This window comes from Algibacter lectus (genome assembly GCF_004368925.1).
In the GTDB taxonomy this organism is placed as follows: Bacteria; Bacteroidota; Bacteroidia; order Flavobacteriales; family Flavobacteriaceae; genus Algibacter; species Algibacter lectus.
The window spans coordinates 403,699-461,369 of record NZ_SORL01000008.1 but is presented as its reverse complement, the minus strand read 5'-3'; the positions used below and the strand labels follow the sequence as shown (position 1 = coordinate 461,369).

Annotated in this window: 50 protein-coding genes and 3 tRNA genes (1 of these 53 running past the window's edge); 38 read left to right on the top strand and 15 right to left on the bottom strand. The window is 33.2% G+C overall.

Translation table 11 applies throughout. The features are described from left to right. Positions 1-504, top strand: partial view of a hypothetical protein gene (locus DFQ06_RS10405; protein WP_133967585.1) — the 3' portion only. The gene continues 150 nt to the left of window position 1, outside the view; only the last 504 of its 654 coding nucleotides appear in the window; the start codon falls outside the window, past its left edge; its stop codon occupies positions 502-504. Between the two features lie 91 nt (positions 505-595). Beyond that, the gene (gene dusB, locus DFQ06_RS10400) at positions 596-1,591 is read left to right on the top strand and encodes a tRNA dihydrouridine synthase DusB (RefSeq protein WP_133967583.1); all 996 of its coding nucleotides are present in this window, start codon (positions 596-598) and stop codon (positions 1,589-1,591) included. Positions 1,592-1,858: 267 nt separating this feature from the next. Here the strand turns inward: dusB and DFQ06_RS10395 are convergent, their stop codons facing one another. From DFQ06_RS10395 to rbfA, 5 genes are all read right to left on the bottom strand, one after another. After that, complete coding sequence (locus tag DFQ06_RS10395) at positions 1,859-2,593, bottom strand: SDR family oxidoreductase (RefSeq protein ID WP_133967581.1); 735 nt, start codon at positions 2,591-2,593, stop codon at positions 1,859-1,861. 8 nt (positions 2,594-2,601) lie between these two features. Beyond that, complete coding sequence (locus tag DFQ06_RS10390) at positions 2,602-3,399, bottom strand: haloacid dehalogenase type II (RefSeq protein WP_162857643.1); 798 nt, start codon at positions 3,397-3,399, stop codon at positions 2,602-2,604. Positions 3,400-3,455: 56 nt separating this feature from the next. After that, positions 3,456-4,058, bottom strand: a complete 603-nt coding sequence (locus DFQ06_RS10385) for a TetR/AcrR family transcriptional regulator (RefSeq protein ID WP_074936672.1) — start codon at positions 4,056-4,058, stop codon at positions 3,456-3,458. A 289-nt stretch (positions 4,059-4,347) separates the two neighbouring features. Beyond that, entirely contained in the window at positions 4,348-5,553 is a 1,206-nt protein-coding gene (locus DFQ06_RS10380; protein WP_133967577.1) for an ABC transporter permease, read from the bottom strand. Between the two features lies 1 nt (position 5,554). Further along, positions 5,555-5,992 (bottom strand): 30S ribosome-binding factor RbfA, encoded by a 438-nt coding sequence (rbfA, locus tag DFQ06_RS10375; RefSeq protein ID WP_042502346.1) that lies wholly within the window; start codon positions 5,990-5,992, stop codon positions 5,555-5,557. A 259-nt stretch (positions 5,993-6,251) separates the two neighbouring features. Between rbfA and mce the strand changes: the two genes are divergently transcribed. Further along, the gene (mce, locus tag DFQ06_RS10370; RefSeq protein WP_133967575.1) at positions 6,252-6,653 is read left to right on the top strand and encodes a methylmalonyl-CoA epimerase; all 402 of its coding nucleotides are present in this window, start codon (positions 6,252-6,254) and stop codon (positions 6,651-6,653) included. Between the two features lie 51 nt (positions 6,654-6,704). Then, positions 6,705-6,778 (top strand) — tRNA-Ile (locus tag DFQ06_RS10365). A 531-nt stretch (positions 6,779-7,309) separates the two neighbouring features. Here DFQ06_RS10365 and DFQ06_RS10360 read toward each other — a convergent pair. Together DFQ06_RS10360 and rseP are read right to left on the bottom strand one after the other, a co-directional pair. After that, a tRNA-Asn gene (locus DFQ06_RS10360) sits at positions 7,310-7,383 on the bottom strand. 81 nt (positions 7,384-7,464) lie between these two features. Beyond that, entirely contained in the window at positions 7,465-8,811 is a 1,347-nt protein-coding gene (rseP, locus tag DFQ06_RS10355; RefSeq protein ID WP_133968014.1) for an RIP metalloprotease RseP, read from the bottom strand. 161 nt (positions 8,812-8,972) lie between these two features. On the opposite strand from rseP, the gene DFQ06_RS10350 reads away from it, so the two are divergent. The 5 genes from DFQ06_RS10350 (at position 8,973) to DFQ06_RS10330 (ending at position 13,218) form a co-directional block, all read left to right on the top strand. Next, on the top strand, positions 8,973-9,641 hold the full coding sequence (locus DFQ06_RS10350) for an SCO family protein (RefSeq protein WP_133967573.1): 669 nt from the start codon (positions 8,973-8,975) through the stop codon (positions 9,639-9,641). Positions 9,642-9,785: 144 nt separating this feature from the next. After that, a complete protein-coding gene (locus tag DFQ06_RS10345) occupies positions 9,786-10,022 on the top strand; it encodes a FeoA family protein (protein WP_042496137.1) in 237 nt (78 codons plus the stop codon). Next, complete coding sequence (feoB, locus tag DFQ06_RS10340) at positions 10,015-12,114, top strand: ferrous iron transport protein B (RefSeq protein ID WP_074936680.1); 2,100 nt, start codon at positions 10,015-10,017, stop codon at positions 12,112-12,114. The genes DFQ06_RS10345 and feoB overlap by 8 nt, the downstream gene beginning before the upstream one ends. Positions 12,115-12,127: 13 nt before the next feature. After that, positions 12,128-12,265, top strand: a complete 138-nt coding sequence (locus DFQ06_RS10335) for a FeoB-associated Cys-rich membrane protein (protein ID WP_074936683.1) — start codon at positions 12,128-12,130, stop codon at positions 12,263-12,265. 74 nt (positions 12,266-12,339) lie between these two features. Continuing rightward, a complete protein-coding gene (locus DFQ06_RS10330) occupies positions 12,340-13,218 on the top strand; it encodes a 3-keto-disaccharide hydrolase (protein ID WP_052415204.1) in 879 nt (292 codons plus the stop codon). Here DFQ06_RS10330 and DFQ06_RS10325 read toward each other — a convergent pair whose 3' ends face one another. Then, a complete protein-coding gene (locus DFQ06_RS10325; RefSeq protein ID WP_042502352.1) occupies positions 13,219-13,758 on the bottom strand; it encodes a hypothetical protein in 540 nt (179 codons plus the stop codon). Positions 13,759-13,839: 81 nt separating this feature from the next. After that, entirely contained in the window at positions 13,840-14,496 is a 657-nt protein-coding gene (locus tag DFQ06_RS10320) for a metal-dependent transcriptional regulator (RefSeq protein ID WP_133967571.1), read from the bottom strand. Between the two features lie 102 nt (positions 14,497-14,598). Between DFQ06_RS10320 and DFQ06_RS10315 the strand changes: the two genes are divergently transcribed. The 7 genes from DFQ06_RS10315 (at position 14,599) to DFQ06_RS10285 (ending at position 22,446) form a co-directional block, all read left to right on the top strand. Beyond that, positions 14,599-16,848 (top strand): TonB-dependent receptor, encoded by a 2,250-nt coding sequence (locus DFQ06_RS10315; protein ID WP_133967569.1) that lies wholly within the window; start codon positions 14,599-14,601, stop codon positions 16,846-16,848. Between the two features lie 38 nt (positions 16,849-16,886). Continuing rightward, positions 16,887-17,792 (top strand): metal ABC transporter solute-binding protein, Zn/Mn family, encoded by a 906-nt coding sequence (locus DFQ06_RS10310; RefSeq protein ID WP_074936687.1) that lies wholly within the window; start codon positions 16,887-16,889, stop codon positions 17,790-17,792. Between the two features lie 236 nt (positions 17,793-18,028). Beyond that, on the top strand, positions 18,029-19,003 hold the full coding sequence (locus tag DFQ06_RS10305) for a phosphotransferase (protein ID WP_042496129.1): 975 nt from the start codon (positions 18,029-18,031) through the stop codon (positions 19,001-19,003). After that, positions 19,000-19,737, top strand: a complete 738-nt coding sequence (locus DFQ06_RS10300; RefSeq protein ID WP_042496127.1) for a metal ABC transporter ATP-binding protein — start codon at positions 19,000-19,002, stop codon at positions 19,735-19,737. The genes DFQ06_RS10305 and DFQ06_RS10300 overlap by 4 nt, the downstream gene beginning before the upstream one ends. A 53-nt stretch (positions 19,738-19,790) precedes the next feature. Further along, positions 19,791-20,918 (top strand): metal ABC transporter permease, encoded by a 1,128-nt coding sequence (locus tag DFQ06_RS10295; RefSeq protein WP_133967567.1) that lies wholly within the window; start codon positions 19,791-19,793, stop codon positions 20,916-20,918. Beyond that, positions 20,911-22,071 (top strand): metal ABC transporter permease, encoded by a 1,161-nt coding sequence (locus tag DFQ06_RS10290; RefSeq protein ID WP_042502364.1) that lies wholly within the window; start codon positions 20,911-20,913, stop codon positions 22,069-22,071. Before DFQ06_RS10295 ends, DFQ06_RS10290 begins: the two co-directional genes overlap by 8 nt. Before the next feature lie 15 nt (positions 22,072-22,086). Beyond that, positions 22,087-22,446, top strand: coding sequence for a YraN family protein (locus DFQ06_RS10285; RefSeq protein ID WP_042496124.1), 360 nt, complete (start codon positions 22,087-22,089; stop codon positions 22,444-22,446). A gap of 8 nt (positions 22,447-22,454) precedes the next feature. Here the strand turns inward: DFQ06_RS10285 and DFQ06_RS10280 are convergent, their stop codons facing one another. Together DFQ06_RS10280 and mfd are read right to left on the bottom strand one after the other, a co-directional pair. Next, positions 22,455-23,798 (bottom strand): TlpA family protein disulfide reductase, encoded by a 1,344-nt coding sequence (locus DFQ06_RS10280; RefSeq protein ID WP_133967565.1) that lies wholly within the window; start codon positions 23,796-23,798, stop codon positions 22,455-22,457. Positions 23,799-23,867: 69 nt separating this feature from the next. Further along, positions 23,868-27,218 carry a transcription-repair coupling factor gene (gene mfd / locus DFQ06_RS10275; protein ID WP_133967563.1) on the bottom strand — a complete coding sequence of 1,117 codons (3,351 nt, stop codon included), beginning with the start codon at positions 27,216-27,218 and terminating at the stop codon, positions 23,868-23,870. Positions 27,219-27,389: 171 nt separating this feature from the next. Here mfd and DFQ06_RS10270 point away from each other — a divergent pair, with 171 nt between their 5' ends. The 4 genes from DFQ06_RS10270 (at position 27,390) to DFQ06_RS10255 (ending at position 32,947) form a co-directional block, all read left to right on the top strand. Then, on the top strand, positions 27,390-27,791 hold the full coding sequence (locus DFQ06_RS10270) for a response regulator (RefSeq protein ID WP_042496120.1): 402 nt from the start codon (positions 27,390-27,392) through the stop codon (positions 27,789-27,791). 5 nt (positions 27,792-27,796) lie between these two features. Continuing rightward, positions 27,797-30,493, top strand: coding sequence for a TonB-dependent receptor (locus tag DFQ06_RS10265; RefSeq protein ID WP_133967561.1), 2,697 nt, complete (start codon positions 27,797-27,799; stop codon positions 30,491-30,493). 37 nt (positions 30,494-30,530) lie between these two features. Further along, a complete protein-coding gene (locus tag DFQ06_RS10260; RefSeq protein ID WP_159140058.1) occupies positions 30,531-32,294 on the top strand; it encodes a YfiR/HmsC family protein in 1,764 nt (587 codons plus the stop codon). Between the two features lie 221 nt (positions 32,295-32,515). Beyond that, positions 32,516-32,947: a TerB family tellurite resistance protein gene (locus DFQ06_RS10255; RefSeq protein WP_042496118.1), complete on the top strand. Its 432-nt coding sequence runs from the start codon at positions 32,516-32,518 to the stop codon at positions 32,945-32,947. Positions 32,948-33,002: 55 nt separating this feature from the next. On the opposite strand, the gene DFQ06_RS10250 is transcribed toward DFQ06_RS10255, so the two are convergent. Continuing rightward, on the bottom strand, positions 33,003-34,724 hold the full coding sequence (locus DFQ06_RS10250; RefSeq protein ID WP_042496117.1) for a WYL domain-containing protein: 1,722 nt from the start codon (positions 34,722-34,724) through the stop codon (positions 33,003-33,005). Between the two features lie 94 nt (positions 34,725-34,818). Here DFQ06_RS10250 and DFQ06_RS10245 point away from each other — a divergent pair, with 94 nt between their 5' ends. The 8 genes from DFQ06_RS10245 (at position 34,819) to DFQ06_RS10210 (ending at position 42,937) form a co-directional block, all read left to right on the top strand. After that, a complete protein-coding gene (locus tag DFQ06_RS10245; protein WP_133967557.1) occupies positions 34,819-35,322 on the top strand; it encodes a hypothetical protein in 504 nt (167 codons plus the stop codon). Positions 35,323-35,747: 425 nt separating this feature from the next. Further along, the gene (locus DFQ06_RS10240) at positions 35,748-36,293 is read left to right on the top strand and encodes a hypothetical protein (RefSeq protein ID WP_042496367.1); all 546 of its coding nucleotides are present in this window, start codon (positions 35,748-35,750) and stop codon (positions 36,291-36,293) included. A gap of 157 nt (positions 36,294-36,450) precedes the next feature. Beyond that, positions 36,451-36,535, top strand: a tRNA-Tyr gene (locus DFQ06_RS10235). 679 nt (positions 36,536-37,214) lie between these two features. Then, positions 37,215-38,315: a slipin family protein gene (locus DFQ06_RS10230; RefSeq protein ID WP_133967555.1), complete on the top strand. Its 1,101-nt coding sequence runs from the start codon at positions 37,215-37,217 to the stop codon at positions 38,313-38,315. Between the two features lie 62 nt (positions 38,316-38,377). Continuing rightward, positions 38,378-39,202 carry a hypothetical protein gene (locus DFQ06_RS10225; protein ID WP_133967553.1) on the top strand — a complete coding sequence of 275 codons (825 nt, stop codon included), beginning with the start codon at positions 38,378-38,380 and terminating at the stop codon, positions 39,200-39,202. Positions 39,203-39,262: 60 nt separating this feature from the next. Beyond that, complete coding sequence (locus DFQ06_RS10220; RefSeq protein WP_133967551.1) at positions 39,263-40,657, top strand: RtcB family protein; 1,395 nt, start codon at positions 39,263-39,265, stop codon at positions 40,655-40,657. Positions 40,658-40,742: 85 nt separating this feature from the next. Next, positions 40,743-42,518, top strand: coding sequence for a tetratricopeptide repeat protein (locus tag DFQ06_RS10215; RefSeq protein WP_133967549.1), 1,776 nt, complete (start codon positions 40,743-40,745; stop codon positions 42,516-42,518). Positions 42,519-42,613: 95 nt separating this feature from the next. Further along, entirely contained in the window at positions 42,614-42,937 is a 324-nt protein-coding gene (locus DFQ06_RS10210) for a DUF4286 family protein (protein WP_074936715.1), read from the top strand. A 72-nt stretch (positions 42,938-43,009) separates the two neighbouring features. Here the strand turns inward: DFQ06_RS10210 and pheS are convergent, their stop codons facing one another. Next, on the bottom strand, positions 43,010-44,029 hold the full coding sequence (gene pheS, locus DFQ06_RS10205; RefSeq protein WP_042502383.1) for a phenylalanine--tRNA ligase subunit alpha: 1,020 nt from the start codon (positions 44,027-44,029) through the stop codon (positions 43,010-43,012). Positions 44,030-44,119: 90 nt separating this feature from the next. Next, positions 44,120-44,524, bottom strand: coding sequence for a lipocalin family protein (locus DFQ06_RS10200; RefSeq protein WP_074936717.1), 405 nt, complete (start codon positions 44,522-44,524; stop codon positions 44,120-44,122). A gap of 473 nt (positions 44,525-44,997) precedes the next feature. Here DFQ06_RS10200 and DFQ06_RS10195 point away from each other — a divergent pair, with 473 nt between their 5' ends. From DFQ06_RS10195 to DFQ06_RS10185, 3 genes are all read left to right on the top strand, one after another. After that, on the top strand, positions 44,998-45,567 hold the full coding sequence (locus DFQ06_RS10195; RefSeq protein WP_162857642.1) for a hypothetical protein: 570 nt from the start codon (positions 44,998-45,000) through the stop codon (positions 45,565-45,567). A 3-nt stretch (positions 45,568-45,570) separates the two neighbouring features. Continuing rightward, a complete protein-coding gene (locus DFQ06_RS10190; protein ID WP_133967545.1) occupies positions 45,571-46,992 on the top strand; it encodes a flotillin family protein in 1,422 nt (473 codons plus the stop codon). Between the two features lie 235 nt (positions 46,993-47,227). Continuing rightward, positions 47,228-47,701, top strand: coding sequence for a putative signal transducing protein (locus DFQ06_RS10185; protein WP_042496105.1), 474 nt, complete (start codon positions 47,228-47,230; stop codon positions 47,699-47,701). Here the strand turns inward: DFQ06_RS10185 and DFQ06_RS10180 are convergent. After that, positions 47,665-49,173 (bottom strand): aminotransferase-like domain-containing protein, encoded by a 1,509-nt coding sequence (locus DFQ06_RS10180; protein WP_133967543.1) that lies wholly within the window; start codon positions 49,171-49,173, stop codon positions 47,665-47,667. The genes DFQ06_RS10185 and DFQ06_RS10180 overlap by 37 nt on opposite strands. Before the next feature lie 70 nt (positions 49,174-49,243). Here DFQ06_RS10180 and DFQ06_RS10175 point away from each other — a divergent pair, with 70 nt between their 5' ends. From DFQ06_RS10175 to DFQ06_RS10145, 7 genes are all read left to right on the top strand, one after another. After that, positions 49,244-51,064 (top strand): TonB-dependent receptor plug domain-containing protein, encoded by a 1,821-nt coding sequence (locus tag DFQ06_RS10175; RefSeq protein ID WP_133967541.1) that lies wholly within the window; start codon positions 49,244-49,246, stop codon positions 51,062-51,064. Between the two features lie 38 nt (positions 51,065-51,102). Then, a complete protein-coding gene (bioB, locus tag DFQ06_RS10170) occupies positions 51,103-52,197 on the top strand; it encodes a biotin synthase BioB (protein ID WP_133967539.1) in 1,095 nt (364 codons plus the stop codon). A 271-nt stretch (positions 52,198-52,468) separates the two neighbouring features. After that, positions 52,469-52,918, top strand: a complete 450-nt coding sequence (locus DFQ06_RS10165; RefSeq protein WP_133967537.1) for a DUF3157 family protein — start codon at positions 52,469-52,471, stop codon at positions 52,916-52,918. Between the two features lie 271 nt (positions 52,919-53,189). Continuing rightward, entirely contained in the window at positions 53,190-54,428 is a 1,239-nt protein-coding gene (locus tag DFQ06_RS10160) for a site-specific integrase (protein WP_133967535.1), read from the top strand. Between the two features lie 6 nt (positions 54,429-54,434). Continuing rightward, positions 54,435-55,574, top strand: coding sequence for a hypothetical protein (locus DFQ06_RS10155; RefSeq protein WP_133967533.1), 1,140 nt, complete (start codon positions 54,435-54,437; stop codon positions 55,572-55,574). A 116-nt stretch (positions 55,575-55,690) separates the two neighbouring features. After that, positions 55,691-55,996, top strand: coding sequence for a helix-turn-helix domain-containing protein (locus DFQ06_RS10150; protein WP_162857641.1), 306 nt, complete (start codon positions 55,691-55,693; stop codon positions 55,994-55,996). 6 nt (positions 55,997-56,002) lie between these two features. Then, the gene (locus tag DFQ06_RS10145; protein ID WP_133967529.1) at positions 56,003-56,980 is read left to right on the top strand and encodes a replication initiation protein; all 978 of its coding nucleotides are present in this window, start codon (positions 56,003-56,005) and stop codon (positions 56,978-56,980) included. Positions 56,981-57,671: the final 691 nt, after the last annotated feature.

Sequence of the window (57,671 nt, the reverse complement as noted above, 5' to 3'; positions counted from 1 at the left end):
AACGTAAACAAAGGTTTAGAGTCTTTGGGCGCTTTAAAATTAGCTTTAGAAGATGCTAAAAATGAAGATAAAGAATTTGCTAAAGTTTATGGTGATTGGGAAAAGGTTGATAAACGCGTAAAAAACCTGAATAAAGAATACGAAGATTTAAAAATTAAAGCGGCTAATTTATTCACGGCAATGGAAACTCAAACCAATAGTTTAAGTGATCAAAAAAGTAAAAACACATTGTTATCGGCTATTAATAAAGCCAAAACAAAATATAATGGCACACTAGCGAATACCTCTAAAGCCATAGATAAATTAAAACTTCTACATAACGATGCTGTTGAGGTTGTTAAAGCTTTGGAAGTTGCTGCAGCATTAAATTCTTTCGATTCTATTAACGGACAAATGAAAAGTATTGAAGACCGTGTAGACGGCATTATGCAAGAACTAAACGTTGCCGTAGTAGAAAGCAAAAAACTGTACGAAAAGAAAATCACCGAACTAGGCGAGAATTAATTTAGGAAGAAAAACTTTAAAATCTATCCGGTTTTATAAAACCTTATACATTTAAGTAAAAAGCCTTAATTTTGCCCAAAAACAGAACCCATTGGTAAAAATAGATCACATAGAATTGCCCGATTTCCCATTGCTTTTAGCGCCAATGGAAGATGTTAGCGACCCACCATTTCGCGCACTTTGCAAAGAACAAGGGGCCGATGTGGTTTACACCGAGTTTGTATCCAGCGAAGGTTTAATTCGTAACGCTGCAAAAAGCGTTATGAAACTTGATATCTACGAAAAAGAACGCCCCGTAGGCATTCAAATTTTTGGTGCAAACTTAGATAGCATGTTACAAACTATAGATATTGTAGCCGAATCTAAACCCGATATTATCGATATTAATTTTGGTTGCCCAGTAAAAAAAGTGGTAAGTAAAGGCGCAGGAGCAGGCATTCTAAAAGATGTATGTTTAATGGAGCAACTTACCGCCGAAATGGTAAAACGCACCAATATTCCAATAACCGTAAAAACCCGTTTAGGTTGGGATCACGATTCTATTAGAATTGTGGAAGTGGCCGAGCGTTTGCAAGATGTCGGCTGTAAAGCTATTGCTATACACGGCCGTACGAGAGCTCAAATGTATAAGGGTGATGCCGATTGGAAACCCATTGCACAAGTAAAAAATAACCCACGTATGCATATTCCTGTGTTTGGAAACGGCGATGTTACCACACCAGAACGCGCTATGGAAATGCGAGACGATTACGGCTTAGATGGCTGCATGATTGGTCGTGCTACCATCGGGAACCCTTGGTTTTTTAAACAGGTAAAACACTTTTTTAACACCGGCGAACATTTGGCGCCAATAAGTTTAGAAGAGCGCGTAGAGGCGGCTCGTCGTCATTTACAGATGTCTATAGACTGGAAAGGTGAAACGCTTGGGGTTTTTGAAACCCGACGTCATTACACGAATTATTTTAAAAGTATTCCTCACTTTAAGGAGCACCGCATGAAAATGGTAACATCCGATCATTCCGAAGATGTTTTTGCAGCTTTCGATGAGGTTTTGCAAAAATTTGCAGGATATCAGTTCACAGAATAAATCTTAAAAACGTTTCAATTATAAAAATTTGGGCAAATGGCAAGCCACCGCGCTATCCATTACTAGTTTTGGCTCGATGCGCGCCTCGCCAAAAGCTAACCATTACTATCGCTTTTGCAATAACCCGCTAAGGTTTTTTGTAATACCTGTTGTTTTTGGTTTGTTATTATAATAACGACGTTAGGAGAAGTCGCAAAAGAGAATGAAAGCTATACCCGACTATAGCTGCGACATCTCCTGTTGCCGATAATTAAAAATTTTGTACTACTAAACTAAGGCACCATTAGCACCAATAACTTGCCCCGAAATCCATTTAGATTCATCGCTCGCTAAAAACACAACAACGTTAGCAATATCAATAGGTTTTGCTAGTCTGTTAAAGGCATTCATACCACTTAGTTTGTCAATAAATTCTTGAGATTTTCCTTTTAAAAACAACTCGGTTTCTGTAGCTCCAGGAGCGATAGCGTTAACCGAAATACCGCGGCCAATTTCCTTAGAAAAAACACGCGTCATTTGTTCAACAGCTGCTTTGGTAGAAGAGTATATGCCGTAAGTAGGAAACATTAATTTTGCTGTACTCGAAGATATATTAATAATATTTCCGTTATCAGCCAGTTTGCTGTCGGCCTCTTGTAGTGTATTAAAAACACCTTTTACGTTTACATCAAATTGATTATTAAAATCATCTTCGGTGCAATCTTTTAGTAATTTAGAAGTCATAATACCTGCATTGTTTACTAAAACATCAATTTTGCCATAAGCCTCAATAGCTTTATCAAAGAGATTTACAACATCCGTTTTTTGGCTAACATCCGCTTTTACTGAAATAGCTGCACCGCCATTTTTAACAATAGTGTCTACTGTTTCTTGAGCTTCTGCTTCACTATTAGAATGGTTAACAATTACTTTTGCGCCATTTTTAGCTAACTGTATAGCAATTTCTTTTCCTATGCCTTTAGACGATCCGGTTACTAGTATAACTTTGTTTTCTAGATTCATAATGTATATTATTTTAGTGCAATTAGTTTATCTGCTATGTTTTTTAAATTAGATTCCGATAGTTCTGGTAATGCTGCTAATGGATATAATTGAGCTCCCGGACGACTAATAAAAGCGCCTCTCCAATTAGCCCAAAGTGCTCCGGCAATATCCCAGCCATGTGCGGCTACTAGCATGCATTCGTTTGGTTGTACGCCCATTTTTCTTGCGGCCCAATCGTAAGCATCTGCATGTGGTTTAAATTTACCCATATCTTCAATACTTAAGCGTTGTTCAAAATACTCGGTTAATCCTGCGTTTTTAAATTGCGTTTCCACACCTTTATTAGATGAGTTTGTGAAAGATACTAATTTGTAGCCAGCATCTTTTAAACTTTGTAATGCTTGTTTTACTTCTGGGTGTGCAGGAATAGAACGTAACGGTCCTAAAATAGCTTCTTTGGCTTGCGTTTCCGTAATAGAAATGCCATGGTTTGCCGCTACCATTTGTAATGCTGCAGCTCCAATAATTCCGAAGTCGTTATATTGTCTTCCTACGGTTGTAACTAAAGAATACTGTAACATGGTTGTAAACCAAAGCGGTAATAAATCTGGGCGATTGCCTAATACTTTACCAACACTTTCCTTCATGGCTGTTAAATCGAGTAGTGTTTCGTTTACATCAAAAAATAAAACTTTTGGTCGCTTGCTAGATGTTGTGTTTGCAGTTTCTGTATTTGTTGAGACAAATGCTAAATGCGGTGCTGCTAAACCTACCATGGCCGATTTTTTTAGAAAGTCTCTTCTTTTGTTTGTTTCGTTTTTCATTGCAATTGTTGTTTTATAAAACATACTAATAGGTATGTTTTTAGTGTAAAAAAATATTAATGTTTAATTTGCTGTAGATAAATAGATAAGCCGCTCATGTACTCATCTAAAATAACATCGGTATCATAGAGTTTTCGAATACCACGCACGCCTTCAAAAGCACTTATTAAATATACAGCAACCGATGCGCTCGAGATGTTTTGTTTAATGCTACCTTCTGTTTTACCACGCTCTAATAACAGGATTAAGGCATCACGCCAATTATCTATTATTTGTTTTAATGCCATTTGGTATGCGGTTTCAAAATCGCCAATTTCGTTTATAAAATTGTTTGTTGGGCAACCGTGTTTTTTATCGTGTAGCGAGAAAGATTTTAACCTTTCAGAAAATGTATTTTCTAGTATATTTACAACATTTCCGGGTTGCTGTAAAGGTTCTATCATACCTTTAAAAACGCGCTCTTGTAGTTTTAAGCTTATTACGGCAAGACCCAATTCTTTTTTGTTTTTATAATGATGATAGAACGCCCCTTTTGTTAGTTTGGTGGTTTTCATTATAGTATCTACACTTGTGGTTTTAAATCCGTTTTTATAAAACAGTTTAAACGACTCGTTAAGAATGGTTTGTTTTGTGAATTCCGATTTTTGCTCCTGTAACATATTACAAATGTATATAAAAAATACTAGTAGGTATGTTTTTTAACTTTTTCTGTTAATTTGTATGCTGTGCGGATAAAAATTATTTGTGGGTTTCGCTATTTGTTGGAAGGTAAACCTGCGAGAAGGATTGATGCGGCATCCTTTTTTGAAAGCTTAAAATAGCTTATACTTTAGGCTATGCCGAGTTTGTGTTAAAATAACTGTTGTAGAACGTTAACCAAAAGTGCTTACAAAAAAGATATAGCGGAAAGCCTGTTTGCCATTTTTCTTGGCAACTCGCCAAAATTATTTACACGGTTTTTACCATGTTTTTTGTAATACGTACCGATGCAATTTTTGATGCAATAATGCCTAAAACCGAGATGGTAATAAAAACGATAAATATGTTTTCGATACGGATGGCAACAGGATATGGCAGCGATGGCGTGATCATGACGAGGCTGAATTGTTGTTGTAAAAAGGTAATAATAAGTGCGGTAACGAGCCCGATAAGGCCACCAATAATACTCATTAAGCTACCTTGATAGAAAAATATTTTACGAATATCTTTTACCGTGGCTCCTATATTAAATAGGGTGCTTAAACTTTTCTTTTTATCGAGCATCATCATAATTAAAGAGCCGATAACGTTGAAAAATGCAATGATGAGTACTAGGGTAAAAATGAGGTAAACGGCTAAGTTTTCGGTGTTTAACATTTTGTAAAGTGCATCGTTTAATTGTGCGCGATTTTTTACGGTAACGTTATCACCTAAAATGGCTTGTATGCTTTGTTTAGCTTGGGTTTCGTCTGCGTTCGGGTTAAGCTTAAACTCTATAGACGATATTTGGTTGTCTTGGTAATTAAGTAATCTTTTTGCTAAATCTATGGGTGCATAAATGTAGCCGTCGTTTAGGGTTTCGTTTATGTAAAATATACCAACATTTACTGCGCGAACGGTATTGAAGGCATCTTTTGTAGATGTTATTTGTCCTTTTCCAGGCTTGGGAACATAAATGTTTATAGATTTTGTAAAATCTAGAATGCCTAAAGATAAGTTTTTAGAAATGCCCCAACCCACAACAATTTCGTTTGTGTTTTGGTCTAACCAACTGCCCGTATCCATTGCAGAATCTATGTTTACAATGTTTTGAAAATTGACATCTACACCTTTTATTTTAGCAATAGTAGTTTTGTTATTGCTAGTTATAAAAATGCGTTCTTCAATAATTTTAGAGTACTCGGCAACGGCTTCTAAATTATCGAGTTTTTCTGCGATATCTTTAGTAAGCATAAAGGTTTTACCAACGGTGGTTTCGGCCTTTAAATCTGGGTCTATTTCTGTAGAAAACTGTAGTGTAAAATCTTTTAATCCGGCAAAACCAGAGAGCACAATAAATAAAGATGCAGCCCCGAGAATAACACCAATAATAGCAATGTTGGTAATAAAATTAATAGCGTTATTGCTGCTTTTGGAGCGCAAATAACGTTTTGCTATATATAGTGGGAAACTCAATCTACGATTTTTTTCTTTTGTCTAAAATATTAGGATCTTTGATAGGGTTTTCTTCGCCTTTTAAAGATTTTTCAATCTGGTCGATGTACTCTAAAGAATCGTCTATAAAAAACTCTAAATTAGGCATACGGCGCAACTGGTGTTTGGTACGTTGTGCTAATTCGTGGCGAATTAATGGTGTATTCGATTTTATGCCCTCCATAAGAGCAGGTGCTTTATCGTTAGGGAAAATGCTTAAATAGACCTTCGCAACCGATAAATCTACAGTAACCTTTACTTTAGATACCGATATTAAAACACCGCGCATTCCGCCCTGTGTGGCAGCTCCTTGTAGAACTTCTACTAAATCTTGCTGTAAAACCCCACCTATTTTTTTTTGTCTTTGACTTTCTGCTTCTTCCACTTTATAAAATGCTTTTAGATTGCAAAAATAAAGCATATTTAAAGATTATCTTGTTTTTCGAGGTGTATTTTAATATTTTCAGATTAATTTAGATAATAATTAACAAATTAACGCTTTCGCGGAAGGAATACAGGCTCGTTTATTCTTTTTGTCTGGGAGGGATTATTTAGTGATATTCTTGCCAAGAGGATGTAAAAGAACTGCGTCGAAACAGATTTGATATTTTCTTTTGCATGTATTGTTAGAATAAAATTAAGATTTTCGCATTCACAGAAACGATAAAAAAGGTTTTTAGATGAAAAAAATTGAACATATTGGCATTGCAGTAAAAAATTTAGAAGCTTCTAATAATTTATATTCAAAACTTTTTGGAGAGCTACCTTATAAAACCGAAGCAGTAGAAAGTGAACATGTAAATACATCTTTTTTTAAGGTTGGTGATAATAAAATTGAATTGTTAGAAGCAACCTCGAAAGATAGCGCAATAGCCCGTTTTATTGATAAAAATGGAGAAGGTATCCATCACATTGCCTTTGATGTTGAAGATATTGAAGCTGAAATTATCCGTTTAAAAAATGAAGGTTTTAGAATTATAAACGAGGTTCCAAAGCGTGGAGCGGACAATAAATTAGTGGCTTTTTTACATCCGAAATCTACAAATGGTGTACTAATTGAACTTTGCCAAGAGATAAAGTGATATTTTTTTTGGTTACATCTAAAATAAATAGTAATATTGCACTCCAATTTCGGTCCCATAGCTCAGTTGGTTAGAGCACCTGACTCATAATCAGGTGGTCCTTGGTTCGAGCCCAAGTGGGACCACATAGAGATTGTAAAGCTTCACAGTAATGTGAGGCTTTTTTTGTGCTTTAAAGTTAAATAAAAGAGATGTTTTGGCGCTTTATTGATTAGATATTGATAGAGTAAGCCTGTTGTCATTCTGATTTCTTTTAGAAATAAAAGAGGTTTTCTAGGAAGGGCTTAATTTGTTCTTTTTGAAAAAATAAATTAACTGTTTCGATTTGAAGTAGAGTATAGTTTTGGTTAAGTGTTTTTTAAAGTAGAGTATGGTTTTGGCTAAGCGTTTTTATAGGCTTTCTCTGGTTTTATTTGCTTTGTTTGCTTGAATGAGTTTCGGTGTTCTTTTAAATGGGCTTAAAAGCGCTCTATGTATTCTAATTATGCGTCAAGAATTTATATTCGTGATATTCGTGCTTCGTTTAAAAGTATAGAGTGTTGGTTCGCGTTTTCTATTTGTAGAGTTGTAATATCGTTAAGAAGTATTAAAACCTCAGAAAAACCAAAACCTATTAAAAACAAAAAAGTCTAACATTTCTGTTAGACTTAATTTTGCTCCTTCTCTTGGGCTCGAACCAAGGACCCTCTGATTAACAGTCAGATGCTCTAACCAACTGAGCTAAGAAGGACTGTGCTATTTTGCTTAGCGGTTGCAAAGATAGAACTTTATTTAAATGCCGCAAACATTTTTTAAATTTTTTTTAAAAAATTTAATCAAATATCGCTTTGTAGATATCATTACCATTTGCAAACAGCACTAATGCTATTAAAAGAAAGAATCCAACCATTTGTGCGTACTCCATAAATTTGTCTCCAGGCTTTCTTCCAGAGATCATTTCGTATAGTAAAAACATAACATGTCCACCATCTAGTGCAGGAATAGGTAATAAGTTTAAAACACCTAGCATAATAGACAAAAACGCTGTAATGCCCCAGAATACTTGCCAGCTCCAAAAACTAGGAAATATATCGTAAATAGCTTTAAAGCCACCTACGCCTTTGTATGCGCCTGTACTTGGTGTGAAAATAGCTTTAAACTGTGTGATGTAAGAGGATATTTTATCTCCAGTTTTTTCTAAACCAACAGGAATTGCTTCTAAAAAGCTATATTCTTTAGTTTGAAATTTATAATAGTCTAAAGCCTCTAGTGTTGCATAGGTAGATTGTGGCGCGTAAACTAAGCCGAGTTTGCCATCGCTACTAATATTTAATGGTAAGGTTGTTTCTTTATTATCTCTAAGTATAGTTGCCGAAACTTGTTGTCCTTTAAATTTATCTAAACCAGTAGTAACTTGGTCAACATATTTAGTTTTGTAATCATTTAAACCAACAATAATATCTCCTTTTTTAAGTCCGCTACCTTTATTAGCCGATGTGTCTGGCACTTCAACAACAACAAAAGGCATTCTTAAATTAATAAATCCTTTTTCTTTAGAGTCTATAAGTTGTGCTAAAAAATCTTCCGGAAAAGTTATCGTTTTTTCTTGTCCGTTACGCTCAATAGTAATTTCTTTTCCAAAAAGTACCTTTTCAGAAATTTGAGAATAATCGTCAATCTTGGTACCATCTACGGCAATAACATTATCTCCTGTTAAAAGTCCGGCATTGTTAGCAACACTACTTTGTACTAATAAACCATCTTGAATATTTTGAACTGGTAAAATTTTATCACCATAAAAATAACTCATACCAATGTAGATTACTACAGCTAAAACAAAGTTTACTGTAACACCACCTAGCATAATAATTAAACGTTGCCAAGCTGGTTTAGAGCGAAATTCCCATGGTTGTGGTTCTTTAGCCATTTGCTCGGTATCCATACTTTCGTCTATCATACCCGAAATTTTAACATAGCCACCAAGTGGTAACCAGCCAATTCCGTAAACAGTATCGCCAATTTTCTTCTTGAATAAAGAAAACTTTACATCAAAAAATAAGTAAAATTTTTCTACTCGCGTTTTAAAAAGTTTTGCAGGGATAAAATGCCCTAATTCGTGTAAAACGATTAACAGCGAAAGACTTAGCAAAAACTGCGATATTTTAATAACAAACTCCATATATTTTTCAGTCAAATTTTTATAATCGCACAAAAGTAAGCTTTTAAACCAACTTTAAAAAAGACAATCAAACAAAGGCATTGGTTTTAACAGGAATTTAGGGTTCAATCACAAGGGGCTTATCTAAATTATCTCGTATTTTTGTCTAAAATTTATAGATAATGGGTTCTATTTTTAAAGAATACAAGATTTTCTTCATCGTTTTTGGTGTTATTTCCGTGGTTATTGTATCGTTAATTTACAATACTTTAAATGTATATCAACCATTACCAATTTATCAGCCCGCATCGGTAAGTGCCGAATTGGTGGATAGCACACTTCAGTATCAAAAAAAATATCATAAAATAGGCGATTTTGCTTTGTTGAATCAAAATGGTAAAACTATCACGCAAAACGATTATAAAAATAAAATATATGTTGCCGATTTTTTCTTTACTACCTGCCAAACTATTTGCCCGATTATGACGGATCATATGGTGAAAATTCAAAAGGAAATAATAAATGATGATGAGGTGATGTTGCTATCTCACTCCGTAACGCCAGAAATTGATACCGTAGCACAATTAAAACGTTATGCTCAAAAAAAAGGTGTAAACGATAAAAAGTGGAATTTAGTAACAGGTGATAAAAAAGAAATCTACACGTTGGCCAGAAAAAGTTATCTAGCTGTAAAAGACGCTGAATATGGTGGGCCTTATGATATGGTACATACAGAGAACTTTATGCTTATTGATAAAAAGCGACAAATTAGAGGTTATTATGATGGTACCAATGAGGAAGAGATTGATAGGTTGTTAAAAGATATTTCAATTTTAAAAGAAGAAAAATAAGGGTTGCCGGCAAATTAAATAGTTGTTAAGCTGAAAGCTAGCGGTTGTAACTACGACTTAAAATCCTCAAACTATTTTCGATAAACTTTTTAACTTCTAAACATTTACATTACTTTTGCTTCTTTAAAATCAATCTAAATAAGCTTGCAATACACTATAGCACATCTAAAACGAGGCGAACGCGGTGTTATTACCGATGTTTCATCTAAAAATATTCCACTAAAATTATTAGAAATGGGATGTTTGCCAGGGAATTTTGTCGAGTTAATTCAGTTTGCTCCTTTTCAGGATCCTATGTATTTAAATATAAATGGGTCGCATGTTGCGATTAGAAAAGAAACGGCTTCGCATATTTTAATTGAAAAAATAACGCATGAGTAAGCAAATAAACGTTGCCTTAATAGGGAATCCAAATACGGGTAAAACATCGGTTTTTAATGCTTTAACAGGGTTAAACCAAAAAGTTGGAAACTACCCAGGCATTACGGTGGAGAAGAAAGAGGGGGTTTGTAAGTTGCCACGTGGTGTAAAGGCGCATATTATTGATTTACCCGGAACTTATAGTTTAAATGCTTCGTCGCTAGATGAAAGTGTGGTTATCGAATTGCTTTTAAATAAAAATGATAAAGATTATCCAGATGTTGCCGTTGTTGTTAGTGATGTAGAGAATTTAAAACGAAATCTTTTAATTTTTACTCAAATTAAGGATTTAGAAATTCCGACAATTCTAGTGATAAACATGTCTGACAGGATGAAATATAAAGGTATTTCGTTGGATATTGATTATTTAGAAAAACAACTTCAAACTAAAATTGCATTAATAAGTACACGTAAAAACATAGGGATAGATAGGTTAAAAGAACTTATTACTAATTATCGTGATCTTTCGGTAACACCGTGTTTAGATCCTTCGGAAATTGATAAACCTTATTTCGATGCGCTAAGAAAGGCATTTCCTAATCAACTTATTTATAAACTTTGGCTAGTAATTACTCAAGATGTTAACTTCGGAAAAACCGATAGAAATGAAATTGATGCCATAGCAAGTTTTAAAACTAAAACCAGTGGCGATTTAAAGCGTTTACAACAGCGTGAAACCATAAAAAGGTATCAGTTTATAAACAATGTTCTTAAAAAAGGAAAAACTATAGATGTTACTCAAGCTAAAGATTTACGGTCTAAGCTCGATAGAATTCTAACTCACAAAGTTTGGGGGTATGTTATTTTCTTTTTTATTCTTCTTACTATTTTTCAAGCAATTTACGATTGGTCTAGTGTGCCAATGGACTTAATAGACGGGGCTTTTGCATCGTTAAGCGAGTGGGTGAAAACCACATTGCCATCTGGTGCTTTTACTAATTTATTAGCCGAAGGTATTATTTCTGGTCTTGGCGGAATTGTGATTTTTATACCGCAAATTGCGTTTTTGTTCCTCTTTATTTCGGTTTTGGAAGAAAGTGGGTATATGAGCCGTGTGGTATTCTTGATGGATAACATTATGAAGCGTTTTGGTCTTAGCGGAAAAAGTGTTGTGCCACTTATTTCTGGTACAGCCTGTGCTATTCCAGCTATTATGGCCACCCGAAATATAGAAAGTTGGAAAGAGCGATTAATTACCATTTTGGTTACGCCGTTTACAACCTGTTCGGCTCGATTACCAGTGTATTTAATTATTATTTCGTTGGTTATTCCAGAAGGTCGGTTTTTAGGTTTAGGATATCAAGCATTAACGTTAATGTTGTTGTATTTACTAGGTTTTGTTTCTGCAGTAGTTTCGGCGTATATTTTAAATAAGATTCTTAAAATAAAAAGTAAAACCTTTTTTGTGGTAGAAATGCCTAACTATAAGTTGCCGCTTTTTAAAAATGTTGCGCTTACGGTTATCGAAAAAACGAAGTCTTTTGTATTTGGTGCTGGTAAAATTATTTTAGCGATTTCTATTGTGCTTTGGTTCTTGGCGTCTTATGGACCAGGCGATAATTTTAATAATGCTGAAGAAATTATTAAAACTGAAAACGTTGCTAATAATTTATCTGACGATGAATTGCAACAAAAAATAGCCTCGCATAAATTAGAGCATTCCTTTATTGGTATTGCCGGACATGCTATTGAACCTGCTATTAGACCTTTGGGATACGATTGGAAAATTGGTATTGCTATTGTAAGTAGTTTTGCTGCTCGTGAGGTTTTTGTTGGAACATTGGCTACTATTTATAGTGTTGGAAATGATGATGAAGATACTATTAAAAACCGAATGGCTAAAGAGGTTAACCCTGTTTTAGGAGGGCCGTTGTTTACGTTGGCATCAGGTATTTCGTTGCTTTTATTCTACGCTTTCGCGATGCAATGTATGAGTACGTTGGCAGTTGTGAAACGTGAAACTAACAGCTGGAAATGGCCAGTTTGGCAATTGGTAATCATGACGGCAATTGCTTATATTACAGCTTTAATTGCTTTTCAATTATTGAAATAAAAACTAAAATAAAATGAATACTATAATTCAAAATATACTCGTTTTTGCAGCTGTAGCCTTTGCGGTTTGGTCTTTAGTTAAAAAATACTTCGTAAAGAAACCGAGTACTAAAAAGGCCTGCGGTGGAGATGATGGTTGCGGCTGTCATTAAAACATATTCATAGAGCAAATATTACTTACTTTTTAAGAATATATCTATATTTGGCTAAACTAAATAAGCCAACCATGTATTCTAAATTCAAGTACATTTCCCTATTTTTAATTTTAACTAGTTTAACTGTAGCAGCTCAAAAAAGCTCTAAAACCATTCATTTACTGGATAAGGATTTAAGTCAGTTTGAAAAATGGATAGGAGTTCCACATGCTACTGTTACCGATTTGCCAGAAGGTACATATCAATCTGATAATGTGCATAACGGTACCGCTTTAGGTTTAAACAACGATATTAAAGATGTTTTTACTGTGAATGAAGAAAACGGTGAATTAATATTACATATTAGTGGTGAAATTTTAGGCGGAATAAACACTAAAAAAGACTACGAAAATTATCATTTAAGCACCTTGTTTAAATGGGGTGATAAAAAATGGGAGCCAAGATTAGATGCAAAACGCGATAGTGGTATTCTTTACCATTGTTATGGTGAACAAGGGGCTTTTTGGAAGACCTGGAAAACATCTCTAGAATATCAAGTACAAGAAACAGATTTAGGAGATTTTATTCCTTTAGGTGGCGGAACAGCGAGTCCTAAAAGGGGTAAGCCTACAGCTGTAGTTAGAGGTGAGTCTAAAAAATACAACCCAAATTCCGATGCGTATTTTGAGGCAAACGGATATATTAATGCAGGATCAGAGCACGATGCGCCTCATGGCGAGTGGAATCTTTTAGAGATTTATGTATTAGGAAATAATGCAGTGCACGTAGTAAATGGTTATGTGGTTATGGTTGTTGAAAATGCAAAGAATGATAAAGGTGAAATTTTAAATAAAGGGCAAATTCAAATCCAATCGGAAGCTGCCGAATGTTATTATAAAGATTTAACCTTAACTTCAATCAAGAAGTTTCCGAAGAAAATTAGAAAGCAAGTGCGTTTTAAAAAAAGTTAATTATCGTCTTAGTAAAGCTTCTAGATAATTGCTTGTATTTAAGTATTCTAATCGCATCTGTTTTAAATATTTTAAAACGGATGCTTTATATACGCTATTAGGTTTTAAGCAATCATTCATAGCTTCATCGTTTACGGTAATGGCAATATACCAGTTGCCTTGTCTTGATGTGTAACTATCTTCAAATAATGGGCTGTTACCACCGTTGTCTAATTTAGCATCAATTATAATAGGGATAAGATTGATAGTTTTGTCTGGGATTTCTACTTCGTGAAATGAGAAGTAAAACAGTGTACCATCAACTTCAAAAGGAACATTAAATTCGACATCTTGAAACTGTAATTCATGCTTTGTATTTACATAATTATAAAACTCGTTGGCGTTTTTTGGGTCTTCAAAAATAAAAGCTTGACGCTTGGGTAACTTGCGTTTAAATTTTTTCGCAACCATAACTTTGTCGGTTTTAATGGTTGGGGCAATGCGTACCGGAATGCAAGAAAAACAGAATGCAACTACAAAAACAAGTAAAAACGACTTCATATTTTGAATTTTTGGATATGTAAATTTTATCAAAATTCGTGCCTTATACTAGTTTTGTAATACTTTTTTACAAAACAGGAGTTAGGCTAATTTCACAAATAAATTATTGGCTATAATATTAGAAATTATAAATTCTGAATGATTTATGGTAATCGTTATCGAGTTGTCAAAAGGTTCTTTGTTGGTTACTTTTAGCTCTGTACCTAAGGCTATACAGTGCTTGTCTAGGTATTTTAAAAATTCAGAAGAAGAATCTTTAACCCCAACACAAATACAAATATTATTAACTTGAGCTTGAGATAATAATATTTTATCGATGCTTTGTATTCTTCCGTTCTCATCCGGAATCGGGTCACCATGCGGATCGTGAGATGGGTAATCTAAAAATGCATCTAATTGTTTAATAAGCTTATCTGATTTTATGTGCTCTAGTTGTTCTGCAACATCATGTATTTCATCCCAGGAAAAGTTTAGTTTTTCAGATAAAAACACTTCCCATAACCTATGTTTCCTAACAATGTTCACAGCGATAAGTTTTCCTTCTTTCGTTAAAGTAACCCCTTGGTATTTTTTATAATCAGCATAGCCTTTCTCTGAAAGTTTTTTCACCATATCAGAGACGGAAGAGGCCTTAGTCTCCATTTCTTTAGCAATGGCATTTGTGCTAACGTTGTTTTCGCCTTGCTTGCCTAAGTGGTAAATAGCTTTGATGTAATTTTCTTCCGTAAGGGTAACCATGATGCTTTTTTTAGAGATGTCACAAATATATAATAATTAAAACTTTAAAAATATTTTTAGACTTGTCTAAAAATATTTTTATATTTGTCAAAAATTAAAAACATGAGGAATCTAATATTTGTAATTTTATGTCTGTTAAGTTATGTGGTAAGCGCACAAACTGTAACAGGCAAAACATCTACAAATGGAGATGCGTTACCGTATGTAAATGTGTATTTAAAAGGAACTCAGAAAGGTGCGGTTTCTAATGATAACGGTGTGTTTAGCTTTAAAAATGTTTCACCAGGAAAATATACTATCATCGCCTCGTTTACAGGTTATCAAACACAAAGAAGAAGCATAACGGTGTCCGAATCAAAAGATGTAACTATCAATTTTAACTTGCCGGAATCTGAATTGTTAGATGAGGTTGTAGTAACAGGAACGCTAAAAGCTGTTTCTAGATTGGATAGTTCGGTGCCTGTAGAAGTGTATTCTACCACTTTTTTAAAGAAGAATCCGACGCCAAATATTTTCGAAGCGCTACAGAACGTAAATGGTGTACGCCCTCAAATAAATTGCAATGTTTGTAATACGGGAGATATTCATATCAATGGTTTAGAAGGTCCGTATACTTTAGTTTTAATAGATGGTATGCCAATTGTAAGTGGGCTTTCTACGGTTTATGGGTTGTCTGGAATTCCAAATTCTTTAATAGAACAAATTGAAATTGTAAAAGGTCCTGCATCATCTCTTTATGGAAGTGAAGCTGTTGGAGGCTTAATTAATATTATTACTAAGTTACCCGAAAATGCACCGCGTTTCTTTGCGGATAGCTACGCAACAGGTTGGGGAGAGGTTAATTTGGATTTAGGTTTTAATACTAGAGTTGGAAAAAAAGCCAACTTACTTTTTGGTGTTAACTACTTTAACTACAATAATCCTATAGATAATAATGGTGATAATTTTACAGATTTAACGCTTCAGAATAGAATATCAGTTTTCCAAAAATGGAATTTTAAACGTAAAGAAAACAGAGTTTTATCTTTGGCTGGTCGTGTTTTTTACGAAGATCGATGGGGCGGGGAGATGCAATGGAATTCCGGTTTTAGAGGTGGAAATGAAATCTACGGAGAAAGTATTTATACCAAGCGTGGGGAGCTTTTAGGTAAATATCAATTGCCAATTAAAGAAAAGGTGATGTTTCAATTCTCATATACAGATCACGACCAAAATTCCGTTTATGGAGACACGGCATTTTTAGCGCAACAAAAAATAGGTTTCGGGCAATTTACTTGGGATAAATCTCTTAAATATCACGATTTGCTTTTTGGAGCAGCAGCTAGATATAATTACTATAACGATAGTACACCAGCAACATTAGGTGCCGACGAGGTGGTTATACCTTCTGTTTTTGCGCAAGATGAAATAAAAATAAGCAAAAAAAACACCTTACTGTTAGGTGCGCGTTACGATTACGATAAAAGACACGGCAATATATTCACGCCACGAATTGCGTATAAATTTAAGCCAACACCCGATGATGTTTTTAGGGTAAATGCCGGAACAGGTTTTAGAGTTGTTAATATTTTTACTGAAGAGCATGCGGCACTTACTGGAGCCAGAGATGTTGTAATTGCCGAAGCATTAAAACCAGAACGCTCTGTTAATATAAACCTGAATTATCTTAAAAAATTTTACACAAAATCTGGGTCTATTATAGGTTTAGATATTTCGACATGGTATACGCATTTTTCAAACTTAATTTTACCAGATTATGATACTAATCCAAATCAAATTATATACGATAATCTAGATGGTAAAGCCGTAACAAAAGGAGTAAGCGTTAACCTTGACGCTATAGTAACAAGCGGTGTTAAACTTCTTGTTGGTGGTACATTTCAAGATGTGTCGCAAACAGAAAATGGTATAAAAGAACGCCAAATACTTACTGAGCGTTTTACTGGTACCTGGGCGGCAACCTATAAAAATTATAAATATAATTTATCGGTAGATTATACCGGTAATATTTATGGCCCTATGCGCTTGCCTTTATTGAGCGATTTAGATCCTAGAAGCCAAAACTCACCCGTTTGGAGTATTCAAAATATACAATTAACCTTCGATGGTCTCGAAAATTTAGAAATTTATGGCGGTGTTAAAAACCTATTAAACTGGACGCCAAATAAAGGTAATCCATTTATTATTGCTCGGGCAAACGATCCATTCGATAAAGACGTCACTTTCGATAACAATGGCAACGCACAAGTTACTCCAGATAACCCTTACGGACTAACTTTCGATCCAACTTATGTTTACGCACCAAACCAAGGAATTAGAGCCTTTTTAGGTTTAAGATATTCATTGAGATAATTAATTGCTTTTTAGTAATTTCACAAAAATTAAAATTCATGAAAAAATACATCTACATACTTTTTGTTAGCTTAATTGTTTTTAGCTGCAAAACAGATAAAAAAGCCAACCAAAAACTAAATATTGTTACCACCACATCCATGATAACCGATTTGGTTAAAAACGTAGCTGGCGATGAGGTAAATGTACAAGGTTTAATGGGGAGCGGTGTAGATCCGCATCTTTATAAAGCCAGTGAAGGCGATGTAAGTAAGTTGTCTGGTGCCGATATTATTTTTTACAATGGTCTGCACTTAGAAGGTAAGCTCGTAGAGATTTTCGAAAAAATGCGAAACATTAAAACGGTGGCACTTTCCGATGCTATCGACGAAAAAACACTAATTGGTTCAGAGTATTTTGCATCAAATTACGATCCACACATTTGGTTTAATACCGAATATTGGATTCAAATCACCCAATTTGTAGCCGATAAATTATCCGAAGCACTTCCTGAGAAAAAAGACCTATTTCAAGCCAATAGCGCCAAGTATATCGTGGAGTTAAAAGCGTTACAAACTACTTTAAAAAGTACTATCGAAACGCTTCCAAAAGACAAACGCATTTTAGTAACCGCACACGATGCCTTTAATTATTTTGGTAAAGCCTATGGTTTTCAAGTACGCGGTCTACAAGGTATTTCAACAGCAACCGAGGCTGGTGTGCAAGATGTTCAAAACCTGTCAGCCTTCATTATAGAAAACAAAATTAAAGCCATTTTTATAGAAAGTTCAGTGCCTAAACGCACCATTGAGGCGCTGCAAGCTGCTGTAAATTCTAAAGATCACAACGTCGATATTGGTGGGTCTCTTTATTCCGATGCGCTTGGTACTCCAGGAACTCCCGAAGGCACGTATATCGGTATGTTTAAGTATAATGTAAACACTATAGTTAACGCTTTGAAATAAGTTTTTTATTAGAAGCTAATCCTGCTATTCGCTATATCTTTTTTTAGTAAAAGCTAGTTTTTATAGCTTTGAAAAAAGTTGTTAAATTAGAGTTGGTGCATACAATAAAGTGAGTTTTTAAAAAAAAGGATGCCGCTGCTATCAGGGCTAAATCATCCGCAAAAGCAAGTGTAAAACGTAATTCAAAAAAGGAATCAGTAAAGTTTATACATAGGCTCAAAACCGTAAAAAAAAACATGAATACATTTCCTGTTACAACATCAACCCTATCTGCGAAAGCTCTTGGAGAATTTGCAAAAGAACAATACGGGCTAGATACGAGCTACGTGTGCACGTTGTTTAGAACAGGAATGAATCACACCTATTTTATTTCCAACGGAAAAACAAAATATGTACTTCGGGTTTACTGTTACAATTGGCGTTCTGAAACCGAAATAAGCGAAGAGCTAACACTTTTAAACAAACTAAAAAGTAACGGTTTAGGTGTTTCTGTGCCGGTTTTAGATAAAAACCAAACGTATATACAAACTGTAAAAGCACCCGAAGGTATTCGGTATGCTGTACTGTTTTCGTTTGCAGAAGGCGATAAAATTCGATTTTTAAATACAGATATGTGTTACGCTATTGGCGAATTAATGGGTAAAATCCACCATGCCAGCCAAGACCAAATTATCGAGCGGATTACTTATAACAAAAAATCACTTTTAGAATTACCATATCAAAAATTAAAATCATACTTTTCAGAGGCTTTACCAGAGATGGAATTTGTGAAATCTATAGAAGGGTTTTTCGAAGATGCCGAGTTTGAAAATACTCGAAAAGGTGTGGTGCATTTAGATATTTGGTATGATAATATGAGTATTGCAAACCAAACTGAGATAACCATTTTCGATTTTGATTTTTGTGGTAACGGATCACAAATTTTGGATATTGGTTATTTTTGTAAACAATTGTTTCATATAGAAATAGATAAAAAAGAATACGAAGCAAAAAAGGAAAGCTTTTTAAAAGGCTATCAGAGCGTAAATACAATACCAGAAAAAGAATTACAACTATTGCCAAAAGCTGGACTTGCGGTTTTTGTGTTCTATCTTGGCGTTCAGGCTCAACGATTCGATTGGTCTAATATTTTCCTGACAGAAAATTACCTAAAAATGTTTGTAGGTAGATTTAGATCATGGAGTGATTATTATAAAATTGAAAACACATGAAAAAAAATATAGCAGTTCAGGTTGACGATTTAACGGTAGCGTATAACTACAAACCCGTACTTTGGGATATTGATTTAGAAATTCCCGAAGGTGTACTTATGGCTATTGTTGGACCAAACGGAGCAGGAAAATCCACGCTTATAAAATCTATTTTAGGAATTTTAAAACCTATTGCAGGCAGTGTGTCTATTTTTGGCAAGAGCTACGAAAAACAACGTCATTTAGTAGCCTATGTGCCACAAAAAGGAAGTGTGGATTGGGATTTCCCGACTACGGCCTTAGATGTTGTTACTATGGGAACTTATGGAAGTTTAGGTTGGATTAAGCGTCCAGGACAAAAAGAAAAAAAAGAATCTTTAGAAGCGTTGGAAAAAGTTGGTATGCTTGCTTTTAAAAACAGGCAAATTAGTCAACTTTCCGGAGGGCAACAACAACGTATATTTTTAGCACGTGCTTTGGTGCAAAATGCATCGATCTATTTTATGGACGAGCCGTTTCAAGGTGTAGATGCTACTACCGAAATTGCGATAATCAATATTTTGAAAGAACTTCGAAAAGCTGGTAAAACGGTGGTTGTAGTGCACCACGATTTACAAACTGTTCCTGAGTATTTCGATTGGGTTACCTTTTTAAACGTGAAAAAAATTGCCACAGGTCCCGTTAAGGATATTTTTAACGACGATAATTTAACGAAAACCTACGGTATAAATTATAAAGTGAGTATTCAGGAATAATTATAGTTTATAAGGCTTGTTGCAACAAAAACAATGCGTTCAATATAATAGAAATGGACATAACAGAATATTTTAATCTAGTCTTTACAGATTATACACTTAGAACCATAACGCTTGGTACGGCCATTCTTGGCGCTGTTACCGGGATGCTTGGTAGCTTTGCAGTTTTAAGAAAACAGAGTCTTTTGGGCGATGCTATTTCGCATGCGGCTTTGCCGGGTATTGCGATTGCCTTTTTAATTACAGGTGCAAAGGATAGTAATGTGTTGCTTTTAGGGGCTTTGGTTAGTGGACTTTTAGGAACGTTTTGGATTAGAAGTATTATCAAGAAAACACATTTAAAATCTGATACCGCTTTAGGCTTAATTTTATCTTTGTTTTTTGGTTTCGGTATGTTGCTTTTAACTTTTATTCAAAAACAACCTAATGCTAATCAGGCTGGTTTAGATAAGTATCTATTTGGTCAGGCAGCAACTTTAGTGGAGAGCGATGTTTGGTTAATGGCTATTGTAACCGGTGTGTGTTTATTTGTTTTATTACTTTTTTGGAAAGAGTTTAAAATACTGCTTTTCGATGCCGATTACACTAAAACACTTGGTTTTAATACCAAATTTATTGATATATTAATTACAACTTTTATTGTTTTAGCAATTGTTTTAGGCTTGCAAACGGTCGGTGTTGTACTTATGAGTGCTATGCTTTTAGCGCCTGCTGCTGCTGCACGCCAATGGACAAATAGCTTAGGGCTTATGGTGTTTTTAGCCGCTATTTTTGGTGCTTTTTCAGGAGTTTTTGGAACAGCTATTAGTTCTAGTCAAAATAATTTATCTACAGGGCCAGTTATTGTTATTGTTGCTGGTGTTTTTGTTTTGGTGTCGTTTATATTTTCGCCAAGTCGTGGATTGCTTTTTAAACAAATTCGATTTATTAAAAACCGTCGAGATTTAGAGCTGCATAAAACTTTAGCTTTCATGTTTCATATTGCGGAAACGCATGATAATATCTCTCATCCGCATACCATTAAAATTTTAAATAATTTTCAAGGTTATACAAAAGGAACGCTCCAGAAATTAGTCGATAAACGTTACGTTACCCTTAAAGGAAAAAAATGGAGCTTAACGGAAGAAGGATATAAAACAGCATCTAATTTGTATAATCAACAAAACGATAATGATGAGTAACGCACAAATTGAAATACAGCTTATTGCTAGTTTGGTTGCCATTGCATGTGCCATTCCTGGTACATTTTTGGTGCTTAGAAAAATGGCGATGATTAGCGATGCTATTAGTCATTCTATTTTACCAGGAATTGTTGTTGGCTTTTTTATTACGCAAGATTTAAATTCACCATTACTTATATTATTGGCGGCTTTAACAGGTATTATTACAGTTGTTTTGGTAGAGTATATCCAAAAAACTGGGTTAGTAAAAGAAGATACTGCTATTGGTTTAGTGTTCCCTATTTTGTTTAGTATCGGTGTTATTATGATTGCTAAAAACGCTAACGATGTCCATTTAGATATCGATGCCGTTTTACTTGGGGAACTTGCCTTTACGCCTTTTGATAGATTTATAGTTTCGGGTGTTGATGTTGGACCAAAATCTTTATGGGTTATTGGTGTTATTCTGTTAATAACCATTGCTTTGTTGGTTGCTTTTTTCAAAGAATTAAAAGTAAGCACCTTTGATGCTGGTTTAGCGGCTTCGTTAGGGTTTTCTCCGGCAGTTATACATTATGGATTAATGACGGTATCGTCTATAACTACAGTTGGTGCTTTCGATGCTGTTGGAGCTATTTTGGTGGTTGCTCTCATGATTTCTCCTGCGGCTACAGCTTATTTACTGACTAATAATTTAAAACGAATGCTTGTTTTAGCCATTTGCTTTGGTGTATTTAGTGCGATTTCTGGATATTGGTTAGCGCATTTTCTCGATGCTTCCATTGCAGGATCTATAACAACCATGCTCGGTTTGTTGTTTTTGGCTGTTTATTTGTTTGCGCCAAGTAAAGGTGTTATTGCTGTCATTTATAGAGAAAAGCAACAGCGTACAGAAGTATCGTTATTAACATTTCTTCTTCATTTAAAAAACCATACAGAAGAGCGCGAACGCCATGTAAATCACCTTAACGAACATATTAATTGGCAAAAAGTGCGTTCTAAAACGGTATTAGATTTGGCGCTTAAAAACAATATGATTCAGTTTGAAAAAAACATTGTGTCTTTAACGGAAAAAGGCGATGCTTTTACATCTAAAGCAATTGATTATATTATCACTAATGAAGATGCTCAAATTGAAGATATGAAAGATGATTTCTTCTTGTTTAGAGGATAAATAAACTTTGATGCCATGGCAAAACACAACGAACTCGGTAAAAAAGGAGAGCAGTTAGCTGTCGATTTTCTGTTGAAAAACGGATACGCTATTGTGGCGCGTAATTACCGATACCAAAAGGCGGAAGTTGATATTATTGCGAAAAAAGAAGATGTTCTGGCGGTTGTAGAAGTTAAAACAAGATCTACTAATAACTTCGGAAATCCTCAAGATTTTGTAAAACCAAAACAGATTCAACGTTTAGTAAAAGCTATTGATGCGTATGTGATTGCAAACGATCTCGATGTAGAAGTTCGTTTTGATGTTGTTGCTATTGTAAAGCAAAGAAAGGATTTTCACATTGAGCACTTAGAAGGTGCTTTTTACCACTTTTAAAAACTAATTTATTCTTCCTCAACTTCTTCTCCGAAATATGCTTTTAAAGCTTTAAAATCTTCTGGTTTTGAAATGAATTTTTTGTCTTTATCTAAAATGAAATATGTTGGTGTCGATGTTACACCGTAGTCGTTTCCAATTTTGTTTTCCCAACGGCCTTCACCATAAACATGAATAAAGCTAGTGTAAGTATAGGTTAGGTCTTTCCATTTATACGGATCATCTTCTAAGCCTACAGCAATTACTTTTACGTCACCTTTTTCTAGAGTATTTACGAAGCTGTGTAATTGAGGAATTTCATCTAAACAATGCGAGCATGTACTACTCCAGAAAACCACAATGTATTTTTTTGCTACGTTTATTGCGCTTAATTGTGTTTTAACTAAGGTTTTATCTTTTTTGATTTCTAATTCGAAATCTGGTGCTTTTCTACCTATTGATGTGTTTTTAAATAGAGTTAATCCATCGATTAAATCTTTATCATTTAACGATTTTGCAACCGGCATTAAATATTTATCTGAAATATAGTTAGCAACCGACTCAAAACCTAAGTCTGCCATTTGTTGCCATAAATCGACTAATAAAATACGTTTTACGCCTTGTGGTGTTGTTTTTAGAACGTCATGAAAAACATCAATGTTATTCTTGTAAACTGTAGCTTCATCTTCAATGTCAGAAGACATTCCAAAAACATAATTCAGCATTTTTTCTTCTAAAAAATTAGAGCTCTGTAATGCTTTGCTGTTAAAATCTATATGGTCGAAATAGTGCAGTCTTAAGTTGTTTATATACGTTTTTAGATCTTCAAAATCGGTTGGGATATAAGGTTTATTGGCCTTTATAAAATCTAAAGCCATCATGCCTTCGGCAGCTTTTTCGAAGTTTTCTTGTGTTTCTTGTTGTGTTTTAAAGATTGACTTTAAAGCTTTGGTGTTTTTACTTTCTTCTCTAAAATAATTTCCAATACTTTGCGTAACCATAGACATGCTATTGGTGTACGATGTTAATAACTTATTCTCGGCAGATTTTTTGAAAGTAACACCAGTTTCAGAGTTAAAGGTTAATTCAATATCTTCTTTACCGTTATAAATAATGTCGAAATTATAATCCTCTTGCGGTATAGCGTAAACCACACGATACATACCTTTTGTTCTTGTAGAGTCAAGTTGAAACTCAAAACCTCCCGTTTCTTTATTTATTTCGGTGTTCGAAATATATTCCGATAAGGTTGGAGTTACCTTATAGAGTAGAGCAAAATTGTATTCTTTGGCAGGGGAAAACGTGCCTTTAATGCTGTGTTGTGCTAATAAAATACTTGGTATGAGGGTAAAAAGAAATAATAAGCGTTTCACGGTTTTGGATGTATTTGTTTTCTTCTAATTGAAGATATAATATGTTTTTTATTTAAAATGAAACAAGAATTAAGCCACAATAGGTTGTAAAGCGCTTAGTGCTTGTTTTACTGTTTTTATTTTATCGAAAGTTAGCATTAACCTTAATCCGTTTCGAGTTTGTTTTTCTTTCATTTTACATGCGCCTGGATTTTTTTGAACAAACTGTAAAACTTTAGTGAAACCAGAACTTTGGTAAAAGTTACTTTGTTGGTCGTTAATGAAATAACCAATAAGTTTACCTTGTTTCATCACTACTTTTTCGAAACCAATTTTGGTTGCTAACCACTTTATTTGGACACTATTTAATAAATCGGTCACTTGTATTGGTAATTCTCCAAAACGATCGACTAATTCTGTTTCAAAAGTATGCAATTCATCGTCGGTTTTCAAATTATTTAGCTGTGTATATAAGCTTAATCTTTCTGCGATGTTATTTACATAATCGTCTGGGAAAAGTAGTTCGAAATCGGTGTCGATGGTAACATCTTTAACATAAACACGATCTTCTTCAGGTTCATCGTATAGATCTTTAAATTCGTTTTCTTTAAGTTCTTCTATGGCTTCGCTTAATATTTTTTGATAGGTATCAAACCCAATTTCATTTATAAAACCACTTTGTTCGCCACCTAATAAATCTCCGGCACCACGAATTTCTAAATCTTTCATGGCAATATTAAATCCGCTACCAAGCTCCGTAAATTGTTCTAGTGCGGTAATACGTTTTCTGGCATCGTCGGTCATGGCAGAGTATTCTGGTGTAATAAAATAGCAAAAGGCTTTCTTGTTACTTCGCCCAACACGACCACGCATTTGGTGTAAATCACTTAAGCCAAAATTATTGGCATTGTTTATAAAGATGGTGTTTGCATTTGGTACATCTAAACCACTTTCAATAATAGTTGTACTTACTAAAACATCAAACTCGCCATCCATAAAAGATAGCATAAGTTGTTCCAGTTTTTTACCATCTAGTTGCCCGTGACCAATACCAATTTTAGCATCTGGAACTAAACGCTGAATAAGGCCTGCAACTTCTTTTATGTTTTCTATTCTATTATGAATGAAGAAAATTTGTCCACCACGTTCAATTTCATAACTCACCGCATCACGAATATCTTCTTCGTTAAAACGAATAACATGACTTTCTATAGGATATCGGTTTGGTGGTGGTGTTGTAATAACTGATAAATCTCGGGCAGCCATTAAGCTAAATTGTAACGTACGAGGTATAGGTGTTGCGGTTAATGTTAATACATCAACATTGTCTTTTAATGTTTTTAGTTTTTCTTTTACAGCAACTCCAAATTTTTGTTCTTCATCTACAATTAATAAACCAAGATCTTTAAATTTTACATTTTTATTTACAAGTTGGTGTGTGCCAATAATGATGTCTACATTACCTTTTTCTAAACCTTCTAGAGTGGTGCGTTTTTCTTTTGCTGTTCTAAAACGGTTAACATAATCTACCGTTACCGGGAAGTCTTTTAAGCGCTCACGAAATGTTTTGGCATGTTGATACGCTAAAATGGTTGTTGGTACTAAAACAGCGACTTGTTTGCCGTTGTCTACGGCTTTAAAAGCGGCACGAATAGCAACTTCGGTTTTACCAAAACCAACATCACCACAGACTAAACGATCCATTGGACGCTCACTTTCCATATCGACCTTTATATCAGCGGTAGCACTACTTTGGTCTGGCGTATCTTCATAAATAAAAGAAGCTTCCAATTCATGTTGCATATAACTATCAGGATTGTATTGATAGCCTTTTTCTGTTTTTCGCTTAGCGTAAAGTTTTATTAAGTTGAAAGCAACGTGCTTAACACGTGCTTTGGTTTTTTGTTTTAAGGTTTTCCAGGCTGTGCTGCCTAGTTTGTAAATTTTAGGCGGTTTTCCGTCTTTACCGTTAAACTTGGTGATTTTATGTAGGGAATGGATGCTTAAGTAAAGGATATCGCGCTCTCCATAAACCAATTTAATGGCTTCTTGTTTTTTGCCTTCAACATCAATTTTTTGAAGTCCACCAAAACGTCCAATACCATGGTCTATATGTGTTACATAATCGCCAATATCTAGGTTTGTAAGTTCTTTTAAAGTAATGGCTTGTTTTTTAGCATAACCATTTTTTACGTTGAATTTATGGTAACGTTCAAAAATTTGATGGTCTGTATAACAAACTATTTTGGTGTCGTGATCTATGAAGCCTTGGTGCAGTGAAAGTACAATAGTTTGGTAAGATACTTCGCCTTCAACATCGTCAAAAATATCATGAAAACGCTTAGCTTGTTGCTCGCTTACACAGGCAATGTAGTTTGTGTAACCCTTGTTGTGGTTGCTGTTTAAATCTTCAATTAATAAATCGAATTTTTTATTAAAAGATGGTTGCGGTGTGGTTTTGAATTCTACTTTTTGTACAACGCTACCAATTTTTGTCATTATAGACGTGCTACCAAATTCAATAATAGAAAAATCGAGTAATTGCTTTTTTAATAAGGTTGAATTGCAAAAAAGTTCATTTGGTTGGGCTTGTTTTATTTCCGAAGATAAATTTTTATAAGCAATTTCTGCTTTGTTGTAAAAATCATCAATTCTCGAAAAAATTAAGTTCGCATTTTTTAAGCAAACTACTGTTTTTTGTGCAATGTATTTAAGGAAGCTTTGGCGTTTTTCTTCTAGAAGTTTATTGGCAACGTTTGGGATAACGTTTATCTTTTTTATTTGATCTATGGAAAGCTGTGTTTCCACATCAAAGGTTCTAATGCTATCTACTTCGTCCCCAAAAAACTCAATACGATAAGGCTCATCATTAGAAAACGAAAATACATCAATAATACCACCACGTACCGAGAATTCTCCAGGTTCGGTAACAAAGTCAACACGTTTAAATTGATATTCAAAAAGAACTTCGTTTACAAAATTGATTGATAAATTATCGTTTACTGCTACTTTTAAAGTATTGCGTTCTAGCTCTTTTCTGGTAACTACTTGCTCAAAGAGGGCATCGGGATAAGTAACAATTATGGCTGGTTTTTTTTGCGAGTTTATACGGTTTAAAACTTCGGCACGTAAAAGTACGTTGGCGTTATCGGTTTCTTCTATTTCGTAGGGTCTACGATAGCTTCCAGGGTAGAATAGTACGTCTTTATCATTGCAAAGTTGCTCTAAATCGTTTAGATAAAAAGCGGCTTCTTCTTTATCATCAAAAACAATAAGAAAAGGTTTGTCCGATTCCTTGAAAATACTTGATATTATAAAAGATAGCGAAGAGCCAACTAAGCCGGTAAGATGTATTTTATTTTCGCTTTTGGCAACAGCATTTTGCAGATTCTGCTTTTGCAAAGTCTGTAAATATGTTTGCGAGAGGATAGATTTACTCACGTAATTAGGGTTTTACGAGTGCAAAGATAAGTTTTAAAATGTTTTTAAAATGAGACTCTTTTGTATTTTTTAATGAAATCTCTAGAAAGTTAAGAGCATATTGAGTAATTTGCATTTTTTATCTGAATAAGATGAGAATTTTTAAAAAAAAGAAATAGCAAAAAACTCTCAATGGTCCCTTACCAATCTACCTTACTTATCGATGATGATAAGTTTACTAATTTTTATAACGAAAAAATAGTAAAAAAACATAATACATTTAATTCTATACAGTCTGTAAATAGTGGCGCTGATGCGTTGGTTTATCTACAAAAAGCGATGGAGGGTTTAGTTAAAAAACCAGAGGTTATTTTTCTTGATATTAATATGCCGGCCATGAATGGTTGGGAGTTTATAGAAGAATATAGTAAGCTAGATAAAGAATTTACATCTAGTATTAAAATTATTATGTTAACCACGTCATCCAACCCGAATGATCAAGAAAAAGCAAAGGCTTCTTGCTTTATAGATGGTTATATAAACAAACCATTGTCTGTAACTCTTTTAGATGAAGCTTTGAATTTTGAGAAGTAGTCCACATGGAAAAAAGAATAACTCTATTAATATGCTTATTTGTTAGTGCTACTATTTGTGCGCAAAATAGAGCTTCTGTACAAGGAAATGTTTCGGATGCTTTTGGTGCTTTGCCAGGAGCTTTAATTAGTGTTGAAGGTTACGAAGTACAAACAACTACCAATATAAACGGTGATTTTAAACTAGAGCTTGAGGAAGGAGATTATGTGATAACAGCATCCTTCATTATGTATAATAGTAAAAGTAAGTCCATTTCGCTTAAGGTTGGAGATAGTGTTACTGCTGATTTTCGTTTAGAAACGGGGTTTTCTGCGGATGAGCCCGTGTCTTTAGGTACACGATCTAAACCGCAATCTGCTTTAGAAACTACGGTGCCTATTGAGATTATAACCCCCGAAGAAATAAGTAATTCATCTCATTTTGAATTAGGTGAATTACTACAGTTTTTAGTGCCATCGTTTCATTCTACCCAACAAACGGTTTCCGATGGAACAGACCATATCGATCCGGCAACTTTACGAGGTTTAGGGCCAGACCAACTTTTGGTTTTAATAAATGGAAAGCGTCGCCATACATCGTCTATGCTAAATGTAAATAATACTATTGGTAGAGGTAGTGTGGGTACGGATTTTAATGCGATACCGGTATCTTCAATCGATCATATTGAAATTTTAAGAGATGGCGCAACCTCTCAGTACGGATCGGATGCTATTGCAGGAGTTGTTAATATTGTTTTAAAGAAACAAACGGATGTTATCGATATTGATACAGGAACTAAAATCAATACAGAAAAAGATGGTGTTAACCATTATTTTAGTGGAAATTTTGGTTTAAAAATAGGTAATACAGGTTTTATAAATATTACCGGAGAGTTTAGAGATAGAGGAGCTACAAATAGAGCAGGCAACTATACCGGAAATGTTTATGTTGATAATGATGATGTCTTGGATAGCCAATTGATAGAAGATAACGATTTTTTCTCTCAAACAGGTTATAAAAATCAACAAGTGATGGAAGTTGGTAGTGCTGCAACTAGAAACTCGGCTTTAGCATTTAATGGTGAATTATCACTTTTTGATAAAGCTAATCTTTACTTTTTTGGTGGGCGTAATTCTAGAGAAGGTACTTCAAAAGGGTTTTATCGTTTTCCTGGAGAAACCGATCGTGTTGTAGAAGAGCTTCATCCAAATGGATTTTCACCAGAAATTTTAACAAACATTCAAGATGATGCCGTTACCTTCGGGATTCGAGGCGAAAAAAATGGTTGGGATATCGACTTTAGTCATTCCATGGGGTCTAATAGTATAGATTTTACGGTTAACAATTCTAACAATGCATCGCTTGGTGTTATTTCACCTAGAACGTTTAAATCTGGTGGTTATCAATACGAACTTAATACCACTAATTTAGATTTTAGCAGACCTTTTGATGTTATGAAGGGACTTAACTTGGCCTTTGGAGGCGAACTACGTGTGGAGCGTTACGAGATTATTTCTGGCGAAGAAGATTCGTATATTAATGGTGATGTAATGTATGAAGATGAAAATGGAGAATTAAGACCTAAAATTATAGGTGCTCAAGTATTTCCTGGTATACAACCACAAGATGAACTTATTCGTTACCGTTCTAATGCTTCTGGATATGTTGATGCTGAGTTGAAGCCTATTGAGCCGATGCTTATAAAAGGTGCGTTTCGATATGAATCTAACAACGATTTTGGAGAAAACTCACTTTGGAAACTTTCTGCTCGATATAAGTTTGGTAAAAAGACTTCGTTGAGGTCTAGTTATTCTACAGGTTTTAGAGCACCATCTATGCATCAAGTGTTTTTTCAAAAAATTAGCACACAGTTTTTTGATGGGGATATTAGTCAGGTTGGTACGTTTAACCATGAAAGTACTTTGGTAACCGATGCTTTTGAGGTAAGCAAGCTTAAACCAGAATTATCAAAACATTTTAGCCTTGGTTTAAGTACTAAAATAGAAAATAAATACACGCTTTCTTTTGATTATTATAATATCAATATTGAAGATCGAATTGTGCTATCAGGACAGTTTGATGAGGGTTACGAAGATTTATTGGCGCCGTTTAATGTTACGGCTGCTCAGTTTTTTGCCAATGCAATAGATTCAAGAACTAATGGTGTAGAAATGTCTTTCCATTACAAAAATAAAATAGGAGCAGGTAAATTAAGCGGAAAGGTTTCGGCTAATTTTACTGAAACCAAAGTGACTAAAGTAAATAGAAGTAATATTGTAGATAGTGATATTGAATCTTTATTTAACAGAGAAGAGCGTTCTAGAATAGAGTCTGCTCAACCAAAAGTGAAGATAAACTCGTATTTGAATTATGAAATTAATGATTTTAAATTCAATTTAGTGGGTACTTATTTTGGAAGCGTAATGTATATTCACCCAGATGATGGTGATTCAAGTAATTGGGAGTTTAATGAGTTTACGGGTAATGTTGAAACTCGCGATCAAAAATTCGATCCAAAGTTTGTAACCGATTTGTATGTAACTTATAATTACGAGAATTGGCTACAAGCAACAGTTGGGTGTAATAATATTTTTGATGTATACCCAAACAAGCATACACACTCGGCTAATACGGTGAATGGAAGTTTGGTTTACAGTAGGCGTGTGCAGCAATTTGGTGTAAACGGCGCCAACGTATTTGCTAAAATATTGTTACGTTTATAATGTTATGAAATCTAATGTTTTAATAAAATATGCTTTAATGCTGTTGTGTCTAATGGCTATGCAAGCATATGCTCAAAACACAGATAACGAGCAGGTAAAACGACTTAAGCGAGCTATTTTTATATTCAATGTTGCAGAACAAACACTTTATGGTGATACGCATGCAGACCCAAATTTTGTTATTGGAGTTTTGGGTAAAGACCGCACTATTATAGATTTAAAAAGCTTAGCGCAAAAAAGACAAATTAAAAATAAGCCAGTTAAAGTGGTTAGTTTTGGTAGTGTAAAAGATATTGAAAACGTAGATGTTGTTTACACTAATTATGATAAGAATTTTGATATTTCGTATGTTTTAAATAAAATATCGAGCAGTAATACTTTGCTCATTACAGAGAATTATCCGTATAATTCTTCTATGATTAATATCGTTAATGTAGGTGATGATTTTCAATATGAAATTAATGAGAAACTTATGCGAGGCAGCAATATTACTGCGTACTACAATCTTCGCAAAAATGCTATTTCGACTATAGAAAAATGGAAACAGTTGTTTCAGAATTCTGAAGATACTTTAGCTAAAACCAAAGATAAATTATCTGAAGTAGAAGGTAATATTAAGCTTAAAGATGAGGAGATTAAAGGCCAAAAACAAACTATAGGCGATAAAGAAAATTTGTTAAAAAATAAAAACAAATCTTTAGCAAATCAAGAAAATGAAATTAAGGAACTTATATCGCTTTCTGAGCTTCAAAAGAAAAAATACTCCGATAAATTAATTATCGAAAGCGAGCTGGAGCAGCGTATTTTAAAGCAGGTAAATTCGCTTAAAAACAAGCAAGAAAAAATTGCGCAGAGTAATAGTGAGATAGAAAAGCAGAACGTTATTCTTGTTCAACAAAGAGAAGATATACTTGATAAGGAGTTGAAAGCTAAAGAAATTAATGAAAAACTGAATACACAGCGCACAATTAATTACTTGTTATTGGCATTGGTGCTTTTTGCTGTAATATTGGTTTGGGTGATATTGAGAAATTACTATGGTACAAAGCGATTAAATACTGTTTTAAAGGAGAAGAACAACACGATATATAGCCAGTCTTTTACGTTAGCTTCTAAGAATAAAGAATTAGAAGAGTTTGCGTATATCACAAGTCATGATTTAAAAGAGCCTTTGGCAACCATTTCTGGGCTTATTGCTTTGTTAAAAGATGATTATAAAGGAAAACTCGATGATGATGCTATGATGAGTATGGAGTTTATAGATAAATCTAGCGAACGCATGCGAACCCAGATAGACGATTTGCTGGAGTATTCTAAATTAGGTAAATCTAAAGAGAAAACTGAGATTGATTGTAATGATTTACTAGGAGAAATAACGTTGGATATTGCGAATGCTATTACGCGCTTTAATGCCAAAGTAACCTACGGAGATTTACCGACTGTTTTAGGTAGTAAGGTTGAGCTTAGAGGGGTTTTTCAGAATTTAATAAATAATGCCATTAAGTTTAAAAAAGCAGATGTAGACCCTGAGGTAGTTATTAGTTTTAAAACCGTTATTTACGGTCCGCAGAACAAAAACTTTTGGCAATTTGAGGTAGCAGATAATGGTATTGGTATTTCTCAAAAGCATAAAAGTAAAGTTTTCTCTATTTTCCAGAGGCTGCATTCTCGTGAAGAATATGAGGGAACAGGTATTGGTTTGTCTTTTTGTAAAAAAATAGTTGAGTCTTTGGGTGGTCAAATTTGGTTTGAATCTGAAGTGCATAAAGGCACCACGTTTTTCTTTACTATACCTAAGTAGAGCAAAGGTTTTATAAAAAGTAAGCCTGCTATTTCTAGTAAATTTACATTGTTTTTTAAGTAGCGATTGCTGCGTTAGGGATTGAGGCGTTTGTTGAAGCTCCTCGAAGAGAGCGACTGCCGAAAGCCCGACCCTTGTGGTAACGCCCAAATATTTGAAATTTCGGTTTATAATATTAAAAAAAATATGTAGGTTTGCATCACTTAAAAAAGAAAAAAGATATGTCGTTTTCAGATTTATTTGATAGTGGTTTTAAAAAGCGTAATGAGGATCATTTTGCTGCAATTGTAAGAATTGCAATGGATGACGGCGTGATTACAGTTGAGGAACAAGCGTTTTTAGAGCGATTAGCTCGTAATTTAGATATTGGTGAAGGTGACTTTAATTTGATATTAGAGGATTATAAATCGCACCCAATTAACCCTCCAACATCTTACGATCGTCGTTTAGAGCGTTTATATGATTTAGCACGTATGGTTTATGTGGATCATATTAAGGGCGATCACGAAGAAATTTTACTTAGAAAAATAGCTTTAGGGCTTGGTTTTCATGCTGATAATGTAAAGTATATTGTGGATAAAGCATTGACTTTAGTTAATAGCGGTACGGATTTAGATGATTTTATTGATGCCATGAAAAAAATGAATCAATAATTGTTTAATCTATGTTATATAATGTAAGCACCCTTTTTAGGGTGCTTTTTTTATGTTATAGGGTTTGGTGTTCTGCGTATTGCAAGCCATTAGGTAATTTGATAGAAGAAAACTCTAAATGTAATACCCGACGACGTTTTTGAACAATTGTTGGAGAAGAAGCATGCAATAATAATGGTTTTATTAATTGAACACCGCCTGCTGCAATTTCGCTTATAAAAGGAATTGAATTATTAGAAATAAGCTTTATTTCTTCATCATTTAAACGCTTATTGTGTGAACCCGGAATCACTTTTAAAGCCCCATTTTTATTTGTAGTATCATCCAAATGAATACGCATCGCAAAAGTGTTTTTAGAAATATTTTCAGGAGGACAAACACTTATGACTCCTTTTTTATTAGTCCATGATTTAAAACCATCAACCTCTATTTTTTCCAAGACATTTATGGGTACATCTTGATGCCAGGTTACATACCAATTGTCTTTTGGAGATTTATCAAAATAAATAGCTTTAGTTAAGAACACATCTTTATCAATCGATTTAATTAGCTTTTTAAAATTCTTGTTAAATAAAGTGTCTTTTAATTTTGGGATTTTTTTTAATACTTCACGCATGCCAAAAGCTTGCTCGTTATGTTCTTTTATATAACTATCAAGATTAGTTTTTAGTTTTCTAATGTCTCTTTTGGTATAGATATGGTTTAGAATTCCAAAACCTTTATGTTCTAATCGTTTTGCAATGGTTTGTAGGTTTTTGTCGTTAATTTCAGTTTCGTAAGCATCTACAGCATCATACAAGCGCTCTTTTATATTTCGCTTTAAGCGTTCGGGAGCAATTACTTTTACACCTTCCCCTAGACCTAAAATTTCTTTTTCAAGTTCAAAATTAAGCTGTACGTCTAAAGCGATTGTTACACCATAATTATCGCGACTTACTTCTCTTTGCGAATGATGGAATGGCTTAGTTAAAACGTAAGGTGCGTGTTTATGATTTACGTAAAGCAATACAGGGTCTGGTTCTAAATGCGGACTTACAGAAACCCCAATAACATCTTTATAATAGGTTTCTGAGTCAAATGTTACGTCAGGTAAAAAACTATTTTCACTTTTATTTAAAGCAATAATTCTATCTAAAGCTAAATTCATTAAGCCTTCATTCTTGTTTCTTTTTCCAATAATAAACCAGCGGTTTCTGAACTCTTTTAGTAAATATGGATGAAATGTAAATGTGCTTTCTTGTCTAGCTTTAAAAGATTGGTAAGTAATGTCTATCGCTGCTTTCTTTAAAATATACTGATAGAGTTTATCTAAATATTTTAAGCCTTTTAAGTTCTCGTTTTTCTCAAAATCTATTAGTGATTTTTCATTTGTTTTCTGTGTGTAAACATGATTTTCTAGTTTTTGAACCATACTGCTTAACTCATCAAAATGAGAGAAACCTTGAAATTGTTTTAAGAAAGAAACCGCTTCTGATAACTTAGTTAAATCTTGATTAGAAATTGGGCTGTTAGTAATACTATAATCGTCGGCATCGTATTTATAAAACTTTCTATTATAAACTACAATTGGTGCATTGTAGCCTAGTTTGTCACTACGCATCATTTGTAGATCTAGTTGTACTGTACGTTTGCTGACATCAATATCTTTACCTTCATAGTCGTACAAAGCATCAGAAACAGCTTCAATTAAATCATTAAGTGTCCATTGCTTAAAGTTGTTTTGAAGGCATTTATCTATTGTTTTATATCGAATTAATGCATTTTTGTTTACAGCCATTTTCTAAAAAAATTTCTTCTAATTTATGAGAAAATATCTAGTGCGCAAAAAGATTGCGTATACATGTGAGTGATTTGTATCAAATATTAAAATTATGGAAGCTTTAAAACTAAAAATATTTGATGTGTTAACTGAGAAAATAGCTGTTTCTGAATTTGAAAATTGGTTGTATTCTTCTGAATATATAAATCAAAAAATAAAAGCAGATTCTTTATTTTTTAACGTAATCAATATCAATTATAGAGAAGCGAAATCGATAAAGGAGCTAAAAGAAATAACGGCTAGTATTTTCACAGATGAAGAGCTGTTAGTTGTTAATTTACTACAGGGTTGTAAGAAAATTGCCAGATCAGAAAGTTTCGAAAACTTTAAAAATCACATTTCAAATATTGTATCCGACTTTGATTGTAATACTGATTTCAATTCTTTTTGGGAGTTTTATGAGATATATTATGGTTTTGATGGTTATGATTATTGCGACTATGAAAATATTAATACTGAGCAGCTTGGTAAGGAGGCTAAATCTTTAGCTATTTCTGTGATTACTACGTTTGAATCTGCAAAAAGCATTGAAGAAAGCATAGAGCTGTTGAAATAAATTGAAGAGAACAGTACGGAACAAAAAAATATAATACTTCGTATTATGAAGCTAAATTTTAACTGGTTAGAAAAATAAATTTGGAGAAGTCGAAAATAAATTTAGATATTTGCAACGCATTTCAACCAAAATCAAGTTGAATTAAAAATTAGAAACTATGAGTTTATTTATAACATATCAAATCGATCCTAAAGGCATTATGCCTTTTGTGATGCTTCGTGATTATCGTTAGATAAACTTTTCAATTTTATAAATGAAAGATCCGAAGCAAGTTAAAAACTGTTTCGGATTTTTTATTTCCAGTCATTAGCAAGCCTGCTAAACATATTTCCAAAAACAGTTATAAGTAGATATTATTTGTTGCTCAAGACACAATCTTGAGTGGCTCTAATAATTGTCTAAAATCAAAAAACAAAAATAAAACAATGGACACGAATTTGTTAAACAACTACGTGCTTAAAGCTATAGATGCTTATCCGTATGAGTTAGAAGAAACTGTAGAAAATCTAAATTACGCCTTGTCTTACCAAAGTAATAATGCTTACGCTTTATACTTAATGGCACGTTTACAGGCAGAGCAATTAGGCGACTACGACAAAGCAAAGCAATATTATGCCGAAGCTTTAGCTAACAATATGGATTTTCAAAAAGTATATCCAAGGTACATTCAAGTGTTACTAGATAATGAAGATTTAGAAGAAGCCCAAAAACTAATCGATTTTGCCTTAACCATAAAAGGTGTTGATAAAGGTTGTATTTGGGAGAAACAAGGTCGGCTTTTTGAAATAAAGCAAGAGAACAAAAAGGCAATTAAAGCGCTTAAAACAGCGAAGCAATTTGGATTTAATAACGATTTTATAAGCTATATAGATTTAGAAATATCTAGAAACAAAAGCAAAATAAAGCCTAAAAAGAAACCGTCTAAAAGCAAAGCGAAGAAGAAAAAGTGTAAAAAGAAGAAAAATAAATGAAATTTATTATTACTACGCAAAAACATTGCGCAACAACCTGTAATATTTGCAGGGTAATTAAAAGGAAGTCTTTTGGAATCAGACTTTAAAAAGAAGTTGCTCCACCAGACAAGGACGCTGGTGGAGTTTATTAAAAGTTCTTTAAAATATTAAAATTGGAAGTATTGAGCAATTGGTTGGCTCGCGAGACTGTAACTCTCGTTTCTTAAATGAACATGTAGGTTCGAGTCCTACTACTTCCACATCAAGCAAGTCTTGTTCTGTGTTTCAGTATAGCACTATTGTATAAATCCTTGCGGTTTCGCATCAGGTTTTTATATTCAACTTGACTTGAAGGCTTTCGGTTATTTAGCCAAATAAATAATCTCCTCTATGTACGCAGGTTCGAATCCTGCCTTCATTAATTTGAAGTAGCTAAGTCCGGTTAAGCAATAGAAACAATCGCAGGTTCGAATCCTGCCAAGATCGAAATGATCTTGTGGTCGAGCGGTCAAAGACAATGGACTCAAAATCCATTATTTCACGAAGAAGGTCACTTATAAAAATCGACCACCAAGTGTGTCTCACTTAAAAAAGGCAAAAAACAAAGTAAAGGTAAACTCGCTAAAACAACTTGTTGTTGCAGCAGTCCGGAAAATACCTTGAAATACAAATGTATTTTTAGATGCCTTAGGTATTCTTTTAAAGAATCATTAGTTAAAATACAGTTTGAAAATTATTCAAATTGCAATTAGTTAATCTTCAATAAAACGCTACCTAAATCGCTTTAAATCAATTGTCTTTCCGTATTTAAAAAGATGGTTTGCTTTTGCTTTGTTTTAATAAAGAATAGTCATTTCAGTTTGACTGAAATTCTATTATAAATAATTAATAGTTCTGAATAAAAAAACAAAAATAACAGAACATTAAAAATCAAATAAGATGAAAAGAGTAAGAATTCATGCAGGAAAAGTAGGGTTAGTATTTAAAAATGGTAATTACAAATGTGTTATTACCCAAGGATCACATTGGTTAAAGTTTAATGAACATGTATTAGTTTATAGCTTAGACCTAGCCTTTAATACACCAACAGCATTGGAGGTTTTACTTAAAGATCAAACGTTGGCAGATATGTTGCACGTTATTAATGTAGAAGACAATCAAATGGTATTAATGTATAGCAATAATAACTTTAAAAACGTATTAACAGCAGGACGACATACTTTTTGGAGAGACCTAGTAAGCTATAGATTTATCACCGTAGATTTAAGCGATATTACTATTCCAGAAACAATAAATAAAGCTTTGTATACCAACAATGCTTTGCGTCTACATATTCGGACGTTTGAAGTTGCAGCACATGAAAAAGCAGTTCTAATTATTGATGATACGTTTGATAAAATTTTAGATCATGGTACATACCACTACTGGAGAAATAATCAAACTATTAAAATTGTGAAAGCAGATTTACGTCAATTACAATTAGAAGTTGGAGGTCAAGAATTGTTAACTAAAGACAAAGCCACGGTGCGCATTAATTTTTACGCACAGTACAAAGTTACAGATATCGAAACTGCTTTATTGCGCAACAAAGATTACGAAAAACAATTGTACACCAACTTGCAATTAGCATTAAGGTCTTTTATTGGAGCTTACACTTTAGACGAGTTGTTAGATCAAAAAGACAACATTGCAAAAGCAGTAGTAGAAGATGTGCAAACACAAGCACAAAAGTTAGGTGTAACCGTTTTACATGCAGGCTTAAGAGATGTGATTTTGCCAGGAGACATGAAAGAAATCATGAACCAAGTATTAATTGCTCAGAAAAAAGCGCAAGCCAATGTAGTAACAAGACGGGAAGAAACCGCATCTACACGCAGCTTGTTGAACACTGCAAAATTAATGGAAGACAACAGCATGTTGTTTAAATTAAAAGAGATGGAATATGTAGAGAAAATTGCTGATAAAATTGGCGAAATTACAGTGGCTGGAAACGGTAACGTAATCGAACAATTAAAAGATATTTTCTCTGTAAATAAGTAGTGATAAGACCTAAACATGTTTAGTTTAGGTCTTATTTTGATTAAATTAGAAAAAACAATATTATGAAACATATAGTTCCAAAAACTATTAAGATATTCAAAACATCATTTGATTTTAAGGATATTAAAGAAGAAGATATTCCTGAGGAAAGTAAAGAAGTAGCTAAAGATGTTTTAAAGTCTAAAAATTATGACGATAATTACGACATTATGGTGCAGACTTCTAATAATAAAGCAACCTTTGGTTTTGACTACCTATATAAGCAAGAAAAGAAATTTATTCCCGAATTGGACCCGAGCGTAATTTATTTTTCAAGTGCACAATTGTTTTCTGGAATGATATATAATTATAAAAAGGAACTTTTAAAAAACTCATTCTCACTAAAAGATATTACTAAAAATAAATCTAATCAATCTTTAGATGATACAATAAAACAATTTGAAATCTTCTTTCAATTTGCATCTAGCTATGTAATAATGTTAAGCGCTTCATTGGAGGCTTTTGTAAATAAATTAATTCCTATCGATTATATATACACGACAAAAGAAGGAATAGAAAAAGATATTGAATGGATTCATAGGCAGAGTATCGATTTTAAAACAAAAAAGATAATTCCTAATTGTACAGAAAAAGACTATACTATTGAGTATGAATCAAAATATGAGGAAATTTTAGCTATCAAGAATTTTAGAAATGATTTAATTCATTTAACGCCAAAAAATGAAATAACCAATACTAAGTATAAAGATTTCTATAGAAAAGTAATTGATTTTAAGTATTCCGAAGCGATATATTCAATTAAACATTATATAAATTACCATGAAGAAGGTTTGATTGAAGAATGTGCTTGTGGCAACGACTTTTATTTTGATTTAATCAAAAAATAGATACTACGCGCAACTATTGCGTAACAGACTGTGATATTTGCAGTGTAATTAAAAGAAACAATGAAAACACAAATAACAGGAAACGATTTAATAGCCTTAGGATTCAGACAAGGAAAATGGATGAAAGACGCTATTCAATATATTAACACCAACACATTATCTCAGGTTGAACTATCTAATTATTTAGAGCAATTCAAATCTCCCGATCCAATCGGGTTACATACAAAATCAGTTGATTTTGCAATCAATATTAAAGCCGAAAACGAATTAGAAAAAGACAACGTTTTTAAAGTGGTTAACTCCATGCAAACCTTAATGAAAACACCTACTTTAGTTGGAGGCGCTATTATGCCAGACGCGTGCCCAACGGGACCAGATGGAATAATCCCAGTTGGTGGTGTTGCAGTTGCCAAAAATGCAATTCACCCAGGAATGCATAGTGCGGATATTTGCTGTTCTGTAATGCTAACCGATTTTGGTAAAGCAGATCCAAAAGCTATTTTGGATGCAGCTCATGCAAATACACACTTTGGTCCTGGCGGACGTGATCGAGATTCTCAATTTAGATTTCCAAAGGAATTATTGGATGCTTTTGAGGCTAACGTGTTCTTAAAAGATAAGCAAATGATTCAAATAGCAAGAACTCATTTAGGTACTCAAGGTGATGGCAACCATTTTTTGTTTGTAGGGAAATCAAAAAAAACAGGAAATACAATGATGATTACGCACCACGGATCAAGAGGTCCAGGAGCGAGATTATATGATAAAGGTATGAAGGTTGCCGAACGGTTTAGAAAAGAATTATCGCCAGAAACAATGAAACAAAATGCGTGGATTCCGTTTAAAACAGAAGAAGGTCAAGATTATTGGAATGCCTTACAAACCATAAGAGATTGGACAAAATTAAACCATGAGGTGTTACATAATACTGTAGCAGAAACACTAGAGATAGCTATTGAGAACAGATATTGGAACGAGCATAACTTCGTCTTTAAAGATGGTGATTTGTTTTACCATGCTAAAGGTGCAACACCTTTAGATGCTAAGTTTATGCCAGATATTACAGGTCCAAGGTTAATCCCTTTAAACATGAGCGAACCGGTTTTAATTGTTGAAGGAGATACAACAGCAACCAATTTAGGATTTGCACCTCATGGCGCTGGTCGAAACGTGAGTAGAACGCAACATAGAAGAAGCAAAACAGGAACCACTATGCAAATTTTTAAAGAAGAAACTAGAGGTTTAGATGTTCGGTTTTTTTCAAAGGAAATCGATATTACCGAATTACCTTCTGCTTACAAAAATGCAAATACGGTAAGGGCTCAAATGGACGAATATGGCTTAGGTAAAGTCATTGATGAGGTTTTACCTTATGGTTGTATTATGGCTGGAGATTGGCAGAAAAACGCACCTTGGAAAATTAAAAGAGATAAGCGCAATAAAAACAAACGCTAGGTTTATTATTTAATAATTTTTAAACCTAGCATAAAAAATAACCAGGATCACAATAACACAAAAGCACATTTGTTATATTTACAACATGAGAATTTTTTTAATACTTTGTTTGTTTATAAGCACGAATATTTTTTCGCAATCTGATATTTTAGCGAGGGAATATTTTAAAAACGGTGACTTTAAAAAGGCTTTAGCTGAGTATAAAAAAATCTATGAAGGGCCATCAACAAGCTTAACAAATATAAATGCTATTGTAGAAACGCATCAGCAATTAGAGCAATATGCCGAGGCAGAAGCTTTTTTGCTAGAGGTGATGGAGGATATTGCGTATTCTGGGTTTTTAGTCGATTTAGGCTATAATTTTCAGTTGCAAAAAGATACCGTAAATGCAAGGCTTCAGTATAATAAAGCTTTAGAAAGTATCGATTTACGGGCTAGCAATGTGTTTTCTGTAGCAAAGGGGTTTCAAAATCATAGTTTGCTAGATGAAGCTATTTTGGCTTATGAAAAAGGTGTGGCTTTAAACCCTAAATATAATTTCGATTTACAATTGGCTCAGTTGTATGGAGAGCAAGGTAAAGTTGAAAAAATGTTTACCAGTTATATAGATTATGTTGAGGCTAATCCGTTTACTGTAAATAATATCAAACGGTCTATTAACGATTTTATAAGTGAAAATAGTGATAATGAGAATAATATAATATTCCGAAAAATTTTATTAAAAAAAGCACAGCAAACTCCAGATTTGCTATGGAACGAGCTATTAAGTTGGTTGTTTGTGCAGCAAAAAGATATTAAAAAAGCATTTGTTCAAGAAAAGGCCATTTTTAATCGTCAGCCAGAAAGTTTAAACAGAATAGCTGATTTGGCGGTAATTGCAACTAATGAAAAAGCATACGAAACGGCTAAAGAAATTTACACATATCTTATAGAAAAAGCTCAAGATACTGGCACAAAGGTGTCGGCAAATTACCATTTATTACAACTAGAAGAGAAAGTAAGTTCTAAAGAAAATTACGAAGCTATTGAGGCTAAGTATTTAGAGTTGTTTGAAGAGTTTGGTTCGGTTTCTCAAACCTTAAAACTTCAAATTGCTTATGCGCATTTTTTAGCATTTTATAAGAATGAAACAACTAAGGCGACTTCCTTTTTAAAAAAGTCTTTAAAACTATCTTTAACAGAATTTCAGAAGGCTGAGGTGAAGTTGGAATTGGGTGATATATTGGTGCTTCAAGAAAAATTTAATCAAGCTTTAATTTATTATACTCAAATTCAGCGAAGCTTAAAAAACAGTGAAATATCTCAAGAAGCTAGGTACAAAGTTGCAAAAACAAGTTATTATAAAGGTGATTTTAAGTGGGCAGAATCTCAATTAAAAATTTTAAAAGCATCAACATCGCAATTAATCGCTAATGATGCATTAGACTTGAAGCTGTTAATAACAGACAATAAATATGAAGATTCTCTACAAACTGCGCTAAAACTCTATGCTAAAGCGGATTTATTGGCCTTTCAGAATAGAAATGATGAAGCCATTAGTTTGTTAAGCAAGGTTTTGGCTGCTCATAAAACGGAGCCTATTATTGCTCAGGCTTTGTACAAGCAGGCAGAATTATTTGAAGGAAAACAACAATTTGAAAAAGCCGAGAGTAACTATAAATCTATAATTGAAAATTATGGAGAAGGTATTTTAATTGATAATGCCTTATTTAAATTAGCTGAATTGTACATGAATTACTTAGAGCAGCCGGATAAAGCAAAACCGCTTTACGAGCAAATTATTTTTAGCCATCCAGATAGTATTTATTTTGTTGAAGCACGAAAAAAATTTAGAGCTTTACGTGGCGATGCTATAAACTAATCTCAAAGCTTAATCTACGCGATTTTAACAATAAACCAAGAGTAATTTGGGTATTGTAACTAGGAGCTTTAATTTTGCGGCTTTAAATAGAAACTATGATAATATATAACGTAACTTCAAACATCGACGAGTCTATAGAAGCTGAATGGTTAATCTGGATAAAAGAACATATTCCACAGGTTTTAGGGACAGGTAAGTTTGAAAAGGCAACGCTTAGTAAGGTTTTGGTAGAAGAAGATATTGAAGGTGTAACTTATTCGGTGCAATACCGATCGTATTCTCGTGAAGCTTTAGATGCTTATTACCGAGACGATGCCGATAAATTTAGAATGGAAGGGCTTAAGAAATTTGCCGATAAAGTGCTCTCATTTCGTACTGAACTAGAAATAGTAGATGAGTATACGGTTAATTTTAAGTAATAAAAACCGAGCATAAAAAAGCCTATAAATTTAAATTTATAGGCTTTTTTATGTTTTAAAATATCGTATTTATTATAAGGCGCTCTTAAATTGCTCTAAGAAACGTACATCATTTTCACTTAATAAACGAATATCACCAATTTGGTGTAGTAGCATTGCAATTCGGTCTATTCCAACACCAAAAGCAAAACCAGAATATTCAGTAGAATCAATTTTACAGTTTTCTAAAACGTTTGGATCTACCATACCGCAACCTCCAATTTCTAACCAACCTGTTCCTTTTGTTATTTTATAATCTGTTTCTGTTTCTAAACCCCAGTACACATCAATTTCTGCACTTGGTTCTGTAAACGGAAAGTATGATGGACGTAAACGAATTTCGCTTTTCCCAAACATTTCACTTGTAAAATGTTGTAGTGTTTGTTTTAAATCGGCAAAGCTTACATCTTTATCAATATATAAGCCTTCTAATTGGTGGAAAAAACAGTGAGAACGCGCAGAAATAGCTTCGTTTCTGTATACACGACCAGGAGAAATGGTTCTAATTGGTGGTGTATTGTTTTCCATATAACGTACTTGTACCGAGCTGGTGTGCGTGCGTAATAAAATATCCGGATCGGTTTGGATAAAAAATGTATCCTGCATATCACGCGCCGGATGGTATTCTGGCAAGTTTAATGCTGTAAAGTTGTGCCAATCGTCTTCTATTTCTGGACCTTCACTTACATTAAATCCAATGCGAGAAAAGATATCTATAATTTGATTTTTTACGATAGAAATAGGGTGTCGTGCACCTATTTGAACTGGTTCCCCCGGTCTAGATAAATCGCCGTAAATACCTTTTACTTCTTCGGTACTTTCAAGTTCTGCTTTTAGAGCGTTTACTTTATCTTCGGCTGTTTTTTTAAGTTTATTTATGGTTTGGCCAAATTCTTTTTTTTGGTCGTTTGCCACATTTTTAAACTCTGCAAAAAAGTCGTTTAATAACCCTTTTTTACCTAAATATTTTATTCTAAATGCTTCTACCTCGTCTTTCGATTGTGCTTTAAAAGATTCGGCTTCGCTAATAAGTTCTTTAATTTTATCTATCATGACCTGTTCAAAATGTGCGCAAATTTAATGATTTTATAAATAAAAAACGCCTTCAATTGAAGGCGTTTGTATTATTTAACGATAAGAAAATTAATTTTTGATATATACTTCTTTGTATGTGTCCTCTCCATCTTCATCAATAAAATAAAATGTATTACCAGAAAAAATAATGGTTGCTGTACTAGTGTAGTCATCTTCATTCTCTGTAAACTCGTAAATATTGTCGCCTAGGTTTACCCAAGTTCCAGTCGATTCATAGTCAACCATGCATGTATCATCATTTCCACTATAATAAGTAATTGAAGAATAAGTTCCGTCTGAGTTGAAAGTTAATTGGTCTTGTTTATCACAGCTGTCTAGTTCATATTCTTCATCATTTTCAAAACTTTGGTAATAATTCCATATTCCAATAATTGAATCTTGAGAATCGTCGTCACTACTACAAGAGCTAAAGGTTAATGTAATAACGCTTAAAAGTAAAATTAATTTTTTCATTTTTGATTTGGGTTTTTAAATTTAAGAAGCGAATATATAAAAAAGATCGATAATCTGTTTGTTTTTTCTGTTTAAATGTGTTTTTTAATAATTTTAATCAAAAAGCAAGTCTGTCTTGATAGGTGTTTTTTAGTGCGAATAATAAAGTAGAGCCAATGCTTTATAAGTGGTTGTATTTTAAAAATAATACTTTATTTTAGAATGTTGTTGTAACAAAACATTAATATGAGCTACTTATAAGGAGAAGTTTGGTCTTGCTTTTTGAATGTGTGAGATTCTAAATATCGAATGGGCTTTTTAAAGATCAATAGTTAATTTTTTGAAATAAAAGACCTCGAAACGGTTAGAAAAACACACTTATTATCGTTGTAGTGTTTAGAAGGAATGTAGTTTTTATTATACTTTCAAAATAAATTGTTCGATCGTAAAAAAGGTATTACATTTAATTATTAATTTTTTTTAAATCTAAAATTATGGAGTGGTTTTACAGCTTGGCGCTTTTTACACAAATCTATTGGGGCATTGCATTAATTGGCTCTTTTATTTTTGTGATCACCATTGTAACCACGTTTATTGGTGGTGATTCGGGAGATTTAGATACCGATGCCGAAATTGAAGCTGATACAGGTATTGGGTTTCAGTTTATAACCTTTAAAAATCTTGTTGGCTTTTTTACTCTTTTTGGTTGGAGTGGTATTGCGTGTATTGATGCAGGCTTCTCTAAGCCAATAACGATAATGGTTTCCATTCTTTGTGGTTTAGCCATGATGGCTGTTATGGCTGCTATGTTTTATTCTATGCAAAAACTAAACCATAGCGGGACTTTAAAAATGAAAAATGCTATTGGTAGTGTAGGCGAAGTGTACTTAACCATTGGTGCTAAACGCTCAACTATAGGTAAGGCTCATGTGAGAGTTCAAGGTGCTTTAAGAGAACTTGAAGCTTTAACAGACTCGGAAACAGAGCTTAAATCTGGCTCAGTAATATCGGTAAGAGAAGTTACCACAAACGGAATATTAATTGTAGAACAACTAAATAAATAACACATGCTATCACTTTTTGTACAGGAGAACCTTCAATTGGGTTTACCAATCGCTGTAATTGCGGCTATTTTATTCGTCTTTTTATTTTTTATAGTACTAGTTAGGCGCTATAAACGCTGTCCTTCAGATAGAATTTTAGTAGTTTATGGTAAAGTTGGCGGTGGACAATCGGCAAAATGTATCCATGGTGGTGCAGCCTTTATTGTACCTGTAATTCAGGATTACGAGTTTCTAGATTTAACACCTATTTCTATTGAGGTGAATTTAGTAAACGCCCTTTCTAAACAAAATATTCGTGTAAACGTGCCATCACGTTTTACAATTGGAGTTTCTACCGAGCCTGGAGTTATGCAAAATGCTGCGGAACGTCTTTTAGGTTTAGGTCAAAATGAAATTCAAGATTTAGCACAAGAAATTATATTCGGTCAGTTACGTTTAGTAGTGGCTTCTATGGATATTGAAGAAATTAATAATGACCGTGATAAGTTTTTAACTAACATTTCTCAATCTGTAGAAACAGAATTAAAGAAAGTGGGTTTAAAACTGATTAACGTAAATATCACCGATATCGTTGATGAGTCTGGTTATATTGAAGCCTTAGGTAAGGAAGCTGCAGCACACGCAATAAATGCAGCACGTAAATCGGTTGCCGAAAAAACTAGAGATGGTTCTATTGGTGAAGCGAATGCGGTACAAGATGAAAGAACACAGGTTGCTGCAGCAAATGCGCAAGCGGTTGAGGGTGAAAATAAGGCGAAAATTGCTGTTGCAAATTCCGATTCTTTACGTCGTCAACGTGAAGCAGAAGCAGAACGTGTAGCAAATGCGTCAGAGAAAGTGCAATCTGCAAAAGCGCTAGAGGAATCTTATGCTGCGGAACAATTAGCAGAAACAGCAAGAGCGGAACGTGAGCGTTCTTCTCAAATGGCAGATATCATTGTACCTGCTGAAATTGATAAAAAGAAAGTTGAAATTGACGCTGAGGCGGAAGCTGAAAGAATAAGAAGGCGTGCTAAAGGTGAGGCCGACGGAATTCTTTTTAAAGCACAAGCAGAAGCGCAAGGTTTATATGAAGTATTAACGAAACAAGCTGCTGGTTTAGATCAAATTGTAAAGGCTGCAGGAAATAACTCTAAAGATGCCGTACTACTTTTAGTTGCTGATAAGTTACCAGAACTAGTAAGAATGCAATCGGAAGCCATTAAAAATATTAAAATTGATAAGGTTACTGTTTGGGAAAATGGTGGCGGAAAAGATGGAAAATCGTCAACAGCTAATTTTCTTTCTGGTATGTACAAATCTGTACCTCCTTTACAAGAAATGTTCGATATGGCTGGTATGCAATTACCAGAGTATTTAAAAGGAAAAGATGTTGCTGAAGCTGCTGAGGTAGTTTCTGAAAAAAATAATACGCCGGAAAAGTAATTAAAGAGCCATGTTTATAAAACTAAAAAGCCCAATAATCTATTTTGATTTTTGGGCTTTTTTTTTTACGACTATTTTTAGTTTTAGCTGTTTTAAAAAGAAGGACTGTTCTGTGAAATCTATTATAAAATGATGTTTTAGATATCGTTGTTTAAAGTATTAAAATTGATTTTTTTAGTTGTATCTTACATGGTGTTAGTGTCTAGGCGTTTTTTAATCTGAATAAATTATTAATATGAGCGATACTTTTAAAACCATAGCGAGATTTCAGTATTCTACCGAAGCACAAATTATAAAAGGTCGTTTGGAAGCCGATGGCATTCGGGTGTTTTTATTCGATAACCTTACTATAGATACCGATCCTTTAGTTAGTAATGCTATTGGTGGTGTAAAACTGAAAGTATTATCGTATCAAGCTGAAGAAGCCGAACATATTTTAAAATCGATAAACAAATTCTCTTTAGATAACCAAGGTAATGCTATAAAATGTCCGAATTGTAAAAGTGATAAAATTGAACTTTACTCCACAATAAAGGATGTTAAAGCGCTTTTTGCCTTTATTTTTGCTTTCATAACTAATATTATTCTGTCTGCTTTACCAATTTATACAAAACATAAATACAGATGTGAAGCTTGTAAAACGGAATTTGATGTAGAGAAAGTGGTTCCTCTTTATGTTGTGCCAGATGCAGGACCCACAATGTCATAAGCGGTTTTTAAAGTTTTAATTGCAGTCTCTAATTCTTCTTCATTGAGCTGTCCAAAACCAAAACGGATAGCACAAGTATCTTTGTCTTGATAAAGTATTGTTTTTGGAAGAAATAAGTTGAGTTTTTCTGATGCTTCAGCTAATTTTACTAGAGAAATTTTATTGTTAAATCGCAACCATATTGCTAAGCCACCCGATGGTTTTTCCCATGTAATAATATTTTTAAAATAGGAGGCTAAGTGTTCGCATAAACAATCGCGCCTTTCTTTATAAGTTATAATGTTTTTTTTTAGCAGTCGGTATATTTCACCTTCATGAATTAACTCGGCAAGTATTTGCTCTTGTATCATGTCGCCTTGCTTGTCTAGTAATTGCAAATAGTTTTTTGCTTCAGAAATTAAACTTTCGGGAGCTACTACAAATCCCGTTTGAAAACTAGGGAATAGTGATTGTCCCAGTTTTCCTAAATAAACGACTACGCCATGGGCATCTGCGCTAGCCATGGGTAACATGGCAGAACCGTTGTATTGAAAATCATAATCATAATCGTCTTCAATAATAGCGAATTTGTAGGTTTTGGCTAGTTCCAATAATTTCAATCGGCGCTCGGCACTAAGCGTTACTGTAGTTGGATAATGCCTATGTGCACAGATGTATATAAAGCGAATGCTCCCTTTTATAAAATGAGTTCTTATGTAATCAACATCTAAACCATGTTCATCTACCGGAATTGTTTTTATATCTGCTCCGGCTTGCTGAAAAATCATGTTTGAGGCATAGTTACTTAAGTGGCCTACCAAAACAACATCCTTAGGTTTTATTAAAAGCTGAGAAACAATATATAAGCTCATTTCTGTACTTCGCGTACTTATAAGGTTGTTTGGTTTTATATGAAACCCTCGAGTTGCGTTTAAATAATTACAGAGTTGAGTTTCAAATTTTGAATAGGATACTGCTGTGGTTTGGTTCCATTTTGAAATTAAAGATTTCCGTTTCATGGCGGCACTATACCATCTAGAAAATTCGTGAACCGGATGCAGCGTTAAATCTGGGTTGCCATCGTTTATGCTGTATTCTGCCTTTGTAGTTTGTAATGTAGATGCTAAATTAAATGATGTTTGAAAAGGAAAACCTGTAGTTTTTGGGTATTGATATACTTGGTCTATTTGGTGAGCTGTAGCTTTTATAGGTGCTGTTGTTTGCTCCGGAACCAAAATAAATGTGCCTTTGTTGGGTATTATTTCTACCCAACCTTGCGAGGCTAACTCATCATAAACAGCAACAGCGGTGTTTCTGTGGATTTTTAATTTCTGACTTAAAATACGAGTTCCTGGTAATGCTGTTCCTATGGATAAATAACCACGCTGAATAGCATTTATAATTTGCTGAGCTATTTGAATGTATACGGGTTGAGACGTGTTTTTTTCAAATTGTATTAATTGCTGTAAGAGATTACTAACCGGACTATTCATTGTTTTAAAACTGGACTACTTAACTCGTCCGGAAAGTTACGACTTTTGCAGCGTTATAAACAAAACTTTTATGAAAACTACATTCGCTTTAACTGCTTTTATTATGTGCACATTTATGTCGCATGCACAACAAGAGCAACAAAAACAAGACTTAGATACTATAGTTGTAGCGTCGACAAGAATAAATCTTCCTTTTAAGGAAAACTCAAGAACTATAAATATTATTTCTGCAGAAGCTATTAAAAATAGTGCTGCCAATAATATAGCAGATTTATTGCAACAAGTAGCTGGTATAGATGTAAGACGTCGTGGTACTGCTGGAAGTCAGGCCGATTTATACATTAGAGGCGGAAGTTTTGATCAAACGCTTTTACTTATAGATGGTGTTAAAATGAATGATGTACAAACAGGTCATCACACCATGAATGCGGCTTTACCAATAGAGGTTATTGAGCGTATTGAAATTATTAAAGGTCCTGCTGCTCGTATATTTGGGCAAAATGCTTTTAACGGTGCTATTAATATTGTTACTAAAAAAGTATTAAATAATACTGTTTCTGTTAAAGCGGAAACAGGTTCGTTTGGCCAGTTAAACGCTGGTGTTACCATTGCTACAGATTTAGAGAATTCATCGCATATTGTGCATGTCGACAAAATGTCTTCGGCTGGTTATCGATATAATACTGATTACGATAATAGTAACTTTTTTGTAAAAAGTGTATTCAACAAAGACAAAAAAGCTATTGAAATGATCGCTACTTTTCAAGAGAGAAAGTTTGGTGCCAATGGTTTTTATGCAAGAGAAAGCGGAACTGATCAATATGAAGAAACTCAAAACAGCTTAATTGCGTTTTCTACACAGTTTAAAACTGAAAATTTAACAATTAAACCACGTATTTACTGGAAACGAAACCAGGATGAATATGTGTATTTACGTAATGATCCAACGGTTTATAGAAATTTACATATTTCTAATAAAATAGGAGCTGAGGTTAACGGGTCTTATAGATCAAAAGCTGGTATTACAGGTTTTGGAATCGATATGTCTGAAGATTTTATTACAAGTAATAATTTAGGAGATCGTGATCGATTTATGACGACCTTGTTTTTAGAACACAAGTTTAAAGCGTTGGATAATAAATTAGATATTACGCCTGGTGTTGCTGTTACTTATTTTTCAGATTTCGATTTTTATGCCTTCCCTGGTTTAGATGTTGGCTACAAAATAAGTGATGCTGTAAAAGCTTATGGTAACATTGGTTATACTTATAGAATACCAACGTATACCGATTTGTTTTACAATGATCCAAGTACAGCTGGAAATCCAGATTTGGAGGTTGAAGAAGCTTTTGCGCAAGAAATTGGAATTAAATATTTTTCACCAAGATTTTCTGGTTCTGTAGCGGTTTACAATAGAGATGCACAAAACTTAATCGATTTTATTCGTCCAAACACAACAGAAACTGTTTATACAGCAACAAATATTACTGAGGTTAATACTAAAGGTTTTGAGGTTGATGCCGCTTATAATTTTAAACTAAATACGTTTAATCAAACATTGGCTGTTGGTTATAATTTTTTAGAAGATGATATTTTAAATCAGAATAAAGAATTATCGCGTTATTCTTTAAATACACTAAAACATCATTTTACTACTCGTTTAAGTACGCAGTTATTTAAAAATGTAAGTCATAATATTATTTACAAACATGCACAACGTACCACGGGTGATAGCTATAATGTTTGGGATGCATCTTTAGTTGTTAATGTAAAGCAATTAGAGTTTACCGTTACAGCGAGTAATATATTTAATGCCGATTATATTGAAGCTGGTTTTGTACCTATGCCGCCTAGTAATATATTATTTGGTATGCGATATAGTTTAAATTAATTAAACGTTTTCTGTGATAGAGTAAAAAAATGGAATCTATGAGCGATACAAAACACAATTGGACCAAAGAAGAAATTCTAGAGATTTACAATAAGCCATTAATGGAATTGCTTTACGAGGCGGCCACGGTGCATCGCGTAAATCATGATCCTAATGTAGTGCAAGTATCAACTTTACTTTCTATTAAAACTGGTGGTTGTAGTGAAGATTGTGGGTATTGTCCTCAAGCTGCACGCTACCATACTAATATTGAAGGCAACGATTTAATGACGGTGCCACAAGTTAAAGCGCAAGCTTTACGAGCAAAGGCAAGCGGAAGTTCTCGGGTTTGTATGGGAGCGGCATGGCGCAATGTAAAAGATGGTGACGAGTTTGATGCCGTTTTAGAAATGGTGCGTACCATTAATAAACTCGACATGGAGGTTTGTTGTACTTTAGGTATGATTACCGAAAACCAAGCGCAACGTTTGGCAGAAGCAGGTTTGTATGCGTATAACTATAATTTAGATTCTTCGGAAGAATATTATAAAGAGGTTATTTCTACACGTGGTTACCAAGATCGATTGGATACTATTGATAATGTGCGTAAAACCAACGTTACCGTTTGTAGTGGTGGTATTATTGGTATGGGCGAAAATATTGAAGATCGAGCAGGTATGCTTGTTGCGCTTTCTACATTAAATCCGCAACCAGAATCTACACCAATTAATGCACTTGTTGCTGTAGAGGGCACACCACTTGAAGATGAGAAACCGGTTTCTATTTGGGAGATGATTAGGATGGTGGCAACCACAAGAATTGTTATGCCAGAAACCCAAGTGCGCTTAAGTGCAGGTAGAACGCAAATGAGTAGAGAAGGACAAGCCATGTGCTTTTTTGCTGGTGCAAACTCTATTTTTGCTGGCGATAAATTATTAACCACGCCAAATCCTGATGTTAATGAAGACATGAAAATGTTTGAACTATTAGGATTGAATCCGCAAAAACCTTTTACAAAAAAGGTACAACCACAAACTGTCGAAGCAACCGATTCTGAATTTGAATCTTTAGGTGAAAAACCAAAATGGACACGCCCAGAACATAAAATTGAACGTAACGAATTGGCTAAAGAAAAAGGAAAATTGATTAAGTAGCGCTCTTTTTTAGAGTATAAATTTTGTAAATAAAGTCTGTTGATAGCAAGTAAAAGGTGTTGTTAGCGGGCTTTTTTCGCGTTAGGGATTGCAGCGGTAGCTTTTGGCGAGGCGAGCATCGAGCCAAAACTTTTAGCGGAAAGCCCGACCCTTTTCGGGTAACGCTGTAATATTAAGATAAATAATATTCAGTTTTTAAAATGACATTATTGTTTCTGTCTTATGGTTTGAAAGCTGTATTTTTGAATACTATAATTACAATATCTATTTTATGAAAACCTTTACTCTCTTCTTATTTTTACTTGTATCATCTTTTAGCTTCTCGCAAACTGGTCAAATTGTAAAAACCGAGGACGGACGCCGTGTGTTTCTTAAAAATGATTATACTTGGGAGTATCTTGATGCTGTAGATTCAAAATCGCAAACCGCTTTAATCGAATCGCTTAAAGCGGCAGGTGAAAACGGATGTAGTCTAGAAGCAGGTTACTTAGAGCCTAGGTTGGATGGTAAAATTCAATCGCAATTAAAACGCGGTCGTTCCTCTATGAGATATGTAAAAAAGAAAGTCGCTAAAGATCAAAACTGCTCGGTAGACGATGTTTTTTTATTGTCTTTTTCTGAGCAAAAAAAGAAAGCGGTTTATCATTTTTGTGCAAATGGAGCTGAGGTAACTTATAAACGCTTAGGGAATTCTATTATAAAGGCGTCTAAACTTTTTTAATTTTAGGTAATTGAAGTTTTCTTGTTTTTTCGGCAAAATATCGGCATAAAAAAACCGTAAAAAAACTAAAATTAAGTTGTTTACGGTCTTAAAAAGTACTCAAGGCGGGAGTACCTTATTTTTTAAACGTGCTTAACCTCTTTTAAACCCTTTAAATACTATAAAATATATCTTAATTGATTTATCTGAAATAAATTTTTATCAAATTTTATTTAAGTAGGTAGCCCTTTTAATTGCCCTCTTTTATATATTTGTATCAAATTGTATATTTATGAAAGTTTCATTTCATTTAAGAAAGGATAAGGCTAATAAAGAAGGGTTAATGCCTATTAGGATGCTAATTACAGCTAAAGACTGTAAAATATTCAAAGTGATTAAAGGCATTAACTGTAAAGAATCCCTTTGGGATAAAAGAAGTGAGCATATTAATCCTCCTAGGAAAAATGATTCTTATAATTATCACATTGAATACAATAAGATAATTGACGAAAGAGAAGATGAAATAAAGAAATTATTTAGATACATTTTACTAAATAACATCAATCCTACAAAAGATTATATTTTAGAGAAGCTTGAAAATGGATTAGATAAAGTAAATCTTACTCATGAGTTTTTTCCAACTTTTGAAGAATTTAAAGATTCAAGTAAGTCTACAAAGACACCGAGAACTATTAAGTCTTATGTTACAACTATAAATTTTCTTAAAGATTTTGAATCCTATTCTGGAACAAGATTATTATTTGACTCTATTGATTCTACATTTTTTGAAAAACTACAAGATTATACTTTCACAGAAAGAAAAAATAAAAATAGCTACTTCGCATTTATCATAAAAGTTTTAAAAACTTTTATGAATTGGTCTTTAGATAAAGAATATCACAATAATTTAAAATATAAAAAATTTAAAGCTAAAGAAGATGAAACCGAAATTATCTATTTAACAATGGATGAATTAATGACGCTTTATAACCACGATTTTGAATCTGACAGATTAAACCAAGTAAGAGATATGTATGTTTTCAATTCCGTAACAGGTTTGAGAATATCCGATTACAAGGCTCTAAAACCATCAAATGTAAAAAAGGATTACTTGTTAATTACTGTTCAAAAAACAAAAGCAATCAACACTAAAATACCTTTAAATAAGTTTTCTAGAGAAATTTTAGAAAGATATAAAGATACAATTCACGAGCCTTTACCTGTTATTTCTGACCAGAAATTTAATAAGTATATTAAAGAATGTTGTAAAATAGTTGAGATTGATACTTTGGTTACAAAAACCAGATATGTAGGTCAAAAAAGAATAGAAAAAACGGTGCCAAAATATAAATTAATTACTTCTCATACAGCTCGTAAAACTTTTGTAACAAATTCTTTAATCCTTGGAATGAAAGAAATGGTTGTTAGAAATATTACAGGACATAAAAAAGAGGAAAGCTTTAGACGTTATGTGAAAATTGCAGAGGATTTTAAGAGACAGGAAATGGATAATACTTGGAATAAAATATAAATTACAATGTTAGACCAAGAACTAAAAGATGAGTTTTATTCAAAATATAATACGTTTTTAGAAGAAATTCCGAGTAAGAATGTTTTATCCGATTTTTATATTTCAAGTGAGAAATTTTATAAAGAATCTTATTATTATCCGAATAGAGAGGAATTTAATGAAATCTTGTCAACTTTAATTAATTACAGTTTCAAAAAAAAGACTTTTAAAAAAGATGCTTTTTTTACTTTTCTTGAGAACGAGCATTTTGGATTAGTAAGCATAAATAGCCTAGAGAAAAATTTGATTCATTTAATACAAATGGAGGTTGATGTGTTTATGGGTTCAAATTACGATTGCTCTTTTAAGAAGGTGGATTTTTACGAGAAAAACAATCCTTTCAAATCAAAAAAAGAGTTTCATTTTTTCATTATTTCAAAAATACTTGAAAATATAGAGTTTAATCCTTTCGATGGAAGTTTTTCTGCTAAAAATGAATTTTACCTTTTGGAAGAGTATTTTGATTTAGTATTACTTAAATTAAAAGAAAAATTTGATTCCCTTAATATTGAAGTTCTACATCACGAAGTAATTAGGCTCGAAGTATTAAAAGAAAAATATCATTTTCATTTTTTAAATTCTTCTATTAAAAAAATTGAAAAGCTAATAGAAAGGTTAAGTTCACGTTCTGTTAAGATTAAAGAGAAAAAGGATCAATTCAAACTAAATATTAGTCCTCAAAAATTAAGTAAGTTGTATGTTCTTTTTTTTGAAAACAACAATACACAAATCAATGAAGAAAAAATAAAAAGAATTAATCAATTTATTTCTAATTGTTTTGAGTCTGATAGTAAATATTCTGCAATTACAAATACATATAAAACGAAATCAAAGTCTATAGATTTCTTAAATAAGAAAAAGTTTAAACCATTTATTGCTGTATTGATTCTTTTTATAAAACTAGAATATGTCGAAGAAAAAAACGCTTCCAGTATTAATGATATTTTAGTTTCAGATTTAAAAGAAATAAATACAGGGTATATTGGTTTAAGTGGTAATTTAAGAAACGTTATATCTCAAGACCTTTATCCGTTGTCAATAAAAGAACTTATAGAGTTGGCGAACTTCAAATCTTTTACAGAAATAACATCAGTTTTAAAAGATTGATATGTAGTTATTTACTGGTTTTAAAAGTTAACAAAGTAATTTGTTAACTTTTTTTTTATTCAACCTAAAGCCAACTTGCACCCATCGAAAGTTAATTTAAACACAAACAAATTAAGATGGCAAACGTATTATTCTACACACACAGTAAAGACGATTTAGTAAGAGCAGTTCGTCTAGTAATAAATGAAATAAGACAAACAGAATTAGTAGACTCTTCAATTCCTATTGATGATGAAAAACTTTCTCAAAAAGCAGCTTCGTTACTTTTAGGTATTAGTGTTACTACAATTATTGATTGGAGAAAATCGGGTAAAATACCAAGAGATGCTTATATGCGTATAGGAAGACCTATTTTCTATTCTAAAAAGAAACTTCTTGAGTATGCTAGAAATAATAGAGGTGTTAACAAGACTTCTAAGTAGTTCAATTTGGAAAGCTCAAAAAAAATAAAGCAACCTAATCACGTTTCAACTGCAAGGTTTAATTATAGCTTAACTGTATTAGAAAAAAATATAATCTATACGATTATTGAAGAGCTACAAAAAATTATGAGTAGGGATTTGAACCAAAAATATATTAATCAACGAATTACAGTTGAATTAAAAACCTTGGAACAAAACAGAAACTATAATCGAATTAAAAATGCTATAAAAAAATTAGGTTCTAAACATGTAGAGTTTGATGTTGTTATTCCTAAGACGGGTAAAATGACAGGTTTTTCTACATCGTTGATTAGCGGGCTACGGCATGAATATAACTCAGGGCTAATAATATTAAATATTCCAGAAGATGCCTGTAGGTTTTTCTGTTATATAGGTGGTGGTTTTACATCATTTCAAAAAACTATTGCGATAAGTTTAAATTCGATTTATTCAAAATATCTGTATGAATTATGTTGTCGTTGGGAAGATAGAGGGGGTTACTCGTGTTCTATTGAAGAATTGAAAATCTATTTGTCGATAACCGATAAATATAACCAAATAGTACATTTACGAGCTAAAGTGTTAGAACAAGCTAAGGAGGAATTAAAGAAAAAGGCAGACTTGTTTTTTACATATAGTTTGACGAAAGTAGGAAGAAAATATTCTAATATATCTTTTAAAATTCATAGAAATACGCAGGGAAATGAAGAGTATTATGGAGTTAGAGAGGAACATTTTATTTATGTTTATAATTTTCTTATTCGTTTTTTTCCTAATTACGACGATAACAAGGCTGCAAACTATGCTGACATCATTGCTAATGGAGGTTATGTAGAAAAAGCATATTACCGCTTCGTAAAACTAGAAGATCAGTTAGAAGCGAGATATAAAACAAAAAAAGATATAAAAAACATATTACTAAAGTCAATATTACCAGAATATGGAATTTCTACAGTTAATAAAACTAAATCACACTCAACTTGAGTTAAGTGTGATTACAAGTGGCTACTTCGTCAATTAGTGTGATTAAGCTCGTCAATTAGTGTGAATTCAAAATAAAACGGTCGTCAATTAGTGTGATTTAGGTGTTATTATCCCTTTATTCATAAGGTGTACAAAGCATGTACAATAAGGTAACCTACAATAAATAATACAAGTAGTGAAAAATTTGATAATGAAAGAAAAAAAACAAACTTTAAAAACAATAAAAAAACCAGAAAATTGAATGCAATTTGCAATCTGTCTTCTAATTTTTAAATATATAAATCTGGAGACATCAATTATAAAAAATTGGGTATTCGAAAAATAATAAAGCAAGATCACAAAAAAACCACTTGCTTCATTATTTCTCGAATAATTTTATACTCTTATGTATTTATAATTTCACCCCCTTATATCTAAATACTATTATAACATTATATCGAAATACCTTTATATCAATGTATTTTTATAACATTATATTTTAAAGTATTGTTCTAATTTGCTTTAAAAAAATATTCTTGTAAGTGATCGGCTATTTCTAGACAATAATATTATTAGATGTTTTCTGTAAATATTTATTTTAAAATTTAAAGCGGGAGCTGTGCTTTTCTAATCTTGCTTTATTATTTCTCGTTAATTCCAAGTGACAATAGATAATGGGGAAAGACTTCAGAATATGAAGTGCAAGATGTGT

What these genes read in the sequence shown, in the direction of transcription:
- DFQ06_RS10395 (WP_133967581.1), bottom strand. Translation starts at nt 2,593, where the DNA reads ATGAATCTAGAAAACAAAGTTATACTAGTAACCGGATCGTCTAAAGGC.
- DFQ06_RS10390 (WP_162857643.1), bottom strand. Translation starts at nt 3,399, where the DNA reads ATGAAAAACGAAACAAACAAAAGAAGAGACTTTCTAAAAAAATCGGCC.
- DFQ06_RS10385 (WP_074936672.1), bottom strand. Translation starts at nt 4,058, where the DNA reads ATGTTACAGGAGCAAAAATCGGAATTCACAAAACAAACCATTCTTAAC.
- rbfA (WP_042502346.1), bottom strand. Translation starts at nt 5,992, where the DNA reads ATGCTTTATTTTTGCAATCTAAAAGCATTTTATAAAGTGGAAGAAGCA.
- mce (WP_133967575.1), top strand. Translation starts at nt 6,252, where the DNA reads ATGAAAAAAATTGAACATATTGGCATTGCAGTAAAAAATTTAGAAGCT.
- rseP (WP_133968014.1), bottom strand. Translation starts at nt 8,811, where the DNA reads ATGGAGTTTGTTATTAAAATATCGCAGTTTTTGCTAAGTCTTTCGCTG.
- DFQ06_RS10350 (WP_133967573.1), top strand. Translation starts at nt 8,973, where the DNA reads ATGGGTTCTATTTTTAAAGAATACAAGATTTTCTTCATCGTTTTTGGT.
- feoB (WP_074936680.1), top strand. Translation starts at nt 10,015, where the DNA reads ATGAGTAAGCAAATAAACGTTGCCTTAATAGGGAATCCAAATACGGGT.
- DFQ06_RS10335 (WP_074936683.1), top strand. Translation starts at nt 12,128, where the DNA reads ATGAATACTATAATTCAAAATATACTCGTTTTTGCAGCTGTAGCCTTT.
- DFQ06_RS10330 (WP_052415204.1), top strand. Translation starts at nt 12,340, where the DNA reads ATGTATTCTAAATTCAAGTACATTTCCCTATTTTTAATTTTAACTAGT.
- DFQ06_RS10325 (WP_042502352.1), bottom strand. Translation starts at nt 13,758, where the DNA reads ATGAAGTCGTTTTTACTTGTTTTTGTAGTTGCATTCTGTTTTTCTTGC.
- DFQ06_RS10320 (WP_133967571.1), bottom strand. Translation starts at nt 14,496, where the DNA reads ATGGTTACCCTTACGGAAGAAAATTACATCAAAGCTATTTACCACTTA.
- DFQ06_RS10315 (WP_133967569.1), top strand. Translation starts at nt 14,599, where the DNA reads ATGAGGAATCTAATATTTGTAATTTTATGTCTGTTAAGTTATGTGGTA.
- DFQ06_RS10310 (WP_074936687.1), top strand. Translation starts at nt 16,887, where the DNA reads ATGAAAAAATACATCTACATACTTTTTGTTAGCTTAATTGTTTTTAGC.
- DFQ06_RS10305 (WP_042496129.1), top strand. Translation starts at nt 18,029, where the DNA reads ATGAATACATTTCCTGTTACAACATCAACCCTATCTGCGAAAGCTCTT.
- DFQ06_RS10300 (WP_042496127.1), top strand. Translation starts at nt 19,000, where the DNA reads ATGAAAAAAAATATAGCAGTTCAGGTTGACGATTTAACGGTAGCGTAT.
- DFQ06_RS10295 (WP_133967567.1), top strand. Translation starts at nt 19,791, where the DNA reads ATGGACATAACAGAATATTTTAATCTAGTCTTTACAGATTATACACTT.
- DFQ06_RS10290 (WP_042502364.1), top strand. Translation starts at nt 20,911, where the DNA reads ATGAGTAACGCACAAATTGAAATACAGCTTATTGCTAGTTTGGTTGCC.
- DFQ06_RS10285 (WP_042496124.1), top strand. Translation starts at nt 22,087, where the DNA reads ATGGCAAAACACAACGAACTCGGTAAAAAAGGAGAGCAGTTAGCTGTC.
- DFQ06_RS10270 (WP_042496120.1), top strand. Translation starts at nt 27,390, where the DNA reads ATGGTCCCTTACCAATCTACCTTACTTATCGATGATGATAAGTTTACT.
- DFQ06_RS10265 (WP_133967561.1), top strand. Translation starts at nt 27,797, where the DNA reads ATGGAAAAAAGAATAACTCTATTAATATGCTTATTTGTTAGTGCTACT.
- DFQ06_RS10260 (WP_159140058.1), top strand. Translation starts at nt 30,531, where the DNA reads ATGCTGTTGTGTCTAATGGCTATGCAAGCATATGCTCAAAACACAGAT.
- DFQ06_RS10255 (WP_042496118.1), top strand. Translation starts at nt 32,516, where the DNA reads ATGTCGTTTTCAGATTTATTTGATAGTGGTTTTAAAAAGCGTAATGAG.
- DFQ06_RS10250 (WP_042496117.1), bottom strand. Translation starts at nt 34,724, where the DNA reads ATGGCTGTAAACAAAAATGCATTAATTCGATATAAAACAATAGATAAA.
- DFQ06_RS10245 (WP_133967557.1), top strand. Translation starts at nt 34,819, where the DNA reads ATGGAAGCTTTAAAACTAAAAATATTTGATGTGTTAACTGAGAAAATA.
- DFQ06_RS10240 (WP_042496367.1), top strand. Translation starts at nt 35,748, where the DNA reads ATGGACACGAATTTGTTAAACAACTACGTGCTTAAAGCTATAGATGCT.
- DFQ06_RS10230 (WP_133967555.1), top strand. Translation starts at nt 37,215, where the DNA reads ATGAAAAGAGTAAGAATTCATGCAGGAAAAGTAGGGTTAGTATTTAAA.
- DFQ06_RS10225 (WP_133967553.1), top strand. Translation starts at nt 38,378, where the DNA reads ATGAAACATATAGTTCCAAAAACTATTAAGATATTCAAAACATCATTT.
- DFQ06_RS10220 (WP_133967551.1), top strand. Translation starts at nt 39,263, where the DNA reads ATGAAAACACAAATAACAGGAAACGATTTAATAGCCTTAGGATTCAGA.
- DFQ06_RS10215 (WP_133967549.1), top strand. Translation starts at nt 40,743, where the DNA reads ATGAGAATTTTTTTAATACTTTGTTTGTTTATAAGCACGAATATTTTT.
- DFQ06_RS10210 (WP_074936715.1), top strand. Translation starts at nt 42,614, where the DNA reads ATGATAATATATAACGTAACTTCAAACATCGACGAGTCTATAGAAGCT.
- pheS (WP_042502383.1), bottom strand. Translation starts at nt 44,029, where the DNA reads ATGATAGATAAAATTAAAGAACTTATTAGCGAAGCCGAATCTTTTAAA.
- DFQ06_RS10200 (WP_074936717.1), bottom strand. Translation starts at nt 44,524, where the DNA reads ATGAAAAAATTAATTTTACTTTTAAGCGTTATTACATTAACCTTTAGC.
- DFQ06_RS10195 (WP_162857642.1), top strand. Translation starts at nt 44,998, where the DNA reads ATGGAGTGGTTTTACAGCTTGGCGCTTTTTACACAAATCTATTGGGGC.
- DFQ06_RS10190 (WP_133967545.1), top strand. Translation starts at nt 45,571, where the DNA reads ATGCTATCACTTTTTGTACAGGAGAACCTTCAATTGGGTTTACCAATC.
- DFQ06_RS10185 (WP_042496105.1), top strand. Translation starts at nt 47,228, where the DNA reads ATGAGCGATACTTTTAAAACCATAGCGAGATTTCAGTATTCTACCGAA.
- DFQ06_RS10180 (WP_133967543.1), bottom strand. Translation starts at nt 49,173, where the DNA reads ATGAATAGTCCGGTTAGTAATCTCTTACAGCAATTAATACAATTTGAA.
- DFQ06_RS10175 (WP_133967541.1), top strand. Translation starts at nt 49,244, where the DNA reads ATGAAAACTACATTCGCTTTAACTGCTTTTATTATGTGCACATTTATG.
- bioB (WP_133967539.1), top strand. Translation starts at nt 51,103, where the DNA reads ATGAGCGATACAAAACACAATTGGACCAAAGAAGAAATTCTAGAGATT.
- DFQ06_RS10165 (WP_133967537.1), top strand. Translation starts at nt 52,469, where the DNA reads ATGAAAACCTTTACTCTCTTCTTATTTTTACTTGTATCATCTTTTAGC.
- DFQ06_RS10160 (WP_133967535.1), top strand. Translation starts at nt 53,190, where the DNA reads ATGAAAGTTTCATTTCATTTAAGAAAGGATAAGGCTAATAAAGAAGGG.
- DFQ06_RS10155 (WP_133967533.1), top strand. Translation starts at nt 54,435, where the DNA reads ATGTTAGACCAAGAACTAAAAGATGAGTTTTATTCAAAATATAATACG.
- DFQ06_RS10150 (WP_162857641.1), top strand. Translation starts at nt 55,691, where the DNA reads ATGGCAAACGTATTATTCTACACACACAGTAAAGACGATTTAGTAAGA.